Here is a 55,860-nt window from a genome sequence, read left to right as displayed (position 1 = left end):
TTCTTTCTTCGACTCGCTCGCCCGCGCCGAGGTGCTCGACGAGCGCCGCGTCCACCGGAGCCGACGCGCATAGACTGGCAATCACATTGTTCCAAAGATCTTTGGAACAATATTCCATCAATCATTGGAGAAGCAAGGTGAGTGAGCTGACCGGCCGCAAAGCCGCCCTCTACGACCAGATCGCCCGGGTCGGCAAAGCGCTCGGCAACGGCCGCCGCCTGCAGATCCTCGACCTGCTCGCCCAGGGCGAGCGCACCGTCGAGTCGATCGCGACCGCGACCGGCATGAACCTCACCACCGCGTCGGCCAACCTGCAGACGCTCAAGAACGGCGGACTGGTCGAAGCGCGCCGCGACGGCACCCGCCAGTACTACCGCCTCGCCGGAGACGACATCGCCCGGCTCTTCTCGCTCGTGCAGAGCGTCGCCGAAGCCCACCTCGCCGACGTCGCCGTCGCGGCCGCCGCGGCGCTCGGCTCTCCCGACGACGTGATCACCCGCGACGAACTCATCCGCCGCCGCGACAACGGCGACATCATCCTCGTCGACGTCCGCCCGCACGACGAATACGAAGCCGGGCACATTCCCGGCGCGATCAACATCCCCCTCGCCGAACTCGCCGACCGGCTCGCCGAGCTTCCCGCCGACCGCGACATCGTCGCGTATTGCCGCGGCGCCTACTGCGTCATGGCGCCCGAGGCGATCCGCATCGCCGGCGAAGCGGGCCGATCGGTCAAGCGATTCGACGAAGGCATGCTCGAATGGCGTCTGGCTGGGCTGCCCGTCACCTGAACGCTGCCGTTCATCCGAGCGCCCCATTCATCCGAACGCCGCGGTTCATTCGAGCTCAGGGCCGGCGAGAACGCCGGCCCGCGCCCGACCGTGCACCCTTCGGGACCTGCCGATTACGAGGCGGCTTTCTCGTACGCCGCAACGAGATCGGACGGCACCCGGCCGCGACTCGGCACCGCGAGACCGTTCGCCCGCGCCCACTGACGAACCACGCCCGCCTCGGGTCCGCGCGTATTCGTCGGCACGATGGTGGCGCTGCGCCGACGAGCCGCTTTGCCGACCTGACGACCGAACGGAATCCACTCGCCGAACACTTCTCGTAAGCGAGCCGCGTTCTCCTCGGACAAGTCGATTTCGTAGCCGACTCCGTCGACAGCGAACGACACCGTTTCCACCGCGGGTGAACGTCCGTCGAAATCATCGATCACTGTGACAACCACTCTGCGTGCCATCGACATCCACTCCCAACTCATCGAATCGACCGGACCGTCCCCTGCCAGGCCCGGAGAGCAACGCGATCCAGACAGCTCGAAACCATCGCTGTTCTGGGACTCTCCGTCCAGACGCTGGATGGTACGCGCGTTCGGTCCGAACGCGGAATCGATGTCCGCTCCGGAACTTCCGAGCGCCCGCCCGGGATAGCCGATAACTCCCTGTGCGACGCGATAACGAGTCCCATTCTCGAATTCGGCGGCGCGTCAGACGATCTACGCGATGAAACCGGTGATCTCCCGCGCCGCGGCGAGCAATGGTTCTCGCAGCGCGCGAATTCGTTCGGGAGGAAGCCGGTCGCCGACGGCCGAAATGGTGACCGCCATGTAGGGCTGACGCGTCCGGGACGGTACCGGTGCCGCCATCCCCGTCACTCCGGGTAACACGGTGTCGGTGTCGAAGCACCACCCGTGTTCCCGGACGTCGGCGATCTGCCGGCGGACCGAGGAGAGGCGCGCGGCGAAGTTCGACACGTCGAATCCCAGTCTCTCGCGGCGAGGTTCGTTGGCGCGTAGCTGCGCTTCGACTTCGTCGGGAGCATGCCAGGCCAATAGCGCGATCCCGGCATAGGTGGCGCCGAGTGGCACCGTCTCGCCCACCTCGACCACTCGCGCGCGAATCGGGTACGACCCTTCGGCGCGAATCAGGTAGTGCAGTCCGCTCAGTTGACGGAGGGCGACGTAGACCGTGTCGCCGGTGCTGTCGGCGAGCCGCTGCGCGCATCGTTCGATGCCGCCGTAGTCGGCGATCGGCGAGGGCGCACTCAGCCCGAGCGCGTACAGGGCGGGACCCAGACGGTACTTCTTCGCGCGCTGCTCGATGTATCCGATCTCGATCAGTTCCCGCAGCAGCCGGTGCACGGTGGGACGCGTCAAGCCGGTCGCCTGAGTCACGTCGATCAACCGGGCTCCCCACGATCCATGGAGCGCGACTGCCTCCAGAATGGTCGCGACCCGGTTCAGCACGCTCGTCCGTGACGCGTCGCCGCCGGACTCCCCCGATTCCTCGATCTGCACCACGCGCCCATCGTAGCAAAAGTCCATCCAACGGACTATTTCAAGAAATATGCCCTATGCCATAGAACAGTGGTTGACAGATTGGTCAATTACATTTGATGATGTGTTCGGCGCGCAGCAAGCTGCATTCACAGCCTGCAAGCGCGGGAGAGCGGAATTCAGGAAGTCCATTCAATGAACTTTTTCACCCAATACCGAGGAGGACGCCGGTGAGCAGACCCATATCCGACGGCTCATACGACGATCGCGCCACCCGCACGATCAAGGTGTTCATCGCACTGAGCTTCTTCGGCGAATTCAACTTCCTCGTCCTCGGCCTGATCCTGTTTCCCGAGCACGGCACCCTGCTGTGGCGGGTGGTCTGGACGCTCGGCCTGTGCGGCATCGGAATGGGGGCGGCGGTCGGCGGACTCACCTACCTCGTCACCGCCGGGCAACGCCCCGGCAGTCCGGCGGGATTCGCGCTCACCGCGGCATGCGGCACGCTGGCGTTGAGCGTGTGCCAGACCCTGTGCTGGTCGCTGGATCACAATGTGGGACTGAACTATTGGGGATCGGTCGACATGCCCGCGCTGTTCCTGGCGAAGGGCTATGCCTCGGCGCTGGCGGGCGGATTGCTCGGCGGCTACCTGCTCAATTCCCGGCGCGGCGCGCGGCTGCTCGAACTCGCGAGAGCCTGACCGCGATGGCGGGCGCTTCCACGGATGCTTTCCGAATCACATTCTGCGCGTCCGTCATTGCCGCCGTACTCACGCTGATCGCTTGGCACGGTGCGCTTCTGGGGATGGCCGAGGGCGCGGCGGTGAAAGCGTTGGCGGCGGCGTGGTTCATGCTCGGATGGGGTGTCGCGCCCGGAGCACTCACCACGGTGGTCGCGCGATCGCCGCTCGGACGCCTCCCCCGGCATTGGGCCATGTGCGCGACAACCGTTGCGAGCCTGCTGCTCACCACCGGCGTGTGCTACGTCGTCTACGCCTACCTCACCGATCCCGCATTCATGGACGCCGCCATGGGCACACCGGCGAATCACGCGTCCGGCGCGGACCACGCCTCTCACCATCCGAGTCCGACTGCCGCGTCCTATCCCCCACCTCGGTTCGAGGTCGTATCGACCCCGATCCTCTGCGCCATCGCCCTGTCCCTCGCGGGGCTCTTCACCTCGGGACGACGTCAGTCCCCGGACCTCTAGGCCGAAGTCTCAGCTCGAAAGGAAGCTGTCCATGCCGCTGCTACGCGCCAATGGCGTATCGCTCGCCTATACCGATACCGGAACGCCACCGGGCAGGCCCGATGCACCGACGATCCTGTTCGGTCACGGATTGTTGTTCGGGGGCTGGATGTTTCGGCCGCAGATCGATGTCTTGCGGGACCGATACCGCTGCGTCACCGTGGATTGGCGCGGCCAAGGCGAAACACCCGCCACGGCGGGCGGGTACGACATGGACACGCTCTGCGACGATGCCGAAGCTTTGATCCGGGAACTGGATCTCGCGCCGGTGCATTTCGTCGGCTTGTCGATGGGCGGGTTCGTCGGTCTGCGGCTCGGCGCACGCCGCGGTCGGCTCTTGCGGTCGCTGACGGTTCTGGACACCACCGCCGACGGTGAGCCGCGCGATGCCGCCCGGAAGTACACGCTGTTCGCTTGGATCTATCAGCTCCTCGGCGCCGCACCGTTGAAGCAGCAGGTGCTGCCCACCTTGTTCGGCCCGGACTTCCTCAATTCCCGGCGCAGCGAACCCGTTGTCCACGAATGGAGCGCTCGCCTATCCCGTTCCAGCAGAACAGGAATCAGGAAAGCCATTCTGGCGGTCGCCGATCACGCCGCGATCGGGGACGAACTCGCCGACATTGTCGCGCCCACCTTGGTGATCGTCGGCGCCGACGACAACGCCACTCCCCGGCTCGACGCGGAGCGGCTCGTCGCTCGGATCGACGGATCCACTGTGCAGGTCGTTCCCGCCGCCGGGCACACCAGCAATCTCGAGCAGCCGCACATCGTCACCGCGTGCTTGGCGTCGTTCCTCCACTCGGTCGACAACGAACTCGGCGACCTCTCGAAAGCCACCGCATCACTCGACGGAGTCGGTCATGGAACTCATTGAAATCATGCTCGGGGACCGCAAGGTTCCCGTCATCGAGAACGGCTATTACGACCGCTACCGGATGAATCCGGATCTCGACGAGATCCAGCGGGATCCGGCCGTCGGTGACCTCACCTTCTTCCGGCGGATGCCGAAGCGAATCGCGGATTCGGCGTTGGGTCCGATGTGGACGCCGAATTTCTATTACCGCACGCGTTCGGCGCAATTGCTCTTCGCGGCGCCGCTGTCGCGGCTGCGAGCTCACCTTCCCGCGCCGCTGGAGCCGGTCCGCATCCTGCCGGGCATCGGACTGATCGCGCTGGCGCTCTACCGCTACGAAGTCTGTGACAACGACCCGTACAACGAGGTGGGCGTCGCCGCGGTCGTTCACGATCCGCGCCGCAAGGCCAGCGCCCGCAACGTCGTCGACGACCTCCGGCGCCGGGTCAACTATGCCCATGTCCTCGCACTGCCCGTGAACACCGAGATCGCGCGACTGCGCGGGGTCGACGGCTACAACCTGCCCAAGTGGCGAACCGATATCGACGTGAACATCGCCGGCGAGGTGTACGCGCGGGTCGCCGGCCCCGGGGGCCGGACCGATATCGAGGTCGGCGCGAAGCTCCCCGCCGTCCGGGATCTGTCTTCGGAATCCCGCGTTTCGACCACCAAACTCGTGCACACCCTGGACGGAACCTGGCACGAGACGATCACTCAGGCCAATCCTCTCGCGACCGGCGCGCGCATCCTCCCCTCGAACGTTCGGCTCCACCTCGGCACCGGACCGCTCAGTGACCTGCTCACCGACCTCGGCGTCAGCAGGGCGCTGCGATTGGAAGTGATCCCCGAAGCGCAACTCGTGCTGCATCTTCCGCGTCCACTCGCACTGTGACGCACACCGGCGACCGCCAGCCGGCACACCGATACCGAATGCGCGGCACGGACCTCGCACCACCGAACCGAAGGAGTACCGACACGATGGAGTGGACCGGCGCGACATATGCCGACACCCCGACCGCCGAGGGCATCATTCACATCGATGCGCCCCTCGCAAGAGTCTGGAACGTCGTCACCGATGTCGAACTGATGCCGATATTCAGCGACGAACTGAAGTCCGCCGAATGAGTGGACCCCGTCCAAGGCGCGCGATTGGGCGGCTCTTTCGTCGGTACGAGCCGGCATCCGAAACTCGGCGAGTGGTCGACCACGTCCTACATCGTCGAATTCGACGCGCACCGGACGTTCTCCTGGGTCGTCGGAAGTATCGAAACACCCGGTGCGACTTGGCGATTCACCCTCGAACCGGACAACGGTGGCACCCGCCTGCGGCAATGGGTCCGGATGGGTCCGGGACCGTCCGGCCTGAGCTTCGCCATCGCGGCCATGCCGGAGAAGGAGCAGAAGATCGTCTTCGTCCGGATGCGCGAGCTCGAACGAGCCATCGAGCACACCCTCGCGGCGATCAAGACCTTCATCGAGGGGGACGAACACTGATGCGCACCGCAACCACCATCGAAGCCTCCTACCCTGGAGCCCTCGAATTCGCTTTGGAGGCAGAGAAACTCGGCCTCGATGTCTGCTGGGTCGCCGAGGCGTGGGGCTCGGACGCGCCGACCGCGTTGGGCTACCTCGCCGCCCGCACCGACCGAATGTTGCTGGGCTCCGGCGTCATCCAGATCGGGACCCGCACACCCGTGGCGATCGCCCAAGCGGCGCTCACCTTGGCGGACTTGTCGCAGGGACGGTTCCTCCTCGGCCTCGGCGCCTCGGGACCGCAGGTCATCGAAGGCCTGCACGGCGTTCCGTTCGCCGAACCGCTCGTCCGCATGCGCGAAACCGTGGACATCATTCGGCAGGCGTTCGCCGGAGACAAGATCAGCTACTCAGGTCGCAGGCATGGGATTCCGCTGGCGGGCGGCGAAGGCAGGCCGATGCGACTGTCGCTGACCGCGAATACCGAAATCCCGATCTACCTCGCCACCCTGTCACCCCGCATGCTCGAGCTGACCGGACGGATAGCCGACGGCTGGCTCGGCACGAGTTTCGTCCCCGAACGCGCCGCCGCGTATCTCGACCGCCTCGACACCGGACTGGCCGCCGCGGGGCGGTCGCGCGACCAGCTCGACATCTGCCAAGGCGCGGAGGTCGCCTTCGCCGACGACGAGGACACGCTGCGGACGATGCTCGCCGCCCGCAAGAAGGAGCTGGCCTTCAGCCTCGGCGGGATGGGATCGGGCGCCACCAACTTCTACAACAACGCCTACAGCCGCCAAGGCTGGGCCGAGGTCGCCGAAGCGGTACGTCAGCGCTGGCAGGCGGGCGATCGGCAAGCGGCCGCCGCACTCGTCACCGACGAGATGGTCCTGGCGACCACGTTGATCGGCACCGAGGCGATGGTCCGCGCCCGGCTGCGCGTCTGGCGCGACGCCGGTGTCGACACGATCCGCCTCTACCCCGCGGGTGACACCATCGATGCGCGGGCGACGACCCTGGGCCGCGCACTCGACATCATCCGCGACCTGGACTGAGCCGGCTCGGCCGGAGTAGGAGGCGGCGACGACGGCACATCGGTGGCCGGATCTGACAGAGATACGTCGTTGCGGCCATCGGCGCGCGCCTCGACGATGGACTCATGATTTCGAGCCACCGCGTCGTCATCGCGACCTTCCCCGATGTCGACCTGCTCGATGTCACCGGGCCTGCCGAAGTGTTCGCGCTGGCGAACCGCGAGGGTGGCGGGCGGGTGCGCTACGACGTGCGGCTGGCGAGCCCGGTCCGCGGCGAAGTGCGGACCTCGGCCGGGGTGCGTGTCGTCACCGACCTGGGCTTCGACGAGGTCGAGCCGACGATCGACACGTTGATCGTCCCCGGCGCGGTGGACACCCCGCCCGGCGGTCCGGTTGCGCGCATCGATCGGGAGGTCGTGGCGTGGATCGAGTCCGTGGCGCCGCACGCGAGGCGAATCGCCTCGGTCTGCGTGGGTGCGCATCTGCTCGCCGCCGCGGGTTTGCTGGACGGAAGAACGGCCACCACGCACTGGTCGACGGCAGGCCAGCTCGCGGCCGAGCACCCGCACATCGTCGTAGACCCCGACCCGATCTTCATTCGCTCCGGCCGGATCTGGACCGGTGCGGGGATCAGCGCGTGTCTGGACCTCTCGCTGGCACTGGTGGCCGAGGATCACGGCGAGGACTTGGCGTTGCAAGTCGCACGGCAACTGGTGGTCTATCTCAAACGGCAAGGCGGGCAGAGCCAATTCAGCGTGCCGCTGAGCCGTCCCGCGACCGCCCGGCGCGACATCGACGACCTGCGGCTCTTCATCACCGAGAACTTGGACGGCGACCTGTCCACCGCGGCGCTTGCGGCCAGGATGTGCCTGAGCGAACGCCATTTCACCCGCGTCTTCCAGCAGGAGACCGGCGCCAGCGCCGCGGTCTATGTCGAGGCGTGCCGGGTGGAAGCGGCGCGCCGTCTGCTCGAAACCACCGACCAGCCCCTCGAACGGATCGCCGCGACGGTCGGGCTCGGCTCGATCGAGACACTGCACCGCGCCTTCCGCAGGCAACTGTCCGCCACACCCGGCGACTACCGGAAGCGATTCCGCGTCACCACCTGAATATCGAGCGTCAATTCCGCTCGAATTTCCCCTTCCCACACAGAAAGTAGCAACACATGTCGATGAATGCTGTCTCCAGCACCCTGCGCGACGTGATCGGTCTGGACGATCGGCTGCCGCGACTGGCCGACGCCACGGTGATCATGATCGATTTCCAGAACACCTATCTGCACGGTGTCATGGCGGTGGACAGGGCCGACAAGGCACTGACCGCCGGTGCCCGATTGCTCACGGCCGCAAGAGAATCGAATCGGCCGGTGGTGCACATCGTCAACGACGGCGGGCCGGACACGCCCTACGACATTCGCGCCGACATCGGCGCGATCAGCGATCCGGTCGCCCCGCGAGCGGGAGAACCGGTGGTGGTCAAACAATTCCCGAACGCGTTCCACGGCACCGATCTCGAGCAGATTCTGAAAGAGCTCGGCGCGGGGCAGGAATTGGTGCTCGCCGGATTCATGACCCACATGTGCGTGAGCTACACCGCCCAGGGCGCGTTCAATCTCGGCTACCGCCCGACCGTCGTCGCGGAAGCCACCGCCACTCGATCCCTGCCCAACCCGTTGGGCGACACCGTGCCCTCGGCCGCGCTCCAGAACGCGGCCCTGACCACCATCGCCGACCTGTTCGGCGTCGTCGCTCCGACCGTGGACGACATCCTGCACTAGGCCGGGCTCACGCATGTGGCTGTCGGTCCCGGCTGTTACCTTGCGCGGCATGACGATCGACCGGAGCGCGAGCTCCGCACACGGAGCGGCCTTGACCCAGCGCGTGATCGAAGCGGTGCGGCGGGCGCCAGAAGCCTCCGCGCTCGAATATCAGCACGTCCCCTGGGTGGAGGGGAGCCCGCGGCCGATGGCGGCGGATGTCTTGGCGGACATGGTTTTTCCGTCGAGACGTCCGCTGCCGCCCAGCCTGCGGGCGTGGCTGGCGTTCGATGTGAGTTTGCTGGAGCGTTACGGCTGGTTCGGCCCGGACGGCGAGCTCACACCTCGGACGCTGGACGAGCTGGTGCGCGACGAACTGGGCACGCAGTGGGGAGAATGCTACCTCCCGCTGTCCGACCGCTTCGATGAATGCTTCCTGCTCCCCGGCGGTTCGGACTCCAGGCGAGTCCTCGCCGTCGGTGAGCCGGACGCCGAGGGCGAATACCCTGTGCTCGCCGTCGATGTGGACGACCTGCCTTACGTGGGCCTGATGTATCCCGGATTCGACGTCTACCTGGCCAACACCGCGAATCTCGTTCGGATGGAATTCCCGACCTACACCGCACTTTTCGACCACGCGACCTACGGTTCGCGAATGCGACGGCACGCCCGCCACTTGTTCGCGGGAGATTCTTGCGCCGAGTTTCCGTTCTGAGCCCACACACGCGAAGCCGTCGCAGCAGGGCGCCGGTCACGCCAGGTCGAGACCGGGCTTGCCGCAGCGCGAGCCGGGCCCTTGTCCCATAGTTGCGGCACGACGACGAGCAGCAGGAGAAGGACGGCGTGAAAGCTCGCGTGAGGCGGCGATGACGGCTCTATCCTTGTCGAATGTTCGCGTCGAGAAGCGCCTCGATACGCAGTTTCCCGCCGAATAGCGCGCTGTCTCTGTTTCGGTGGTTCAGCGGCCGCGAACTGTAACGGGGTCTTCGCCGTCACGGGTGCAGGAGATGTTCTCCGGCGAGCTGGATGGCCTCGAGCTTGGTGTAGCCGGGATGGTCCGCGACGATGAAGTGGCGGCCGATGGCGAGCGCGAACATCAGCGTGCTGCGCGCCTCGATCTCGTCGGGATCGGTGAGGAAAGCGCCGAACATCTTGCGCAGGAACTCCATCCGCTCGTTGTCGACGCGCCGCAGGCGCGTCGCGACGGACTGGTCGTGGTTGGCCCAGGCACGGATCGCCAGATCGATCCGGTGCAGGTCCTCCGAGAACGTCATCCGGCCAACGCGCCGGATCCGGTCGGCGGCATCGCCGCCTTCGGCGTTCGCCTGGGCGATGACCTCCGTGGTGCAGCGATGTTCCCACTCGTCGAGCATCTCCGTCAGAAACGCGGCACGCCCGTCGAAGTGCCCGTAGAACCCGCCTTTGGTCACGCCGAGCGCGGCGGCGAGCGTCTCGACACGGACCGCGTCGGGCCCGCCTTCGGCGAGGGCGTCGAGACCCGCCGCTATCCAGCGGGCTCGGGATGTTCGGGCCACGGCGGGAATCCCGGTCACCTCCATTGATCGAACTTCGTTTATACGGTACCGTACAAACGTACCTGTACGGTACCGTATAAATGGAGGCGAACCGTGCCACGAATCATCCACTCCCCCAAGCGATTGCTGCGCTGGGCCAGCGGAATCATGGTCTTCCTCGGAGCCGGGCACCTCGTGTTGCTGACGCTCTTCGCTTGGGACGACATCACCGGCTGGGTGGATCGCGGGATATGGGCAGCGGTCCCGCTCGCCGTTACCGAAGAGGGCGACGGCCCGACGGTGGACTCACTGCTGAACGAAGTCACCTTCTGGGCCGGGCCGGGAAGTTTCGCCGTACCGTTCATCCTTTTGGGTTGTCTGACATGGCATCTCGCCGAGCGCGGGATCGCCGTGCCCGCCGGGATCGGCTGGGGACTCGCGGCATACAGCGCGTTCAGCGGTGTCCTGCTCGTGCCATCTCCGTACTTCGCCGGAGTCGTCGCGGGCGTACTCGTCGTCGTGGCGGCGCGCAAAGGCGTTCGGGCGGAGGCGAACCGAGAGCGGGCCGGTAGCGTCATCGCCGGGCACTGAGAGGCGGACCGGATGTCGGAGCACATGATCGAGGACCTCGTCGAAGGCTCGATACGGGCGCTGCACGCGCGAGCTCCGGTCGGGGATCGATGCGTTCGAGACTGGTTCTCGGTGCTGTACCGGTTCCAGGAGACCCACGACTGCTCGTTCACCCATTTCCGAGTGATGGACGTGCTTCTGGAGCGCGGCTTCACCTACCGATTCGCCCTCACGGAGCACCCGGAGTATCCGCAGCGGCGCGCATTCTTCGACGGGCTGGCCGAATTCACCGCGTTGTCGGAAGCCGGCCACCCGCCGGACGCGGAGGACTGGGACGACTTCGACGACTGGCTCGACCAGGGCTACGTCGACCCGCCCCATCTCTACTGCGACGCCGGGACGGCGTTGTGGCGGCGGATGGCCGAAACCGGAAAGCTCGACGGGCACGACGCCGAACCGCTGCCCGGCACACCCCTGGCCGAGGTTGTCCACGAAGTGGCGCTCGCCGCGGAGGACGCGGGTGACATCGAGTTGATCGCGCTGTGGCACGCGCAGGGAATCGATGCCTTCCTCGGCGTCGCGGGCATCGCGGATGCGCGGCGAATGCGCGCCGTGCGCGCCTTCCGCGATATCGCGCTGCGCACCGGCGCGATCACCTTCGACCTCCCCCACGGCTACCGGCCGCCGCCGGAATTCTACGAAGACGACCCCCTCGAATCCTGGTGGGCGGGCGCCGATTCGGCTGAGTACGACGACCTCTTCGCCTAGCGATCGTCGCCGATCAGAGCCGGCTGCTCCCCCTCACAGACCGTCCCACGATGCCTGATCGAGGGAGAAGTATTCCGACTGACGGGGACGCGCGGCCAAGGCGAGGACAGCGGCGACCTCATCGATGCCGTCGGCGAGGGGGGCGACGGTCACGCGCACCGCTTCGGGATGACCACGGGTGGCCACGAAGAAAGGACCGCCGGGAGCGACCCGGATTCCGTTGGCGGCCAAATGGATCAGCGCCGTGCGCTCGTCGGCGACCGGCAACCAGGCGTTGAGGCCCTGCCCCTCCGCGAGGTGCAGACCGTGGCCGCGCAGCGCGTCGGCGAGGGCGCGGCGGCGGATCTGGTACTGCGCGCGGGCGTGTTCGACGGTGCGGGTGACGGTTTCGTCGCGCAACATCTCGTGCAGCAGGCGCTGCAGGATGCGCGGCGTCCAGCCGGGGCCGAGGACGCGGGTGGCGACGATGCGGTCGATGATCTCCTCCGGGCCGGAGAGGGCCGCGATTCGCAGGTCGGGTCCGTGCGATTTGGAGTAGCTGCGCACGTGCAGCACCCGGTCGGGCAACCAGCGGCCGAGGCTGATGTCCTCGGCGGGGACGACCGCGCCGGAGTGATCGTCCTCGATGATCATGCACCGGCGCTCACTGCGACGCAGGATCGCGACCAGTTCCTCGGCGCGCTCGATGCTCATCGACGCGCCGGTCGGATTCTGCGCGCGCGGTTGCAGGACCGCCGCGCTGGCTCCGGTGGCGACAGCGCGCGCGAAATCGTCCGGCAGCACGCCCTCTTCGTCCATCTGCACCGGGACTATCTGCGCGCCAATGGATTCCAAGTAGTCGAGGATGTACGGGAAGGTAGGGTCTTCGACGATCACCCGGTCGCCGAAGCGGACGACGGCCTGCAGGCTGCGGACGATGGCATCCATCGCGCCGTCGACGACGGTCAGCGCGCCCGACCGAGCGGGCCAGTCCGCTTGCAGCAGCCGCCCGAGTTCGGGCACCACCGGCGCCTGATGGTAGTCGGTGGTCTCGGCGTCGAGGGCGAGCCGGGACAGGATCGACCCGATCTCGGGTAGCAGTGCCGGGTCGGGCGTGCCGAGCGACAGGTCGAGCCGGGCGCCGGTCGCGCCGCGGGTCATGCTGTCGGTCCGCGACGACGCGGGCCTGACCCCGCCCTCGGCGACGAAGGTCCCGCTGCGCCCGCGTGACACCACCAGCCCGGCCTGCGCCAACGCCCGCCAGCCGTGGCTCACGGTCGCGGGGCTGACCCCGAGACGGCGCGACAGCTCGCGCACCGTGGGCAGCCGGTCCCCGGCGCGCAGCTCGCCGCTGGTGATGAGGCGGGCGATGGCGCCCGCGATGCCCGCGGGAGTCGGGTCATCGATCCGGATCCGGTCGTTCATTTCCACGCCTCGAACACCTCGCGAGATTTACACTTTCGGCACCGACTGAAATATTCAGGAAATGTTTACCTTCGAAGATAACATAATCAACTTCGGTAGGGAGATCGACAGGTGACGACAATCAAGGCCGCCATCACCCAGGCGACGTGGACCGGTGACAAGAAGTCGATGCTGGCCAAGCACGAGGGTTTCGTCGAGCAGGCCGCAGCCGAGGGCGTGCAGGTCATCTGCTTCCAAGAGCTGTTCTACGGACCGTATTTCGGCAACGTGCAGGACAAGAAGTACTACGAGTACGCCGAATCCGTGCCGGGGCCGACGACCGACCGGTTCGCCGAACTGGCCAAGGAGCACCGGATGGTGATCGTGCTCCCGGTGTACGAGGAAGACCAGCCCGGCGTGCTCTACAACACCGCCGCGGTGATCGACGCCGATGGCAGTTACCTGGGCAAATACCGCAAGCACCACATTCCGCAGCTGTCCGGCTTCTGGGAGAAGTTCTATTTCCGGCCGGGCAACCTGGGCTATCCCGTGTTCGATACCGCCGTGGGCAAGGTCGGCGTCTACATCTGCTACGACCGCCACTTTCCCGAGGGCTGGCGCGCATACGGATTGGCAGGGGCCGAACTCGTTTTCAACCCCTCGGCCACCAAACCCGGCTTGTCCGAACGGCTTTGGGAACTGGAGCAGCCCGCCGCGGCGGCCGCCAACCAGTACTTCATCGGCGCGAACAACCGCATCGGCACGGAAACCGAGGAGTTCGGCGACGACGCCGTGACCTTCTACGGCAGTTCGTATTTCGTCGACCCGCGCGGCTGCTACGTCGGCGACCGGGCCTCCGCCGACACCGACGAACTGCTGATCCGCGACCTCGACCTGGACGTGGTGCGCGAAGTCCGCGGCGACTGGCAGTTCTATCGCGACCGGCGGCCGGATTCCTACGACGCCATCGTGGCGCCCTGACCCGGGAGGAAACATGGCAACCACACTGATCACCGGAGGAACGGTCGTCTCGGCGACTGGGCGCGGCCCCGCCGACATCCTCGTCGACGGCGAACGCATTGTCGCACTGCTGCATCCGGGCACGACCGCGCTCGGCGCGAATCTGGCCGAAACCGTGGACACCGTTGTCGACGCGACCGGCAAGTACGTCATCCCCGGTGGCATCGACGCGCACACCCACATGTCCATGCCGTTCGGCGGCACCACGGCGTCCGACGACTTCGAGACCGGGACGAGGGCCGCCGCGTGGGGCGGCACCACCATGATCATCGACTTCGCGGTGCAGAAGTTCGGTGAGCGCGTGCAGGATTCCCTGCAGACCTGGCACAAGATGGCATCGGGCCAGTGCGCCGTCGACTACTCGTTCCACCAGATCGTCGGCGACGTGAACGACGAGTCGCTGGCCGCGCTGCGCCGGCTACCGGACGAGGGCATCACCAGTTACAAGCTCTTCATGGCCTATCCCGGCGTCTTCTACAGCGACGACGCGCAGATCCTGCGCGCCATGCAGATCGGCGCGGACACCGGGCTGCTCACCATGATGCACGCCGAGAACGGCCCCGCCATCGACGTTCTCGTCGCACAACTGCTGGCCGAGGGCAAAACCGATCCGTACTACCACGGCATCGCGCGCGCCTGGCAGCTCGAGGAGGAGGCGACCCACCGGGCGATCATGCTCGCCGATCTGACCGGCGCGCCGCTGTACGTGGTGCACGTGTCGGCGAAGCAAGCCGTCGTCCAGCTGGCCGCGGCCCGCGACAAGGGCCGCAACGTCTTCGGCGAGACCTGCCCGCAGTATCTGTATCTCTCCCTGGAGGACAACCTCGGCGCGGCGGGTTTCGAGGGCGCGAAATGGGTGTGCTCGACGCCGCTGCGCTCGCGGCGGGAAGAGCATCAGGACCAGGTGTGGCAGGCATTGCGCACCAACGACCTGCAGATGGTGTCCACCGATCACTGCCCCTTCTGCATGAAGGGGCAGAAGGACATGGGCATCGGCGATTTCTCCAAGATTCCCAATGGAATCGGGACGATCGAGCACCGAATGGACCTGATGTACCAGGGCGTCGTGGACGGCCGGATCACCCTGGAGCGCTGGGTGGAGATCACCTCGACCACACCGGCCCGCATGTTCGGCCTCTACGGACGCAAAGGCGTGCTCGCGCCCGGCGCGGACGCCGACATCGTGGTGTACGACCCGAACGGCCACACCTCCATCGGTCTCGGCAAGACCCACCACATGAACATGGACCACTCGGCGTGGGAGGGCTACGAGATCGACGGCAGCGTCGACACCGTGCTCTCCCGCGGCAAAGTCGTGGTCGCGGACGGCGAGTATCGCGGCCGCAAAGGCGACGGGCAGTTCGTGCGCCGCGACCCGTGTCAGTACCTGATCTGAGGAGATGCCATGCAATTCGGAGCGGTACTACAGTGCGATCCGCCTGCGGCGCGCACCGTCCACCTGGCGAAACTCGCTGAGGCGCACGGGTTCAGCCACCTGTGGACCTTCGATTCGCACCTGCTCTGGCAGGAGCCGTACGTGTTGTACAGCCAGATCCTGCACGAGACGAAGCGAATCACGGTCGGGCCCATGGTGACCAATCCGGCGACCAGGGACTGGACCGTCACCGCGTCGCTGTTCGCCACGCTCAACGAGGCCTACGGCAATCGCACCGTCTGCGGGATCGGGCGCGGCGATTCTGCGGTGCGCGTCGGCGGCGGCAAGCCCACCACGCTGAAGACGCTGCGCGAGTCGATCCACGTGATCCGGGAGCTGGCCAATTCGCGGCCGGTCGAATACGGCGGCGGCACCGTGCAGTTCCCGTGGAGCGTCGGTTCCACGCTGGAGGTCTGGGTGGCCGCCTACGGACCGAAGGCGCTGGCGCTGACCGGCGAGGTGGCCGACGGCTACATCCTGCAACTGGCCGACCTGGACATCGCCGAATGGATGATCGCCTCCGTGCGCGAGGCGGCGGTGGCGGCAGGCCGCGACCCGGATTCGATCACGATGTGCGTGGCCGCACCGATGTACATCGGCACCGACCGCAAGCACATGCGCGATCAGTGCCGATGGTTCGGCGGGATGGTCGGCAACCACGTCGCCGACATCGTCGCCCGCTACGGCGCCGACGGTGCGGTGCCGCAGGCGCTCACCGAATACATCGATGGCCGAGCGGGTTACGACTACAACCTGCACGGCCGCGCCGGAAACGTGCACGCCGACTTCGTCTCCGACGACATCGTCGAACGGTTCTGCGTGCTCGGCACCGCCGACGAACACATCGCCAAACTCCGGCGACTCGCCGACCTCGGCGTCGATCAGTTCGCGGGCTACCTGCAACACGACAACAAAGAGGAAACCATGCGCGTCTACGGCGAGACGATCATTCCGCAACTGCGGCAATCCATCACGGCGACGAAGGTGACGGCATGACCGCCGTGCGCGTCGATCTGGACGCGCGCGCCTACGAACTCGACCGCAGCCACGTGTTCCACTCCTGGTCGGCGCAGGCCGCGCTGAACCCGGTGGTGCTCGCGGGCGGTCGCGGCTGCCGGGTCTGGGATCACGCGGGCCGCGAATACCTGGATTTCGCCAGCCAGATGGTCAACGTGAACATCGGCCATCAGCATCCGGTGGTCACCGCCGCGATCGCCGACCAGGCCGCGCGCCTGACCACCATCGGACCGGCCGCCGCGAATCTGCAACGCGGCGAGGCGGCGCAGCGGATCGCCGCGCTCGCGCCGGACGGGCTCGAGAAAGTGTTCTTCACCAACGGCGGCGCGGACGCCAACGAGAACGCCATCCGGATGGCGCGGCTGCACACCGGCCGCGACAAGGTGCTCTCGACCTACCGCTCCTACCACGGCAACACGGGCGCGGCGGTGGTCGCGACCGGCGACTGGCGGCGGATACCGAACGAGTACGCCCGCGGCCACGTCCATTTCTTCGGCCCCTACCTGTATCGCAGCGAGTTCTGGGCGAGCACCGCCGAGGAGGAGAGCGAGCGCGCGCTGCGGCACCTCGAACGAGTCGTGCAGTGCGAGGGGCCGTCCAGTATCGCCGCGATTCTGCTGGAGACGGTGCCGGGCACCGCGGGCATCCTGGTGCCGCCGCCCGGCTATCTCGCCGGTGTCCGCGCCATCGCCGACCGGTACGGGATCGTGCTGATCCTCGACGAGGTGATGTGCGGATTCGGCCGCACCGGACGGTGGTTCGCGTTCGACGGCTACGACGTGACGCCCGACCTGATCACCTTCGCCAAGGGCGTCAACTCCGGCTACGTTCCCGTCGGCGGCGTGGTCATCTCCGAGCCGATCGCCCGCACCTTCGACCACACCGTCTTCCCGGGCGGCCTCACCTACAGCGGGCACCCGCTGGCCGCGGGGTCGATCGTGGCCGCACTCGACGTGATGGCCGACGAGGGCATCGTGGCCAATGCCGAACGCATCGGCCGCACCGTGCTCGGCCCCGCGCTCGCGCGATTGGCTGCGGAGTGCCCGGTGATCGGTGAGGTACGCGGCGAGGGCGTGTTCTGGGCGCTGGAACTGGTCGCCGATCGCGCCACCCGCGAACCTGTTTCGGCCGCGACCATGGCGCGGGTCAAGACCGACCTGGTCGCCCGCGGGCTGCTTCCGTTCCTGGCCGACAACCGCATTCACGTCACGCCGCCGTGCGTGGTCACCGAGGCCGAGGTCGCCGAGGCCGCCGCCATCCTGCGTGACGTACTGACCGCCCTGCCCGCCGAGGAGATCCGATGACGAATCCCGCGACCACCGACATTGTCGACCACTGGGTCGACGGCAAGCCGTGGACGGGCGAATCCACCCGTACCGCACCGGTTTTCGATCCTGCGCTGGGCGTCGCGCAGCGCAGCGTCCGGATGGCGACCGGCGAGGACGTGGGCGTGGCCGTCGCCGCCGCGGCGGCGGCATCGCCCGGCTGGGCCGATTCGTCCGTCGCCACCCGGCACCGGTTCCTGCTGGACTTCCGCGAACTGCTCAACGCCCGCAAGGACGAACTCGCGAGCATCCTCACCGCCGAGCACGGCAAGGTGCTCGCCGACGCGGCGGGCGAGATCGCCCGCGGGCTCGAGGTCGTCGAGTTCGCGTTGTCCATGCCGCACCTGCTCAAGGGCGAGTTCAGCCAGAACGCCTCGACCGGGATCGACGTGTACTCGGTGCGCGAACCGGTCGGCGTCGTCGGCGTGATCAGCCCGTTCAATTTCCCGGCCATGGTGCCGCTGTGGTTCTTCCCGATCGCGATCGCCGCCGGGAACACGGTGGTGCTGAAACCGAGCGAGAAGGATCCGTCGGCGGCGAACTGGCTGGCCGCGCTGGCGGCCGACGCCGGACTGCCCGCCGGCGTGCTCAATGTCGTGCACGGCGACAAGGAGGCGGTGGACGCGCTGCTGACGCACCCGCAGGTCGCGGCGATCTCGTTCGTCGGCTCCACCCCGATCGCCGACTACGTGTATCGGACCGCCACCGCGCACGGCAAACGGGTGCAGGCGCTCGGTGGCGCCAAGAACCACATGCTCGTCCTGCCGGACGCCGATCTGGATCTGGCCGCGGATGCCGCCGTCAACGCGGGTTTCGGCTCGGCGGGTGAACGCTGCATGGCGGTGAGCGTGGTGCTCGCGGTCGACGCCATCGCCGACGATCTGGTGGCTCGCGTCGCCGCGCGGATGACCGGCCTGCGCACCGGGGACGGCCGCCGCGGCTGCGACATGGGACCGTTGATCACCAGGGAGCACCGGGACCGGGTGGCCGGCTACCTCGACATCGCGGTCGCCGATCGGGCCCGCCTCGTGATCGACGGCCGCGACAGCGCCATCGACGGCGACCCCAACGGGTTCTGGCTCGGTCCCACCCTGATCGATCGGGTGCCGGTCACCTCGGCGGTCTATCGCGACGAGATCTTCGGGCCCGTGCTGTCGGTGGTGCGGGTCGAGGGCTTCGAGCACGCCGTCGAGATCGTCAACGCCTCCCCCTACGGCAACGGCACCGCGATCTTCACCAACGACGGCGGCGCGGCGCGGCGCTTCCAGCGGCAGGTGCACGTCGGCATGATCGGCGTGAACGTGCCGATCCCGGTGCCGGTGGCCTACCACAGTTTCGGCGGCTGGAAGGCGTCGCTGTTCGGCGACGCGAAAGCCTACGGCCCCAACGGTTTCGCGTTCTTCACCCGGGAGAAGGCGATCACCTCGCGCTGGCTCGATCCCAGCCACGGCGGCATAGACCTCGGTTTTCCGCGCAACAGATAGCAAGCACCGATGCACGAAGGACATCCGATGACCGAAACTCGGGTACGGCCGCTCGACGGCGCGCCGCGCAGTTCCACGCTGGTCAACGACGACTTGGCGCCGACCACCAAGGAGACCGCGACCTGGCGTACCTGGGACATCTTCTGTCTCTGGATGACCTCGGCGCACAGCATCGCCAGCTACGGCTTCGCGGTCGGCATGCTCGCACTCGGCATGACCGGGTGGCAGACGATGCTCGCCCTGTTCGCCGGTGTGCTGATGCTGTGGCTTGGCAGCAATCTGGTGGGCGTCGCGGGCCAGAAGGTCGGGGTGCCGTTTCCGGTCTTCGCCCGCGCGGCATTCGGCGTCTTCGGCGCCAATGTCCCGGCACTGTTGCGGGCCATCGTCGCGGTGTTCTGGTACGGCATCCAGACCTACCTGGCTTCCACCGCGCTGATGGTGTTGCTGCTGCGCGTGTCACCGGGGTTGGCGTCGTTGACCGAGTCCCGGTTCCTCGGCTTGTCGACCTTGGGCTGGATCGCATTCCTCGTGCTGTGGACCGTGCAGCTGGCGATCATCAACTACGGCATGGAAGTCGTGCGCAAGGCCTCGGATTTCGCCGGGCCCGCCGTCTGGCTCGGCATGATCGCGCTGGCGATCTGGATTCTGGGCAAGGCCGAGTGGAGCATCGACTTCAACGCGCGGGCTGGTGCGCCGCTCTCGGGCGGCGCCACCGTCGCCGCGTTCGTGGGCGTCGCCTTCCTCATGGTGTCGTTCATGGCAGGTCCGCTCGTCAACTACGCCGACTTCGCGCGCTTCGCGCCCAGCAAGCGAGCGGTGCTGCGCGGCAACGCGTGGGGCATCCCGTTCAACGAGACCGCGTTCGTGGTGCTGTCGATCGTCATCTCGCTGGCCACACTGAAGGTGTACGGCAAGGTGCTGAGCGACCCGGTGGAGCTGGTCGCCGACATCGACAGCGATGTCGTGGTGGTCGTCGCGGCGGTGCTCTTCGCGACGGCGACCGTCGGCATCAACGTGGTCCTCAACTTCGTGTCCCCGGCCTACGACATCTCCAATGCCGCACCGAAATACATCTCGTTCCGCACCGGCGGCATCATCACCGCCGTGCTGTCCATCCTGGTGATGCCGTGGAAGCTCTGGGAGAACCAGGACTTCATCATCTACTTCCTCGGCGGTGTCGGCGCGCTGATGGGTCCGGTGTTCGGCATCCTGATCGTCGACTACTACCTGGTGCGCCGTCAGCGCACCGCGGTCGCCGAGCTGTACGCCGACACCCAGGAGGGGCGCTACTACTTCTCGCGCGGATTCAACCCGAAAGCGCTGACGGCGCTCGCGCTTTCGGGCACGGTCGCGGTGATCGTCGCACTGGCCCCCGATTCCCGGGAGGTGACGGCGCTGTCCTGGCCGGTCGGCGCGGCGCTGGGAGCGCTGCTCATGTACGCGTTCGAGTTGGCCCGGCCGTCCGGATCGAGGAGTGAGAGCGCTTCCTGATCCGATCCGCGACGGGCTAGCCGAGCGCGGCGACGATGTCCCCGGCGAGCTGGTCGAGTGCCTGGCAGGCGTCGGGCCGTGGCGCGGCACCGGTGCGGTCGATGTCGACGCCGAGGGTGACCAGGTGGGCGGAATTCGGGATCGACGGGTTCGCCGGGCGATACACCAGCGCCGCTGAGCAGCCGACCGCCAAGCCGGGATCGGCGCTGTGGACGGTCCTGGTCTCGGTGCCGGTCAGACCGGCGCGGGACTGGTAGCGGCCGGTGATGACGAGCTGTCCACCGTCGAGTCCCGCGGGCAACCGGGTCTCGCCTTCGCTGGGCACCTGTTCGGCGTTGGCTTGCAGGCCCACCGAGACCTCCACCTTCCCGTAGGCGTTGTCACGACGCAGCGTGAGCTTGCACCCGTAGGCGTTGACCAGGCCGGTGGACTTCACCTTCCATTCCGGGAACACCGCGACGATCGGCCCCTCGGCGGGACACGGATTCTGCTGGATCAGCGAGCGACCGTCCTCGGTGTCGATCGGATGCGCAGGCAGGGTGACGAGGTTGCCGAGGATCGCGGTCATGTACTCCCGCGTGAAGGCGCACGCCTGGTCCCACGGGATCGGGCTGTTCTTCGGCGGAGCCAGCCGCGACACCGCCAAAGTCGCGGCGAATCCGGTGTCGCCGTGCGCTATTCGCATCGAGCACGACCAGCCGCCGGGATGATCGTTGTCGAAGCGCATGAACACGGTCTGGCCCGCGAGCTGATCGGGCTTGTAGAGCGAGCCGCGGTCGGCGGCCAAGAAGTCGTCGACCAGATCGAGGTCGAACCGGAAGAAATTGGCGGGGTCCTCGGCGTCGGCGACGAACATGCGGCAACGAGTCCAGCTGCCGTCACGATCGAATCGCTGGAACGCGCCGAGCCGTGCCGTGAGCGCCGGGTCGTGCAGGGCACACGCATCGGTGGCGCGCACCTTCGCCATCAGATCGCGGGTGCCCGGCGCGACCGCCGCCTGGTCGATCGTGGACGGGACCGGCGCGGGCCGCGGCGCCGCCGATGTGCTGGTGGCGGCCGTGGCGCCGCCGTAGTTGTCCTGCGGCTGTCCCGCATCGGTTTCGCCGCACCCGGCGACCGTCACCGCCGTGATCAGCGCAAGCGCGGCCACCGCCGCCCGTCGAAATTCCCCCGCCATCGGTGTCTCCTCATCCGACCGTCGATCTCTGGTCTCGTAGGGTATCCCGTTGTTCGACACGGCCGCGGCCGCGAGGTGGATGGCGCACCGGACGCAACCGCGCTTCCGTTTGTAGCTTTCGCACCCGGCTCCGACTTTTCGAGTAGTGCGCTACCCGCGACCGCCCCGCGACTGAGGGGCAGGGTGAGCTCGTCGGTGCCGTTCCCGGCACCCGTCACTAGCGGAAATGGGGTGAAGGTATGGACATATCACCTGAGATGCTTGCGGCCAAGGACGCACTCGCCGACGCGCTGGAACCGGCCATGGCCTTTCTGCCCGGCGTGCTCGGCGTCGATGTCGGTTTTCGCCAAGAAGGCGTCGAGCTGACCGACGAGGTCGTCATCCGGGTCCTGGTATCCGACGAGACCGATATCCCGTTCCAGTTGGCACAGCTGATGGCGGGCGTCGGCTTTCCGGTCGCGGTGGTGCGGCGCGAATTCACCCCTTTGGCGGGGCCTGACAATGCCCCGCACAACCCGGTGACCGGCGGCGTCACCATCCGGGCCGAACATAGCGGGTTCCTGGTGCAGGGAGGCACGCTGGGCGGGATCGCGAACGACACGATGTTCGGCGGGCAGGTCGGGGTGACGTGCGCGCACGTGATCGCCAGCCTGTCCGAGGAGGGCGAGATCCGGCAGGGCGACCCGATCTTCCAGCCGGGGATAACGCGGCGGATCGGCGCACTGCACCGCTGGCAGGACGCCACCGACATCGCGGTGTTCACGTTCGACGACGGTGTCGCTCGCGAGTCGAAGATCGCGGAGATCGGCGGCTACAGCGGTATGGCCCGAGCGAAAGTGGGCGACAAAATGCGCAAGCGCGGTAGGACGACGCTGCTGACCACCGGAGTCGTCAGCGCCACAGGGTTGCGACCGCTCGGCATCAAGTCTCCAGCGAACTCGTTCGAGATCTACAGCGACAACGTCGCTCAGCAACCGATCCTCGTCGAGCACGGTGACAGCGGGTCCCTGGTCGTCAACGAGAACGGCCAGATCGTCGGGATCATCACGCAGAAGGGCATCGAGTTCAGCTCGATCGCCACGATCGGTGTCCCACCGCCGGGGGCGATCTCCGCGTTCGCCACGCAAATGGCGTCCGGTGATGGGTTCGTCGGCGCGGCGGACTCGGTGGGGATCAGTTTCTGAAGTGCCTTCCGAAATGCGGCGGGTCCCGTTGCCGGGCAGGTTGTGAGGTAGTCGACGTGACAAACCCCGTGCCGTCGATGATGCTGGCGCCATGCTGATTCGGACCGGCGGCGCGGCGGACGCGCAGGAGATCGCCGCGCTGCACACCGCGAGCTGGCGCGCGACCTACGCGGGCATCATGCCGGACGACTTCCTCGCCGGGCCGCTCGACGCGGACCGGTCCACGCTGTGGAGCCGGCGGCTGACCACCGCGGTCACGCCGGGACTGTTCGTCGCCGAGGACGCCGCGACGTTGGCCGGCTTCGTCTACCTCGCTCCCACGGACGACGGCCGGGTGCTCGTCGACAACATGCACGCCCGGCCCGGCAGCCTCGGGCGCGGGATCGGCAGCCGCCTCTTCGAGCGCGGACTCGCGTGGGCGGCGACCGAATTCCCCGGCCGCCCGGTGTATCTGGAAGTGTTGCGTGACAATGTCGCGGCCATCGCCTTCTACGAGCGGCGCGGCGGGCGGCGCACCGACGCGCGGATCGGGCGATTCGACGCGGGCTTCGAACTGCCGGAGTACGAATACACTTGGGAGCCCGGCGGTTTCGATCGCTTGTAGCTTGCCTCATGACATGTCATGACCTGCCTCGAGCCAGAACCGCACAAGAGAGGTGTTCCCGTGCCGGTCGATCCCACCACCCCGATGCCCGCGGTGCCCACAGGCACGCGGACGGCCGCCGCGGCGGTCCGCGGATTGCTCCGGTTGCCGCCGCGCACCAAGCGCGCACTCGCCGGTCCCGCGGTGCGTCGCGACGGCAACGAGCTCGACCTCGACGCCCACTTGCTGCTGCGCATCACCAGGGCGCTGCCGAGGCAGGCGCCGGACCCGGTGCGGCTGCGACGCCAGGCGCGGCGGATGGCAGCGATCGGCGCGGGGCGGCGCGCACCCGTGCGCGTCGAGGACGTCACCGTCGCGGGCGCCACCGGACCGCTGCGGGCGCGGCTGTACGACCCCGGCGCGGCCGATACGCTGCTCGTCTATTTCCACGGCGGCGGATGGGTCATCGGCGATCTCGACACGCACGACGCGTTCTGCCGGACCGTGGCGTACACCGCGCGGATCCGGATGGTCGCGGTGGACTACCGGCTCGCACCCGAGCATCCCTATCCGGCGGCCGTCGACGACGCCGTGGCCGCCTTCCGTGACATCGTCGCTCGCGCAGAGGAATTCGGTGTCGCGCACGAACGCGTCGCGGTGGGAGGCGACAGCGCGGGGGGTCATCTGGCCGCGGTGCTGTGCCAGAGGACGGGCCGCGACGGCGGACCAGCTCCCCTGCTCCAGCTACTGATCTACCCGCCAACGGACCTGACCGGAAAAGCCGCGTCCCGCACGACGTTCGCCGAGGGATTCGCCCTCACCCGCACCGACATCGACTTCTTCGACCGCTGCTTCCTGCCGCCCGACATCGATCGCACCCGGCCGGACGTGTCACCGCTCTACGCCGAGACCACCGCCGGGCTCCCCCGCGCCGTCGTCATCACCGCGGGCTTCGATCCCCTGCGCGACGAGGGCGAGGCCTATGCAGCCCGCCTGCGCGACGACGGCGTGCCGGTGACGGCGCGGCGATTCGACGGTTACATGCACGGCTTCGTCAACAACGCGCTCGCTTTCGGACCGGCGGTCGGCGACATCGCCGCGATGCTCGCCGACGCGCTGGCCGCGACTTCCGGCTCCCCGGCCGACCCGGATTCCGACGGCGGACGAAGCCAGATCGCCACTTCCTGAGGCAGCGTATACAACCGATTTCCGGCGTCCGCACGGCAGTTCGCGTCCACCGCAGGACGTTTCGGTCCCCGACCGGCTGCGACGCGTTAGGGTGCGAGATAGACTCCGGCGCACCGTGGTACGGGAGGTTCGGCCCTGGACACACTGTGGACGTTCGTCGTCGACCGGCGGCACCAGCTGCTCGTCGACTCGTATTTGCATGTCTCGGCGGTGATCCAGTCGCTGCTGGTCGCCGCGATCATCGCGGTGGTCCTCGGCGCGCTGGTCTACCGCAGCCCGTTCGGTTCGGCGGCGGCGACCGCCGCGGCGAGCGCGATCCTGACGGTGCCCTCGTTCGCGCTGCTCGGGCTGCTGATCCCGATCCTCGGACTCGGCGTCGGGCCGACCGTCACGGCGCTCGTGCTCTACGCCCTGCTGCCGATCCTGCGCAACACCATCGTCGGCCTGGCCGCGGTCGATCCGTCGGTGGTGGACGCCGCACGCGGTGTCGGCATGAACCGGATGCGGGTGCTCGCCGCCGTCGAGCTGCCGCTGGCCTGGCCGTCGATCCTGACCGGTATGCGGGTCAGCACCCAGATGATCATGGGCATACTCGCGCTCGCCGCCTACGCCAAAGGCCCTGGGCTCGGCAATCTGATCTTCTCCGGGTTGTCCCGGCTCGGCAGCCCCAACGCCGTGCCGCAGGCATTGACCGGCACGGTGCTGATCATCGTGCTCGCCCTGCTGCTGGACGGCCTGTTCGTCCTCGTGGGGCGACTGACCACATCGAGGGGAATTCGTGACTGACACCGAGACCGTGTCCGGCGTCGAGATCGTGCTCGACGCCGTCACCAAACGGTATCCTGGACAACATGATCCGGCCGTGGACGCGGTGTCGCTGACCATACCGGCGGGCGAGATCGTCGTCCTCGTCGGTCCCTCGGGCTGCGGCAAGACCACGACCATGCGCATGATCAACCGGCTGATCGAACCGACCTCGGGCACCATCACCATCGGCGGCCGCGATGCCGCGGCGATGAATCCCGATCAGCTGCGCCGCGGCATCGGGTACTCGATCCAGCAGGCCGGGCTCTTCCCGCACATGACGGTGGCCAAGAACATCGCGACCGTGCCCGGGTTGCTCGGCTGGGACCGCGCGCGGATCGCCGCGCGGGTCGACGCGATGCTCGACCTCGTCGGCCTCGACCCGGACACCTTCCGCGGCCGCTACCCGCGTCAGCTGTCGGGCGGACAGCAGCAGCGCGTCGGGGTGGCGCGCGCACTGGCCGCCGACCCGCCCGTGCTGTTGATGGACGAACCGTTCGGCGCGGTCGACCCGATCACCCGCGGCCTCCTGCAGGACGAATTGCTGCGATTGCAGGCGGAACTCGGCAAGACCATCGTCTTCGTCACCCACGATTTCGCCGAGGCGGTGAAACTCGGCGACCGGATCGCCGTGCTCGGTGACCGGTCCAAGATCCTCCAATACGACACCCCGGCCGCGATCCTCGCCGATCCCGCCGACGACACGGTGGCCGGGTTCGTCGGCGCCGACGCCTCGCTCAAGCAGCTGACGCTGACCAGGGTCGGCGATGTGGAACTCGGCGACTGCCCGAGCGCGGGACAGGACGAACCGGCGGAGACCTTGCGCGCGGCGCTGACCGACAGGGAATGGCCGTGGGCGCTGATCCTCGACGCGCGGCGGCGGCCGCTGCGCTGGGTGTCGGCCGGGCAACTGACGAACGCGGGGACGCTGCGCGATCTCGGCAGCCCGATCGGTCAGGCGTTGTCACTGCGATCGACGCTGCAGGACGCGCTGGAGGCTCTGCTCGCCGAGCAGACCGCGACCGCGGTGGTCACCGACGCGCGCGGCGAATACGCGGGACTGATCACGATCGACACGCTGGTCGGGCACCTGTCGGCCATGCGGGCTCGCCACGGCGGCGAGCGGCCCGCCAAGGCGACATCGTGACCGCCGCACCCGCCGCGGCGTCCGCACCGGTCGCCGCGCGCCGGGCCGAGCGGCTGCGGCTGCTCGTCCAGCCCGCGCTGGTCCTGGTGCTGACGGCCGGCGTCCTGGTGTGGGCGTTCCGCCGCGATCTCACCGCCACCCAGCGCGCGAGCATGAACGCGAGCAACATCGCCACCGTCACCTGGCAGCACGTGCTGCTCACCGCGACGGTGGTGCTGATCGTCGTCGTGGTGGCGGTGCCGCTCGGCACCCTGCTCACCAGGCCCGGATATCGCCGTCTCGCACCGGTTTTCGTCGGCATCGCCAACGTCGGCGCGGCCGCCCCCGCCATCGGGTTGATCGTGCTGTGCTATCTGGTGACCCGGACGACCGGTTTCTGGATCGGCGTCGCGCCGGTCGCCTTCTACACACTGCTTCCCGTGCTGCGCAACACCATTCTCGGGTATCAGCAGGTGGATCGGACGCTGATCGACGCGGGCCGCGGCCAGGGCATGTCGGCGCCGATGGTGTTGCGGCGCATCGAGTTTCCGTTGGCGGTGCCCTACATTCTCGCCGGCCTGCGGACCTCGCTGGTGCTGGCCGTCGGCACCGTGACGCTCTCGTTCCTGGTGAGCGCGGGCGGGTTGGGGATTCTCATCGACACCGGATACAAGTTGCGCGACAACGTCACCCTGGTGGTCGGCGCCGTGCTGGCGGTGGCGTTGGCGCTGCTCGTCGACTGGCTCGGCGCGCTGGCCGAACGCTTCCTCGGACCGAGGGGGTTGACGTGAGGCGCGGCGGACGGCTGCGGGCGCTGGTGGCGGCGGGGCTGCTGATGCTGGGCGGCTGCGGTCTGGAGTCGGGCGGCGCGGTGCCGCTGCGCGTCGGGCCGGGCAGCATCCAGCCCTCGGCCGAACTCGACGGCGTCACGATCACGGTGGGCTCCAAGGACTTCACCGAACAGAACATCCTCGGCTACCTCATCGAATTCGCCATGACCGCGGCGGGTGCGAACGTGCGCGACCTGACCAATATCCAGGGCTCCAACAGCCTGCGCGACGCGCAGCTGCACGGCCAGATCGACGTCGCCTACGACTACACCGGCACCGGCTGGATCAACTACCTCGGCAACGAAACCCCGGTGCCGAGCGAGGTCGGCCAATTCGAGGCCGTGCGGGACGCCGACCGCGCCGCGCACGACATGGTGTGGACCGCGATGGCGCCGATGAACAACACCTACGCCCTGGTAGCCAGCAGCCGCACCGCCGAGGAGACCGGAGTACGGACGCTGTCGGACTACGCCAGGCTCGTCGCCACCGACCCGGCCGCCGCGGCCACCTGCGTCGGCACCGAATTCAACGTCCGCCAGGACGGCTATCCGGGCCTCGCCCGAAAATACGGCATCGACGTCGGCAAGGTGCGCAAGCAGATCATGCAGGATCCCCTCGTCTATCAGGCCACCGCCGACGCGGGCCGGTGCCGCTTCGGCTCGGTCGCCGCCACCGACGGCCGCATACCGGCGCTGAATCTGGTTCTGCTGCAAGATGATCTGGCGTTCTTCCCGAAGTACAACGCGGCGCTCGTGCTGCGCGCCGACTTCCACGAAGCGCACCCGAGGATCGCCGAGATCATGGCTCCGATCTCCGCGCTGCTCACCAACGAGGTCATCACCGACCTGAACCGCCAGGTCGACGTGGACGGCCGCGAGCCCGCCGAGGTCGCCCGCGACTGGCTCGTCGCCCAAGGCTTCGTCACCGCCGAATAGCCCATGTTCACAGGCTTTTCGCACGCCTCGCATGGGGTGTGACGGCTGCGAAGCATGCGATAGTCCTGCGAGGATCCGGATGTTCTTGACCTGTAGTGTGGTCGAGGTTTGATGATGGTGCGGTGACTGATGACGGAATCACCTTGATCGATGTGTGGGAGCTGCCCGAGGACCGGATCGACGAGTCCGTCGCACGCTGGCGGGAGCGCGTCGCGCTCATCCGCACCGCCCCCGGCTTCCGGGACGCGCGGCTGCATCGCAGACTGGACCCGGAGGCCCGGCTCGGCCTGGTCAATGTGGCGCACTGGGACAGCATCGACGCCAGGGACGAGGCGCTGGCGAATCCCGGCTTCACCGCGTCGGCGGCCACCGCGACAAACTACGCCACCGTGCAGGGCGGCTGGTACCAGGTGGCGGCCGAATTCGGCGCGGCGAGAAGCAGTTCGGAGGAAGGACCGGGAATCACCTTCGTCAACGCCTTCGAGCTGCCCGCCGAGCGGATCGATGAATTCCTGCCGCATTGGCTCGGCCGCGCGGAGCTGATCAGCAAGGCGCCCGGCTTCCGGGACAACCGGCTGCACCGTGCGGTGAACCCGGACACTCGCTTTCAGCTGGTCGATATCGCGCACTGGGACAGCGCCGAAGCATGGCGCGCAGCGGGCGACGATCCCCGGTTCCAGCAGCGCCTGTCCGCTTCTCCCGACTTCGCCATCGCCAACCCAGCACTCTTCCGGGTTGCCGCCGAGTTCTGAGCGCGGGCCTGAGCGATGGCGCGCGAGGACCGCTAACGGCGCGGCGGGAAGGTCATGCGGTGGAGCAAGTTGTCGCGCAGGACCGTCGCGTGGAATATCACCGCGCAGATGTGTGCGGTGAGGGTGAGGAGCAGGGCGTAGGCGAGCAGGCCGTGCGCGGTGCGCAGCGCGGCGTACAGCTGCGGGTCGGTGGGTGCGATCGCTGGAATCCGGAAGCCGCCGAGGATGTGGATCGGGATGCCGGACGCCGATACCAGAGCCCAGCCGACGATCGGCTGCAGCAGGAGCAGCGCGTACAGGAGAAGCTCTGATCCGGTGGCGACCAGCCGCTCGGGGCGGGCCATGGTGTCGATCTGCGGCGGCGGGCGGTGCCGGATCCGGTAGGCGATGCGGACGACGGCGAGCGCCAGTATCGCGACACCGAGGGTTTTGTGCCAGGTCAACAGGGTGCCGTAGTCGCCGAGGTAGCCCACCATGGCCGCGCCGATGCCGATCATCGCGATGACGAGGACGGCCATCGTCCAGTGCAGGATACGCGCACGGACACCGAATCGCGTTGTACCGGTGCTGGATTCGTCGATCGACATGGCCGTCACGCCTCCTTCACCACGACCGCGCCCGGGGACTTCGTTTCGCCGGCGCGGCGACGGAACGACTCGGTGTAGACGGCCGAGCGGGCTTGCAGCAGCGGATCATCGGAGGGTTCGATGCCGTTGGGGAGCACCAGCGGATCGAAGTTCACGTCGCGTACGTTGTCCGCCGATTCGGTGTCGATCCGGTCCAGCACCACCGTGCCGACGTGCACGGTGCGGCGGTCGCTCGGCCACATCCGGGTGGCGTCGTCGGTCGGATCGACGCCGGTCTCGCCTACGACCACCACGAGCCGCCATCGCAGCGGCCTCGCCCGCATGTCGGTGACGAGGCCGTCGAAGAGGATGTTCGCGCCGTTCGCCGATCCGGTGGCGGGCGGCGGGTTTTCGGGCTCGAGTCGCCAGCGCACCGGCACGGCTCGACCGTCACCGTTGATGAATCGGAAGGCGTTGAGCGAGAAGAAGGTCGATGTCGCGAAAGTCGGCGCAGGCGCGCCCTGCTCGATGACGGCCAGTGCCGCGGCGGTCTTCGGGTGCGACGCGAGGTAGTCCTTCACCACTGCGGGATCGGGTTTGCCGGTAGCCGGGTCCGGAGCGAAGGCCAGGGTGCGGTCGTAGAAGTCCTGCGCGGTGGCGTCCAGAAAGACCGGGACGTCGATCATCGCCATCCGCCACTGTTCCCCGTCGGGCAGGAACAGCTGCAACCCCAGCCCGCGGGGCGTGGTCGGCGCATCGGGGACGTGCGGGTTACCTCCGGCAAGGGAGAAGCGTCCGGCCAGCCGGTAGCGGCCGGGCCGGAACACCGACGCCTTCGACAACTCGGCACCGTTGCCGTTGCTGTCGAAGTACCCGGCGACGGCCACTCCCTTGGCGTGGTTGCGGCGGTAGCCGGGGAAGGTGCCGCCCGCGGTGTCCTGCAGCCGGTCGACCACGCTGCGGGCGGTCAGCCGCCCGGGTCCGATTCGGTTCTCGGCGTACAGGAATCCACCGATTCCCGCGACCCCGAGCGCGGCGACGACGGCGCCACCGAGCAGGGTGCGGCGATCGAGCGGAAAAGCGCCGGCATTCGGCCCGGTCGTGCCATTGCGTGAATTTCGTTCGGCCATTCGAATACCCCCATATTTGAAATCCTACGATTCCAGACGAATCCCCACGGTGGCGAATGCTTTGCATTTTTCGGTGATACTACGCCACGTTCGTATCGATTCCGAACCGTACACGAGGGGGAGGTCGCCGACAACCCAGAACGATGCCCGTGACCGTCTCCAGAGTCTCCCGATACTTCTAAAGATGTTGTGTAACAATATATTTGACAAGCCAGTGTCGCTATCAAAGATAGTACGTACACGTATGGACCTCGCGGGAATCGGTCGACCTAGGCGATGTCTCACCGACATCTGCCGTGGTGTAATCGAAGGATGAAATCCCCCGCTCCGGAGCCGGTTCCCCACGTCTTCGCGGAGACGCCCGGCCATCTGATCCGTCTGCTCTACCAACGACACAACGCCGTCTGGCACGACACCGTCGGGGATTCGATCACGCCAACGCAGTTCGCCATTCTCAACACCGTCTACGCGGCGGGTCCGCTGACCCAGCACGAGATCTCCGTCCGAATCCGCACGGACACCTCGACTATGGCGCAGTCCGCGAGCGTGCTCGAAAGGAAGAATCTCGTCAGACGCACCGTCAACCCCGCGGACAAGCGCGAACGGCGAATCGCATTGACACGCAACGGCCGCCGCGAGTACGCCGAGCTCCTCCTGAAAGCCGATGAGGTGCAACGGATCCTCTTCTCCGCCCTGCATCCCGATGGGCACGCGGCCGCTCTCGCGGTGCTCCGCGACCTCGCCGGAGTGCACGCCGATCCGGAGGAAGGTCAGGTCTGACCGCCGCCACGTTCTCCGTCATGATGCGTTCCCGCGGACGGCATCGACTGTCGAAAAGCTTTGACGTTCTAAGACAGTCGGCTGATCGGCCAATCGCCGGGGAGTTCGAGCCAGGCGCCGATCATGCGGATCGCGGTGAGCAACGCCTGGATTTCGTCGAGGCCGGAGGCTACGGCGTGGCGGCTGCCGTCGATACGGAAGGGGCACACGTAGAACTGGCTGTCGGACGAGCAGACAGGGCGGCCGATCGTGATGGTGTGCGGGCCATCGGCGGCGCTCACCGTGCGGATCGCGAGCAGATCGCCCAGCGCGTACTCGATTCCGGGGGCGTGGGCGATGTCGTCGCGGGTGGGCGGCGCCGGGAAGCCGAGCTCGGCGGGTCCGGCGACGGTGAATTGCGCACCCGCCTCGTTCGCCCGAGTCAACTGCGCGCCGATCTCCACCAATGCGCGATACAACGCCGCCAACGCATCCACGCCGGTCGCCCTCGACTCGCCCCATCCCTGAATGCGGAAGCCGCACACGTCGCCACCGGCACCCGCCGCGGGTCGCGGTCTGCCGACTTCGATGAGGACCGACCGATTCCCGTCCGCGACCATTCGTTTCGCAATCACCTCACCTAGGCGATCGATCACCGGTGCACCTCCCACCTTCCGGCCGATCCGCCGGACCGGTCTCGCCCTTCCGCGCTAGCGACGTGTCCACGCGATACCCACCCACCGGCGCGGCTAACGGCGGCCGCCGCTTCGATGCCGAACGAGGATGCGCCAGTCACGTTTTGATCACGCGCGCGACGGGTAACTCCATCGGCATGACTCCGATGAACGATCGACCTGCACAGATCGTCGGCATCGAGCGCGGCACCGCTGGACTCAGCGGTCTCATCGCGGTGGCGCTGGGTTGCCGAGTAGCGGTCCTGACCGGGTCGCTATCCGCGGCCCTCGGCTCCTTCGCGGCGGTGTGCTTCGGCATGATCGTGCTGGTGCCCTCCATCGGCCGCACCCCACGCCGTCCAACCAGTTCCCCTCGCCCGCTCTGATTTTCACCCCGAACCCCGACCTCCATTCGACTACCGTTGGTAGAGAAGTAGATTCGGCGGTAGCGGCGTGGTGGTCGCAAGCAATGCCAGACCAACCATTTCTTCCGTCGATTTCGCCAGGCCCACTCGGCTCGGTCTGGGCGTCAGCTTCAGCTCTGGCTCAGCACAAGCAGGCTCGATACCGGCATCGCCCGGCGCGGGGGTCGGGACCAGCGTGGCGGGGCGGCGCGGGATTCGGTGTCGCACCGGTTGCACAGCAAGTCGGTGCTCAGTGTGCTCCCGCCTCGCCTGCTCCCTCCGGCGTTCGCGCCGGCGTTCGGTCGACCGGTGGCATCGGCCCGGCGTTCGCGAAGGGGTTGCGCTTGGAGCGGGGTTTCCGGTTGACGAGCATGAGGTTGCCGCCGTAGTGGTCGAGCACTCGGTGGTCCATGACCGCGCGCCACAGCGGTGGCACCGCGGCCAGCACGACCATGGCGGCGTAGCCCGCGGGCAGCTGCGGCGCCTGCATCGAGCTGCGCAAGGTCTGGTAGCGGCGGCCGGGGTTCGCGTGATGGTCGCTGTGTCGCTGGAGGTGGAACAGGAAGATGTTGGTAACCAGACGGTCGCTGTTCCAGCTGTCACGCGGGGTGCACCGCACGTAGTTGCCGTTGGGGCGGCGCGGGCGCAGCAGTCCGTAGTGCTCGACGTAGTTCACCGTCTCCAGCAGTCCCGCGCCGATCAGCGCTTGCAGCGCCAGGAACGGGATCACCATGGGCCCGAAGACGAAGATCATCGTGCCGAACAGCGCGATGCTCATCGACCATGCCTGCAGCAGATGATTTTCCAAGCTGAAGAAGCTCTTTCCCCTGCGGGACAGGCGTTCTCGCTCCAGGGCGAGAGCCGAGCGTAGCCCGCCGAACATGCTGCGCGGCAAGAACTCCCACAGCGACTCGCCGAATCGCGCGCTCGCCGGATCCTCCGGCGTGGCGACGCGCACGTGGTGGCCGCGGTTGTGCTCGACGAAGAAGTGCCCGTAACCCGACTGCGCCAGAGCTACTTTCGCGAACCACCGCTCCATGTGCTCGACGCGATGGCCGAGCTCGTGCGCCGCATTGATGCCGATGCCGGACACGACACCGAGCGTCACCGCGAGCCCGAGCTTGTCCGCGAGGCTCAATTCGGTTCTGGACCACAGATAGCCTGCGATCAGCAGACCGATGAACTGCATCGGCAGGAAAAGGTAAGTGCACCAACGGTAATAACGGTCGTTGGACAATACCTCGTAGTCCTCGTCGCGTGGATTGCTTCCGTCGTCTCCCACCGCCCAGTCGAGCAGGGGGATGACCACGAACACGATGATCGGACCGATCCACCAAAACAGTTCCAGCCCAGTGTGGGCCACCAGTTGTGAGGGGAGGAGAGCGCAACCCGGTGCAATCAGACCGAGAATCCAGAGGTACCGCTTGGGGTCACGCGCCTGCGTGTTTTTGAATACCGTCATAGCCGTCCCGCTGCTCCAACAGAACAACACTCATCGAGAAGTGTGGCCGCCGAAAACGGTGCGCTGAACTGTCGCTCCAGAATAGCTGTTTCCCTCCAGCAATCCAGGGTTCCGAGGAAATCGTTCCCTGACCGGGCGGCTTCGCCGGCCAACTCTCCAACCCCGAAGCGGTCGACCCGGAGGGAGAGTTCGGTGCGGCGGATGGGTTCTCGTTCGTTTGCCCCGTCGAGTAGTGACACTCGGCAGTGGGCATCGGGATGCAAGACTTCGCCGGTTCCCAAGACGCGAATCTCCAGGTCGTTAGGTCAGCCGGATTCGTCCCACTTCGCAACTACCCGGTCACGCGAACTCCGCGACCGGAGATGTGCCATCGGCGCGGGTCGGCCGAACGACCGACCCGCCGCCGGGCACCGTGCAACAGAAAATCACCGCATCACAAGCAACGAACGACCGCACCGCGGATCCGCGATCACGGCAGCGCCCCGCAGTTGGTCGGGGCAGGAAGACCCGCCAGCCGGTCCGTAATCCACTGCTGCGAAGCCGCCAGCGCCGGGAAGAACGCCATCACGTGGGTGCCGACGAGTCCGGACATGCTGGGAATCTGGGCGTTCGCGTCCAGCTGAACCGGCACGCCGCGGCTGCACCAGCTCGCCGCAACACCGTGAATCGGCGGGAACGGCGCGCCCTCGTCGTTCGGCGCCGAGGAAATCAGCACGGGCATATCCGGTGTGAGCCCTCCGATACGCTGCTCGTCGAACGCCGCTTTCAGCGTCGGGGACTGATCGATCACGGCGGTGAGCGGAAGTCCGCTCGCGGTCCACTGGGACGTGTGCTGGTTCTGCTGCGCCAGCCCCATCGGTACCGCGCACTTGTTCGCCGATTCGTTCAGGATCGCCTTGCCGGTGTCGTTGAGCTCGGCGTCGAGCACCGGGCCGACATTGGGGTAGTTCGCCGCCATGCCGTTGAGAATCCAGGCGTAGGTCGGGGCGATGCTGGCGCGGCCGTCGTTGTATCCGATGAAGTACTGGTCGTCCACCACCGGCCCGCCGACGTAGGCGCCGCGGACGTTCAGGTCGGGGGCGTAGCTCGGGTGGAGTTCGGCCGCGCCACCGGAGGCCATGCCGCCCTGGGAATATCCGTAGAGGATGACCGGGGCGTTCGGCCCGAGCCCGCTGCCGGGAAACTGCAGCACGGCGCGCGCGGAGTCCAGCACCGCGTGGGCTTGCGCCTTGCGGTTGAGGTAGTCGTGCATCGCGGGCGTACCGAGGCCGTGGTAGTCGGTCACCATCACCGGTATGCCGCGCGCCAGCAGCGAGAAGATCGCCACCAGGTCGTATTCGAAGATCACATCGGCGGGCGGCTCGAACTGGACGATCTGCGAGAGCAACTTCGAGGGCGCGCACTGATCGCCCTGTCCCTTCGTGCCGCCCGCGTACGCGACCAGCGGCCGCTCACCCGGACCGGTCCACGGCACGATGGGATCCAGATACGTTCCCACGACCGCGGAGGGCGCGTCCTGCGCGTCACTGCTGAGGTACATCAGGCGCGTCGCGCGCGCCGGAACGACTCCGGGCTGTCCGGGAGCAGACAGCGCCACCTGCGTCGGCTCGGCGCGAAGGATGTTGCCCGGGGCGCCACCCGGGAGCGGAGCGGGCGGAATGTAGAAATCGGCGGCGGCTTCCGCCACCGGGTCCGTCCACGCGTGCGGTGCGGAAATCGCCCCGCCACCGACCACGGTGAGGGTTCCCGTCAAAACTGCGGCCCAGCTGAGTATTCGACTCCTCACGATCCGTCCTTCCTTCGAGATGGGGAAGAGCCACGACGTCTAGAATCGGATACCGAGATTATCGGTATCGCGGCCGATGGACAGGAACAACGCGGATTGTATTTGCACTCGACTGCCGAAAGGCGGTTCGAAACGCCGATAACCGCGTCACGACTTCGACAAGTCCCCCGGGACCGCCTGCTTCATCGCGCCATCCGAATTCCCTTGCTCGTCGGACCATAAACGTGCGGCCCGTCCACCGATCACCGGGACACCGAATCCGCAAGGTCGCGCGCTGCTGTGGGCAGATCTGCCGAGGGCAGCAACGGCCCGATTCCACCGCCTCGCTGAGGCACGGTGAAGGCATGGCTCACGACGACAAGACTCCCTTGTTCAGCTGGCGCGCCAGAGAGCAACTGCTCGGCCGCCGCATCCTGGTGCTGGACGGACCGCTCGACGACGACAACGGCACCTTGCTCGCTACGCAGTTGCTGACCCTCGCCGCCGAGAACGACGATGCGGGCATCTCGCTGTGGATCCACTCACCCGGCGGCTCGGTCCCCGCGATGCTCGCGATCCGCGACGTCATGCGGCTGGTGCCGTGCGAGGTGTCCACCCTGGCCCTCGGATTGGCGTGCAGCGCAGGTCAATTCCTGCTGTCCTCGGGCAGCCCAGGTAAGCGTTACGCCCTGCCGCACGCCAGGATCCTGATGCACCAGGGCTCCGCGGGGATCGGCGGCACGGCCGTCGACGTGGAGGTCCAGGCCGACGACCTGCGCCACACCGTGGAAACGGTGCTCGGCCTGATCGCCGCCGACACCGGTCAGCCGTTCGATCGCATCTACGAGGACTCCCTGCACGACCGCTGGTTCACCGCGGCACAGGCCAAGGAGTACGGGTTCATCGACCACATCGTGGACAACTTCGGACAGGTCGTCCCCCAACGCCAGCGAATCGGAATCTCGGCATGAGTAGTTACACCATCCCCAACGTCATCGCCCAGCATCCGCGCGGCGGCGAGCGCATCACCGACATCTACTCGCACCTGCTCGCGGAGCGCATCGTCTACCTGGGCACGCCGATCGACTCCGGCGTCGCCAACGCGCTGATCGCCCAGCTGCTGCACCTGGAATCGGAGAGCCCCGAGCAGGAGATCCAGTTCTACATCAACTGCGAAGGCGGCGACCTGACCTCCATGCTCGCGATCTACGACACCATCCAGCACATCGGCGCGCCCGTGCACACGACCTGTGTCGGCCAGGCCATCGCCGTGGGCGCGGTGCTGCTCGCGGGCGGCGCGCCGGGTCGCCGCGCGATGCTCCCGCACGCCAGGGTGGTGCTGCACCAGCCGGCCGCCCGCGGGCAGGGCGCGATTCCGGATCTGATCCTGCAAGCCGACGAGCTGGTCCGGATGCGCGCGGAAATCGAGGCGATCCTGTCCAGGCACACCGGGCAGACGGTGGAGCGGCTGCGCCACGACACCGACCGGGACCGGGTCTTCACCGCACAGGCCGCGATCGAGTACGGCCTGGTCGACACCGTGCTGGAGCCACGAGGCTGAACGACCGGTTCAGGCCGCGCGGAGCAGGAGGGTCGGCGCGGCCTGCGTGCGTCGCACCGGGGCACGCCGAGCGCGCAGTTCCTCGGCGACCTGCTCGGTCAGCCCGCCCAGGGTGGTGCCGAGCGCGCCCGCCAACGCCGCGATCATCTCGCTCGACGGCTCCTTGCGGCCGCGCTCCACCTCCGACAGGTACTGCGGCGAGATACCCGCGCGTCCAGCCGTTTCCACCAGCGTCTCGCGCTGTTCGCGCCGCAGCGAGCGCAAACGTTCGCCGAGCACCTCGCGCCACAGGGGTTCCGGAGCGGCGAGCTCGGGACGCCGGGGACGGTCGTCGCGGCCACCGGGGATCGAGTGCAGTCTCGAATGCTCGGTCATGGACGAAGCGTACGTTTGGCCCCGCGGTGCGCGGCTAGTCATTACGCTGTGGGCGTACGTCTCGGCGGTGCCGCCGCTTCCGGGACGTGACGCTTGACCTGAACCCTGCTCGAGGATGCAGGCTGGGAGCATGACTCAGGCCCCGGAATTCTGGAACACCGTCTACGACAACGACACCGCCCCGTGGGTGATCGGGGAACCGCAACCTGCGATCCTCGCCCTGGAGCGGGACGGATGGATTCGCGGCAGGGTGCTCGATCCCGGTACCGGCGCGGGCGAACACACGATCGCGTTGACGAAACTGGGCTACGACGTGCTCGGTGTCGACCTGTCGCCCAGCGCGATCGCCTACGCCCGACGCAACGCCGCGGACAAAGACGTCCCCGGCGCCCGGTTCGAAGTGGTCGACATGCTCACGCTCGCCGACGCGGACGACGACCGGCTCGGCGTCTTCGACACCGTCGTCGACAGCGCCTTGTTCCACGTCTTCGGCACCGAACCCGAGGCACGAGCCGCCTACGTCCGCGGTCTGCACCGGATATGCAAGCCGGGCGGCCTCGTGCACGTCCTCGCGCTCTCCGACACCGAGCCGGGTTTCGGCCCGCGCATCAGCGATTCGCTCATCCGCGAGTCGTTCGCCGGCGAGGGCTGGGAGCTCGAGGATCTCGTCCCGTCCACCTATCGCGGCCGGGTCACCGAGGTGGTGGCCGAGGAGGTGGCGCGCCTCGGCATGCCCACCGAAGGATCGGTCGACGTGGTCGCCTGGCTGGCGCGTATCCGGCGCGTCTGAGCGCCAGGGTCGGGAACGTTCGATACCGCGATCAGTCCGACGACGGCCGCGGACGCGGTCGCGGGCCGATCTGATCGAGCAGTGTGTTGACCTCGTCCGGGAACCCGTTGGTGACCGGCTTCGGGGTCTTGTTGGGAAACCGCCGCGTGACGTGCTCCTCCGCGGCGGACCCGGGCAGCACGTAGACGGGTTCCGATTTGCTCTGCAACGGACGCACGACCTCGTCGAGGTGCCCCTTCCGGTCGTCGAGGAACCCGCCGATCACATCCTCGCCCGCGGGACAGACGGCCATGCAGTAGCCGGCCTTGTAGTTGGGCTTGAACGACAGGCTCTGCCACATGGAGAAGGACTCGCCAGTGGTCACTCGCGCGCGGTACTCGTCGCGGTCGGCGCTGTCGGCGACGGTCTCGGCCCAATCGGTGAAGCCGCCCATGAACTCTCGATAGTTGTGCGTGTAGCAGGCCTGGAAGTCGAAGCCTCCGTCGGTGGTGATGGCGCCGACCGGGCACGCGGACACGCATAGCTTGCACTCGAGGCACGGATTGAACTCCAGCGTGGCGCTCGGCTCGTCGACCACCGCATCGGTGACGACCGTGCCGAGCAAGATGAAGTTGCCGAACTTCGGGTGAATGACGTTGCGGTGGATGCCCATCACGCCCAACCCAGCGGCCTGCGCCACCACCTTGTGCGCGATGACCCAGATGCGGCCGGGAAACCGATCGACCTCCATCGGGTATCCCGGCGCGGGATAGACGGCGCGGTAGCCCGCGTCCTGCAGCGCCCGGGTGATGCGGCGCGAGACCTCGTTGGTCTCGTCGTCGGCGTGGTTGAATTCGGTGTTCGCCAGGCTGCGTTGCGGACTGCGCAGATTGTCGCGGTTCATCCGCACGCAGAAGGATACGAATGTCCTTGCCGCGGGCAAGATTCCGCGCGCGTGATCGAATTCCTCGGCGACCGTGGGATCGTCGACGGGTACGAAGCCCACGTCGTCGGCGCCCGCGGCCAGGCAGATCTCGCGCAGCCGCGCGGCGTTCAGCACCGGCTCGGGTTTCGTGCGTTCACGCTCGGCGATCCGCTTGACGGTCGGATGATCGGCCAGCCGCCCCGTTGATTCCTGGTCGTTTGTCGACATCGGGCCCTCCTACCCCATCGTGAGGCCGCGACGGCCTCGAGAAGGTAGACCCCGCCGAGCGTCCGAATTCATCGGCCTCGGCACTTCTCCTCCGCGCACGGCGAGTTGCGGAACCGTTGCCGAGCTGCCCATCGGAGTTATCCTCGGGGGGCACGATTCGACCGCAGGGTCACCCGAGAGCTCGCCCAGAATCGAGGCCGGCAATGGCCGACATACTGCCGACACAGCGCAGCCCGTCCTCCGGCATCAACGCGGACCTGAACGCCGAAGGGTTCGAGCAGGCGGAGGAGATCGGGCGCGGGGGCTTCGGCGTCGTCTATCGCTGCAGGCAACCGGACCTGGATCGCACCGTTGCCGTGAAGGTGCTGACCTCGGATCTCGATGCGGAGGGCATGCAACGGTTCATACGCGAGCAGCAGGCCATGGGACGGTTGTCGGGTCACCCGCACATCGTCGATGTCTTCCAGGTCGGCACCACCGGCTCCGGGCACCCCTATCTCGTCATGCCGTATCACCCCCGCGGCTCGCTGGAACAGCGGATCAGGCACTACGGGCCGCTCGACTGGACCGCGACGTTGCGGCTCGGCGTCAAGATGGCTGGCGCGCTGGAGGCCGCCCACCGGGTCGGCACCTTGCATCGCGACGTGAAGCCGGGCAACATTCTGATCACCGACTACGGCGAGCCGCAGCTGACCGACTTCGGCATCGCGCGGACCGCGGGCGGTTTCCGCACCACGACCGGAATCATCACGGGCTCACCGGCATTCACCGCTCCGGAAGTGCTGCGCGGCGAACCGTCGACGCCCGCGTCCGATGTGTACGGGCTCGGCGCGACCCTGTTCTGCGCGCTCACCGGCCACGTCGCCTACGAGCGCCGCACCGGCGAGCAGGTGCTCGCCCACTTCCTCCGGGTCGCCGCGCAGCCGGTCCCCGACCTGCGGACGGAGGGCGTGCCCGACGATGTCTGCACCGTCATCGAGCACGCAATGGCGGGCGAGGCGGCCGAACGACCGGAATCGGCCGCCGCCCTCGGCGAGGAATTGCGCGCGGTGCAGCGGCAGCACGGCGTGCCGATCGACGTCATGGTGCTGCCGATCGCACCTGGACCCCGCACACCGCCGCCCGCCGCGACGGTTCGCCACCGCGAACGCCCCACCGCTCCCCCTACCCCGGCGACTAAGTACCGACCACCGACTCCAGCGCGCACGCCGGTCGTCAGGAAGCGACTGCTGGATCTGCTCCGCTCGGGTTCGCGCAAGCGATTGACCTTCATCCACGCCCCGAGCGGCTTCGGCAAGACCACGCTCGCGGCCCAGTGGCGCGACGAGCTCGCCCGCGCGGGCGCGCCGGTCGCGTGGTTGACGGTAGACGAGGACGACAACAACGTCGCCTGGTTCCTCGCCCACCTCGTGGAGGCGATTCGCGGGCCGCGCCCCCACCTCGCCGACGAACTCGATCGGGTCATGGAGGCGCATTACGACGACGCCGAACGCTACGTGCTCAGCTCGCTGATCGACGACCTGCACAGCCACGACGACCGGGTCACAGTCGTGCTGGACGATTGGCAACGGGTGACCGACGCCGCCTCCGTCGCGGTCGTCCGGTTCCTGCTCGAACACGGCTGCCACCACCTGCCGATCATCGTGACCAGCACCTCCCGATCCGGACTTCCGTTGAGCCGGTTGCGCATCGACGGAGAGCTGGAGGAAATCGACTCGGGGACATTGCGTTTCGACACCGACGAGGTGCGATCCTTCCTGGACGAGGCGGGCGGGCTGCGGCTGGCCGATGCCGACGTCGGCGCGCTGACGGAAACCACGGACGGCTGGGCGGCGGCGCTCCAGCTGGCGGTGTTGTCGTTGCGCGCGGGCGACGATCCCGCGCACTTGGTCGACAGCCTGTCCGCGCACGCCGACATCGGTGAGTTCCTCGCGGAGAACGTCCTCGATGCGCTGGAGCCGGACGTTCTCGAATTTCTCACCAAAACGTCCATCTGCGAACGTATCTGCGGTGATCTGGCGTCCGCCGTCACCGGCGAGGAGCACGGACACGCCATGCTGGAGGAGATCGAGGACCGCGGACTGTTCCTGCAGCGCATCGATCCGAATCGTGAATGGTTCCGCTACCACCAGCTTTTCGCGGGGTACCTGTGCCGTCGGCTGGAGCGGGACCGGCCCGAGGAGATCGAGACGCTGCACTACCGCGCGTCGGAATGGTTCGCGCGCCATCATCTTCTCAACGAGGCGGTCGATCACGCGCTCGCCGCGGGGAACCCGGAGCGCGGGGCCGACCTCGTAGAGCACGGCGGAGGCTTCCTCCTGGAGCGGTCCAAGATGACCACACTGATGGGCATTCTGGCCAAGTTGCCCGCGCGGTCGATCCTGTCGCGCCCGCGCATCCAGCTCTTCATCGCGTGGGTGAATCTCGTGCTGCGCCGCCCGGAAGCGACCAGCGCGGCGCTGGCCCGGTTCGCCGCGGCGTTCGACGGGGCCGAGCTCACCGAGGCCGAACGAGCGGACCTGCGCGCGGAGGCGGGCGTGCTCGCCAGCGTCCGGGAGATGTTCGCCGATCGCGTCGCGGAGGGCGACCGGCTCATCCGCGACGCGCTGTCCCGCCCCGGCGACTTCTCTCCCCGGGTGGCCGGGGTGGCGGCCAACATCGCCTCGTTCTCCGCGATCCACCGCTTCGATTTCGACGCCGCGCGCCGGTGGCAGCAGTGGGCCGATCCGTATCACGAGGCGACGGGCCCCTTCCTGCGGGTGTACGGCCGCTGCTTCGCGGGCATCGCCGCCAGGGAGCAGCTGGACATCCCGGCCGCCGAACAGACGTTCCGGGACGCACTGCGCCTCGCGACCACCACCATGGGGCCGCACTCGCACGCGGCGCGGCTCGCGGGCGCTGTGCTCGGCGAACTCCGCTACGAGACAGGCGATCTGGACGCCGCGGCGGATCTGCTGGTGGAGAGCCTGGAACTGGCGGACGAGGGTGGCGGCGGCGTCGATTTCATGATCGCCACCTACGCGGCGGGCGCGCGGGTCGAAGCCGCGCGTGGCGATCTTCGAGCAGCCGCGAAGCGGTTGACCGACGGGATGGAGAAGGCCGAGCGATTGGCGCTGCCGCGGCTGGCGGCCCGGTTGCGCAACGAGCGAGTCCGCTGGGGACTGAGCCTCGCGCCGGGGGAGGCCGAGCGCATGCTGCGGCCGCGCGAGCTGTGCCACGACAACGGCATCGCGACGCTCATCGCCGAATGGGACGAGGACTCCGCGGTCCGGCTGCTGCTCGCGACGCACACGCCGGAGCGATGCGACGAGGCGTGCGAGCGGGCGCGCGCCCTGGTCGCGAGTATCGAGCCCGACCGCAGGCCGCTCGCCGCGGTGCGAGCCCGATTGCTTCTCGGCGCCGCGCTGCGCCGCGCGGGTCGGCGGGACGAGGCAGAGCAGGTGCTGGCTCCCGCGATGGCGAAATGCGAGGAGACCGGACTGACCCGGCTTCCGCTCGATGCCATGCGGCTGCCCGATTCGCGCTGATCGCGCGAAAATACTTCCGCGAAGGGCGATCTCACGCGGTGGACTTGCGGCCCCCCTCTGCCCACAGACCCTGCTCCTCCAGCATCGCGACCAGTTCGTCGGCGCCCGACACGATGTGATCGCGCATCAGCGTGCTCGCCACCTTGGCGCGGCACTTGCGCAGCGCCTCCAGAATCGCAGAGTGATCGCGCAGCCCCTGCTCGCCACTACCTGGGCCGTCCCACGGGCAGGCCGGATACGACTCCGCCCGGCGCGCAACACGCACCGGGCGGAGAAGAAGTGGTCGAAGCGATCAGAGGTTCGCCTCGCTGAACCGCGCCGCGTCCTTGCGGACACCGAAGGAGGTGATGATCTCCATGATGCCGAGCACGATCAGCCAGATGCCCGCGACGAGAGTCAGCGTGGCCACCGAGGTGACCGGCCAGACGATCAGCACGATGCCTGCGATCGTGGTGATCACGCCGAAGAATCCCTGCCAGCCGCGCCCCGGCAGCTCGGGATCGGAGATGGCGGCGACCAGCAGGGACACGCCGCGGAACAGCCAGCCGATACCGATCCACAGACCGAGCAGCAGGATCGAGGCGAGCTCGTCACGGAAGCAGAAAAGGCCGATGATGATCGACAGCACGCCGCTGACGAAGTACAGCACCCGCATGCCGGTGCTCCTGGTCGCGCCGAACGCGGCAACCAGCTGCAGCACGCCGGCGACCACCAGGTAGATACCGAAAAGGACGCCGGCGACCAACAGGGTCTTGTCCGGCCACACCAGAATCACCACACCGAGGATCACCGAGAGGACGCCGGTGACCAGAACGGTTTGCCAGGCGGCCCGCACGAGCGCCTGAGCAGGTCCATCGACCACACTGTTTGTCGTCATGACCAGATGTTATGCCTTGTGGCATAAGTTTTCTGGACATTTGCTATAGCGCGGCGCGGATCGGTCCCGCGGCGCAGCGCCGGTCAGTCCCCGGCAGCGACGATGTTCACCATCCACGCGACGCCGAACTTGTCGCGGCACATGCCGAACTCGTCGCCCCACATCTGCTTCTCCAGCGGCACGGTGACCACGCCGCCCGCGATCAGCTTGTCCCAGTAGCCGCGCAGTTCGTCGGCCTCGTCACCGCTGAGGCTGATCGAAATGCTGCTGCCGGGCTGATATTCCATGCCGGGCGGGGTGTCCGCCGCCATCAGCGTGAACCCGCTCGGCGTCTCCAGCTGACCGTGCATGACCAGTTCGGCGCCGGGCGACTCCTTGTCGCCGAACTCGCCGAAGGTGTTCACCGCCAGGGTGCCGCCGAACACGTCGCGATAGAACTCGAGGGCAGGGCGCGCGTTGTCGCCGAAGCCGAGATACGGGTTGAGCTTGGAGACCATCGGATGCTCCTTAGCTGTCGTTGCCGCCACGTGCGAGGGTACTGCCGCATCGCGAAAAGTGGCGTGGATAACGCTGTACCCGATCCACGTTTACCGCTCGAGCGGCATGGGAAGTCATCCCTAAGTGGCTCTCGCCGTAAGCACCTGCGGAGCGGGGGTCGCATTTCGTGAGTCTCGGGTTGCTAGGGAGAAGAGGGTGGCGGTTGTACTCGTGCTGCAGGCACGCGGACTCGGTGATCTGCTCACCGCGGTCCCTGCGCTTCGTGCGCTGCGACGCGCCGAGCCGAGCGACCAGATCGTGCTCGCCGCCCCGCATCGGCTCAAACCGATCATCGACCTGATCACCTCGGTGGACACCATGGTGCCCACCGCCGACGTGAGCGCGCTGCGCTGGGACGGCCCCGCACCGAAGCTTGCGGTGAACCTGAACGGGCCGAGCGCCGAGAGCATCGTCGAACTGGTCAAGACGGACCCCGGACGGATACTGACCTACCGCAACCCGGCCTTTCCTGAACTGGAAGGCCCGGACTGGCAGCCGGAGATGCACGACGTGGAGCGGTGGTGTCACCTGCTCGAATCCGACGGCATCGTGGCCGACCGCCGCAATCTGGGCTTGGTGCCGCCCGTGTCGACCAACAGCCGCCGCGACTGCGTGGTCGTGCACGTCGGGGCCGGCGCGCCCGCACGGCGCTGGCCGCCGGACCGGTTCGCCGCCGTGGTGCGGCACCTGCTGGTGCTCGGGCGCGAGGTGGTGCTCACCGGCGACGAATTCGAGCGTGACATCGCCCTGAACGTCGCGGCGCGGGCCGGGCTCGCCCAGACGAACGTGCTCGCGGGCCAGCAGAACCTCATCGACCTCGCCGCCACCGTCGCCGAGGCCGCGCTGGTGATCAGCGGCGACACCGGCGTCGCACGGCTTGCCACAGCCTTCGGTACAAGGACGGTGCTGCTGTTCGGGCCGAGGCCGCCGCGCTGGGGCGGTCCGCCGCCGCACCTGCTCGCCAGGCACATCGTGCTGTGGGCCGGTCAGACGGGGGATCCCAGTGCCGACACTCCCGACCCTGGCCTGTTGCGCATCGGCGTCGCCGAAGTCGTCGGCGCGGTCGAGAAGCAGCTGAACCAGCGCAACTCGGCCGCGGCCCGTCGCCCCACCTATCGCAGGGTCGGCTGACCTCTCACCCTTCGCCGCGCGCCTCGGTCAGCGCGGCCGAGTAGGCCGCCAGCGCGCTCGGCCAGAACTGATCGAGGTAGTCGCGCGCGTCGCCGAGCCCGCGCGGATCGAGCGTGTACAGCCGCCGGGTGCCCTCAGGACGCACCATGACCAGCCGCGCCGCTCGCAGCACCTTCAGATGCTGGGAGACCGCCGAGCTGCTCACGCCGACGAGTTCGGCCAGTTCGCCCACCGACCTCGGCGCCTGCGGTAGCGCCTCGAAAATTGCCCGCCTGGTCGGCTCGGCCAGCGCCTCCAGGACCCGAACTCCGTTAGTCGCCACTTAAACATTGTGATCAACTAGCAATTAGCTGGTCAAGATCGGCTACTACCCAATTTTCGCAGGTAGATAACAGATGCTCGCCGCTCCGTTATCGACTCGTAATACATGAGCTGGGCTTTTACCGATCTGTGACGGTAACCACAAGGTAACGAAACGACTATCACGGTCCCGTACGTTCAAGTCATGCCCGTGACCGATCTGTTATCTGTCCTTCGGCCCGGCGCGACTCGCTCTCGCCGGCACCGTGTCGCCACCCGTGCGGTGGCCATCTCCGCCGCCGTAGGCGCCACCCTCGGCGTCCTCGCCGTAGCCAACCCCGACGACCAGCCCGCCGCACCCGCGGCCGCCGCGGCCACCGCTGACGCGAGCGCCATCCAGTACGCCGCGTTCACCGGCGAAGGCCAGGAGCCCCAGGCCGCTCCCGAATGGGAACAGCACCGCCCGGCCCAGGAAGCAGCCCAACCGGCCCCGGAACCCCCCCGCCCGACGACCGTCCGCCCGGTAGCCGGTCGACTCACCTCCTACTTCGGCAGCCGCTGGGGAGCCCAGCACAACGGCCTCGACTTCGGTGACCCGCTGGGTGCCCCCATCTTCTCCGTCACCGACGGCGTCGTGATCGAGGCGGGCCCCGCCTCCGGCTTCGGCCTGTGGGTACGGGTCCAGCAGGACGACGGCACCGTGGGAGTCTACGGACACGTCAACGACATTCTCGTCGAGGTCGGCCAGCCGGTCCTCGCGGGCGATGTGATCGCCACCGTCGGCAACCGAGGCCAGTCCACCGGACCGCACCTGCACTACGAAGTGCACGATCCCAACGTCGGCCCGATCGACCCGTGGCCGTGGCTCGCCGCCCGAGGCATCGATGTAGGCCACGCCGACGAGTGAGCCGTCCGGGGTTTCGCGAGCACGATGAGGGGCTCGTGAAACCCCGCCGGTCGTCACTCCCGGCAGCCATGCCCGCGAACAGCGCCGTTCGCGGGCATGCGCGTTTCCGCTCGCCGCTCCCCCGCTCCGGGGTGAGCGGCGGCGCCGTCTGATACTCCGGTACGAGACGCGAATGGCGCTGCGGCGGGACGTTTTCCGGCGTCGCCGGTTCCTACTTTCGGACTATGCCGACGACCGAACTCCCCACTGGCACCGGACACCACCGCCTGCGCCAGGATCCGCGCCGCGTGCTCGATCTGCCGCGCGGCGCGCGACGCCCGCACCGACCGCTGCTGTGGTCCGCGGCCGCGATGACCGCGCTGGCCGTGTTCTCCCTCGGCGGGATGGTGGTCGACGACCGCACGCTGCTCGGGGAATCGGTGTGGCTGAAGACCTTCAAGTTCGGGGTCGCGTTCGCGGTATACGAAATCACGTTGGTATGGCTGTTGTCCCTGCCGCACAAGGGATCTCGCGCCACATGGTGGCTCGGCACGGTGTTCGCGGCGACCGGTGTGCTCGACGTCGGCTTCATCGCGCTCCAAGCCGCCCGCGGCACCTTCAGCCATTTCAACTCCGCCGACGACCCGGTCAACTCCATCGGCCAGACGGTGTTCGCCTCCGGCGTGCCCGGCCTGTTCCTCGCGAACCTGGTGATCGTGGTGATCCTGTCCTGGCAGCGGTTGGTCGATCGCCCCACCGCGCGCGCCATCCACGCCGGACTCGCGCTGGCCGTGGCGGGCATGGCCCTCGGCTATCTGATGGGGTTCACCGGCGGTCAACTCGTCCGGGACGCCAACGGACGGGTCGTGGAACTCGTCGCCGGGCACACCGTCCTGCGGGACGCTCCGCCCACCGAACTCGCGGTCCGCGACGCCGCCGAAGGCATGCCGCTCACCCACTGGAGCACCATCGGCGGTGACCTGCGTGTCCCCCACTTCCTCGGCCTGCACGGCATCCAGATCCTGCTCGTGGCCGCGTTCCTGCTCGCCCGCCTGGCCCGCCGCCGCGCCTGGCTGCGCCCCGAACCCACCCGCGCCGCCCTCGTGGGTGTGCTCGCCCTCGCCTACACCGGCCTGCTGGCCGTCAGTTTCTCGCAAGCGATGCGCGCCCAGTCCCTCGTCCATCCCGACGCCGCGACCCTCGTCTCCTACGCCTGTCTCACCGCGTTCGTCATCGGCGCGACCCTCACGATCCGTCGCCGCGGACGACGTCTCGTCGCCGAAGCGCAGACAGTGGGATAACGGCGGGCCCAACGTCGCCCTGGCCTTCGGTCGATACCGAGTCGCCCGCGGCGGTCAGCGCAGCCGTTCCGCTTCGCGGGCCAGGGTGACGAGGGTCGCGCTGAGGGAGGCCAGCTCGTCGGTGTCGGCGCCTTCGCCGATCGCGGTCGCGATGTCCTCGGCGGCGCAGCGGGCCGCGAACCAGCGGTCCGCCAAGTCGGCGGCCTCCTGGGCGCTGAGCACCACGGAGTCCTCCGGAATTCCGGTGCCTTTGAGGCTGTTGCGGTGTTCGTAGGCCCGTTGACGGCAGGACTGGCGGCAGTACCGGCGACGACGCCCGGCCTCCGACTCCACGATCTCCCGCCCACACCACAGGCAGGACAGCAAGCGGCGCGACATGAGGCAGAACACTAGTGTGTGGCTCGCGGGGGTCGCCCGCAGACCCCCCACCGTGGCCGGACCGCAACCCAGCAGACCGCACCGCCGCCCGCGTGGCGAGGAGTTGCCTCGCTACCGACTACAATGGAACGGTTCACCGTCGCCGTGTCGGGAACTATTGACGCAGGCCCGTTCGTTGCACTGGAGGTCCAGCGAACGCAGGACGCGTTCGCCCGGGCACGGTCGCAGCGCAACAAGACTCGAGCACAGGGAGAGGCACACCATGGCAGATCGCGTACTCCGGGGCAGTCGGCTCGGAGCGGTGAGCTACGAGACCGATCGCGACCACGACCTGGCCCCGCGTCGGATCGCCCGGTACCGCACCGATAACGGCGAAGAGTTCGACGTGCCCTTCGCCGACGACGCCGAGATCCCCCCCACCTGGCTGTGCCGCAATGGCCAGGAGGGCATCCTGGTCGAGGGCACCACGCAGGAGACCAAGAAGGTCAAGCCGCCGCGTACCCACTGGGACATGCTGCTGGAGCGCCGCAGCAAGGAAGAGCTCGAGGAGCTGCTCAAGGAGCGCCTCGAACTGCTCAAGACCCGCCGCCGCGCCTGACGCCGCAGACTACGAAGGCCGCCTCCCGTTCGGGAGGTGGCCTTCTGTCATGGTGTCGGCCGGGCGCGTCAGCGGCTGGCGACCTTGCGGTAGCGCAGCAGCGCCAACGGCATCGCCACACTCAGAATCGCGACCGAGCAGAGGATCGCGTATTCCACGCAGTGGTCGGCCGCCCAGCCCGACGGCGGCACGAATGACGGCGGCGAACCGTTCTCGAAGAGCTTGCGGCCGGACGCCGACACGGCGGTGATCGGATTCCATTCCGCCATGGTGCGCAGCGGCCCCGGCAGCGTCTCGGCGGAGATGAAGGCCGAGGAGATGAAGCTGAGCGGGAACAGCCAGATCAGGCCCGCGCTCTGCGCCACCTCGACGGTCGGCGAGAACAGGCCGGTGACCGCGCCCACCCACGACATCGCGAACGCGAACAGCAGGATGATCCCGAAGGCCAGGGCGGCGTCGGCGATTCCGCCGTTGATTCGCCAGCCGACGATGTAGCCGCAGCCCACCATGACGGCCAAGCTCAGGATGTTCACCACGAGATCCGAGAGCGTGCGGCCCATCAGCACCGCCAGCCGCGACATCGGCAGCGTGCGCATCCGGTCGATGATGCCCTTCTGCAGGTCTCCCGCCAGGCCGACGGTGGTGAACGCGGCGTTGAAAGCCACCGTCTGGGCAAAGATTCCGGCCAGCAGGAACTCGCGATACTGGCCGCCGCCGAGCGTCGCGCCGAAGATGTAGGCGAACAGGAACACGAACATCAGCGGCTGGATCGTCGCGGTCACCAGCAGCGTCGGCACCCGCAGGATGGTCAGCAGATTGCGGTGCGCGACGATCGCGCTGTCCCGGAAGATCCGCAGCTTCGGAGGCGTGATCGCCAGGGCCACAGCCGCTTTCGGCTCCGGCCTCGGTGCTTCCTCGGACTGGTCGAGCGCTGCGCGTTCCACGGTCGATGCACTCGTCACAGGGTCACCTCACTCGTGTGGGCTGCCACGGTGGTCGTCGTCGGTACGCGTCGCTGACTCACGACATGATCTCCTCGGGTACGTCGTCGGTTTCCGATTCGGCGTCCCGCGTGGGCGCCGGTGTGCCGGTGAGGGACAGGAATACGTCGTCGAGACTGGGACGGTGCACGCTCGCGTCGACCACGCACACCCCGGCGTCATCGAGCCTGCGCAGCGCCTGAACCATCGTGCGCGAGCCGTCGCCGACCACCACTGTCACCTCCTCGGTGCCGATCTCGTGGCTCGGCTCGCCCACACCGATCTGGGCGAGCACCCTCATCGCCGGCTTCGCCTCCTGGCCGGGTGCCAGGGTGACGGTGAGCCGGTCACCGCCGATCGAGGTCTTCAGTTCGTCGGCCGACCCGCGCGCGATGACCCGCCCGCGATCGATGACGGTGATGCGGTCGGCGAGCAGATCGGCCTCTTCCAGGTACTGCGTGGTGAGCAGCACGGTGGTGCCGTCGTCGACGAGATCGCCGATGACCCGCCACATGTCGAGCCTGCCGCGCGGATCCAGACCGGTGGTCGGCTCGTCGAGCACCACCACCGTGGGGCGGGCCACCAGCGCCCCCGCCAGATCGAGGCGGCGCGCCATGCCGCCGGAGTAGGTGCCCGCGCGGCGGTGTGCGGCATGGTCGAGGCCGAGCGCGCTGAGCAGCTCGGTGGCCCTGGTGGTGGCCTGGCGCGGTGACATGCCGTAGAGCCGAGCCACCATTCGCAGGTTCTCGTAGCCGGAGAGGTTCGCGTCGACGGCGGCGTATTGGCCGGACAGGCCGATCCGCCGCCGCGCGCCCGCCGGATCGCGGAGCACGTCGACCCCGGCCACCCGCACCGAACCCGCGCACGGCTTCAGCAGGGTGGTGACGATCCGGACGGTGGTGGTCTTGCCCGCGCCGTTGGGGCCGAGTAGACCCATCACCGTTCCCGAAGGAATCTCCAGGTCGATGTCGTCGAGCACGCGGACCTTGCCGTAGCTCATGACGAGGCTGCGCACTTCCACCGCGAGAGTCATGACCGCACCTCACTCACTACGCATCCTCCTTCGTTGTGCCCGCTTCACCCTCGAGATGCCGGTTCAGCACCGGTCCGATCACGGCGAGCGATTCGGGTGCGGTCATCGCCGAATGACGGCAGAACAGTTCGTGGTCGTGCACGGTGCCGGTGACGAACGGCTCCCACGCCGCGGCGCACCGGGTCGGATCGGACTGGTTGACCTCGTCGTCCGCGGCGGTGAAGAACAGCACGTCACCGTCGAAAGTGCGCGGCCGGAATCCGTGCGCCAGCACCGTGCCGTTGGCGTAACCCGCGTACAGCCGTTCCAGGTGCTCGATGGTGAGCGCCGAGAACGCACCGGGTCGCGAGCGCAGCAGTTCCGCCGCGTCGAGCAGGCTCATCGTTGGATCGAGGTCGTCGCCGTCGCCCACGTCGCTGCCGAACTCCGCGATGATCTCGGCGACGCCCGGGATGGCGTGTTCGAGCCATTGGTCGGAGAGCTGGTAGCTGTCCATCATCGCCAGCAGCGCCACCTCGTCGCCGGACTCCTGCAACCGCACCGCGATCTCGTGCGCGATGAGGCCGCCCAGCGACCAGCCCAGCAGGTGGTACGGGCCCTCGGCCTGCACCGACTTGATGTGGGCCACATAGTAATCCGCGGCCTCGCCGATGGAGGAGAAGCCGTCCTCCCCCGCGACGTGCGGCGACTGCAACCCGTACACCGGGCGATCGGGCGACAGGTGCGCGAGCAGGCCCGCGTAGCACCAGGACAACCCGATCGCCGGGTGCACGCAGAACAGCGGCGCCGACCGCCCCGCCGAGGTCGGCCGGATCGGTAGCACCGGCCCGAGCGCACCGGCCATGGCGGCCGCGGCGCCCTCGGAGCCGGTCAGCCGCGCGGCGATCGCGGCGGGTGTCGCCTCGCCGAACATCGCCTGCACCGGCAGGTCGATCCCCTCGGCACGCACCTGCGCGACGACCTTTGTGGCCAGCAGCGAGTTGCCGCCGAGTTCGAAGAAGGCGTCGTCGGCGCCCACCGTCTCCACGCCGAGCACCGACTCGAAGGCCGCGCACAACACCGCCTCGACGGGGTTGCTCGGCGGTCGGTAGCCGCCGGACGCGCTGAACACCGGCTCGGGCAGCGCCTGCCGGTCGAGCTTGCCGACCGGGCTCAGCGGCACCTCGTCGATGAGCATGATCGATTGCGGCACCATGTAATTCGGCACCAGCGCGGCCACGTGGTCGGTCAGCTCCCGCACGGTGACCTCGGTTCCGTTGCGCGGCTTCACGTACGACACCAGCGCCGTGCTGCCCGCCTGCGTGCGGTAGCCGACGGTGGTGGCGAACTCGACGGCGCGGTGGCGGAACAGCGCGCTGTCGATCTCGCCGAGCTCGATGCGGAAGCCGCGGACCTTGACCTGGTGGTCGGTGCGGCCGACGTACTCGATCTCGTGCTCGCCCTCCACGGCGCCGGACCACCAGCGCACCAGGTCGCCGGTGCGGTACGTGCGCTCGCCCGGCTTGCCGTACGGGTTGGCGACGAACCGCTGCGCGGTCAGTCCTGCGCGGTTCAGGTAGCCGCGGGCCAGCGCGGTGCCCGCCAGGTGCAGCTCTCCGGTGACGCCGACCGGCGACGGGTGCAGCCTGTGGTCGAGGACGGTCGCGGCGACGCCGCGGATCGGGCCGCCGATGGTGATCGGACCGCCCGGCTCCATGGGCTGCGACATCACCGTGACGATGGTGGTCTCGGTCGGGCCGTACACGTTGTACAGGTTGCGGCCCGGCGCCCAACGGGTGACCAGATCGGGCGGCAGCGCCTCGCCGCCGACGAGCACGTGCGCCAGATCGGTGACGCCCGTCGGGTCGACGGTGCCGAGCGCGGAGGTCGTGATGAAGGCGTGGGTGATCTCCTCCTCGATGAACACCTCCGCCAGTTCCGCGCCGCCGACCACACCGGACGGCGTGATCACCAGCGTCGCCGCGCCGCCGAGGGCGAGCAGCAGGTCGAGCATCGCGGCGTCGAAGCTCGGCGTCGCGAAATGCAGGACTCGGCTGCCGGGATGGACGTCGAAACGCTCCGCGGTCTCGGCCGCGAAGTTGGACAGGCCGCCGTGGGTCACCACGACGCCCTTCGGGGTGCCGGTGGAGCCGGAGGTGTAGATCACGTACGCGGGGTTGTCCACCCGCAGCGGACACACCCGCTCCTCCTGCACGATCGCGTTGTCCGATTCCGCGAGCACGCTCGCGCGGAAGTCCGGGTCGTCCAGCACGATCCACTCTATGTCGTCGGGCAGTTCCGCGCGGTATTCGGCGAGCGTGATGCCCAGTGCCGCACCGGAATCGGTGAGCATGTGGGTGATCCGCCCGGACGGGTAGAGCGGATCCACCGGCACGAACGCCGCGCCGGCCTTGGCGACCGCGAGCACCGACGCGACCGACTCGACCGAACGCGGAATCCCCAGCGCCACCAGTGTTTCCGGTCCGACGCCGCGGCCGATGAGCACGCGTGTCAGCCGGTTGGTCCAGCGATCCAGCGCGTCGTAGGTCACGTGGGTGCCGTCGGAGCGCAGCGCCACCGCCGTGCGGTCGACGTTCGCCGCGGCCTCGAAGACCTCGGGGAAGACGATCGGACGGTCGGCCTCGATACCGCGCACCGGAGCAAGACCGGTCCACTCCTCGGGGTCGAGCAGCTCCAGATCGCCCACGGCCGTGGTCGGCATCGCGGCGATCGCCGCGAGCAGTCGCGTCAGCCGCTTGCCGAGTCCGTGCGCGGTCCGTTCGTCGAACAGATCGCTGGCGTAGTTCACCGCGAGGGTGATGCCTGCGGGCTCGCGCTGTGCGGTCTGCTCCTCGGTGAGGGTGAACTGCAAGTCGAACTTGGCGATCCCGGTGTCGCCGTCCTCGGCCTCGATGTGCAGCCCAGGCAGTTCCAGCGTCCGGATCGGGCGGTTCCGCACCGAGAGCATGACCTGGAAGAGCGGGTGGTGCGACTGCGAGCGAGCCGGGTTGAGCACCTCGACGAGCCGTTCGAACGGCAGGTCGGCGTGGGCGAACGCGTCGAGGTCGGTGTCGCGCACGCTGTGCAGCAGGTCGGTGAACCGCGCGTCGGGATCGATCCGGGTGCGCAGCACCAGCGTGTTCACGAACATGCCGATCATCCGGTCGAGGGCCGGGTGGCCGCGACCGGCGATCGCCGTGCCCACCGCGATGTCGTCGGTGGCCGTCATCCGGTGCAGCAGCACCGCGAGTGCGGCGTGCAGCACCATGAACATGCTGACGTTGTTGGTGGTGGCCACGGTATGCAGTTCCCGGTGGGTGACCGCGTCGATCGCGCATTCCACCGTGCCGCCGCGATAGGACGGCACCGGCGGCCGCGGCCGGTCCGCGGGCACGTTCAGCAGCTCGGGAACACCGTCCAGCGTGGTACGCCAGTAGTCGAGCTGGTGGCGCAGCACGGAGCCGGGATCGTTCTCGTCGCCGAGCCTATCCCGCTGCCACAGTGTGTAATCCGCGTACTGCAAGGTCAGCTCGTCCCAGTCCGGCTGCTGCCCGGCGCAGGCGGCGCGGTAGGCCGTGGCCACGTCGGCGGCCAGTGGCTCCAGCGACCAGCCGTCCATGGCGATGTGATGCACGACCAGCACCAGGACGTTGTCGCTCGAGGCGGCGGGCGGCGCCACGCCGTCCGGATCGGGTTCGTCCGACACCGTGATCAGCGCCGCGCGCAGCGGCACGTTCTCGCCGAGATCGAATCCCGGTTCGGCGAAACGCCGCACCGCGTCGTCGACGCCGTCCGGGGCGACGGTCGCGACGAACAGGGTCACCGCGGCGTCGGTTTCGTCGAGGACGACCTGGGCCGGTTCGCCGTCCACCTCGGGGAACACCGTGCGCAGCGACTCGTGCCTGGCCTGCACCGCGTGCAGCGCGTGCACCAGCGCGTCGACGTCGAGCCTGCCGCGCATCCGCAGCACGACCGGAATGTTGTAGGCGCCCGCGCTGCGGTCCGGCCCGTCGGCGGCCGCGCCGACCTCGTTGAACCGGTTCAGGAACCACAGCCGATGCTGGGCCGCGGAGAGCGGAATCCGATCGGGCCGTTCGCGCCGCACCGGCTCGGGTCGCGCGGCCGTTCCCGCGGGCCCGGAGTCGAGCATGGCGGCGAGCTCGGCGACGGTCGGCGCGGCGAAGACGCCGCGCACCTCCAGCCGGTGGTTGGTCGCCGCCTCCAGCCGGGCCACGAGCTGGGTTGCCAGCAGCGAGTTTCCGCCGATCTCGAAGAAGCTGTCGGTCGCGCTGATCGTCTCCGCGCCGACCAGCTCGGCCATCACCGCGGCCACCACCTTCTCGGACTCGGTCTCCGGCGCGCGTCCTTCGGATACAGCGGTGAACTCCGGCTCCGGCAGCGCCTCGGTGTCGAGCTTGCCCACCGGGGTGAGCGGAATCCGGTCCAGCACCGTGATGCTCACCGGAACCATGTGCGCGGGAAGCTG

57 protein-coding genes (1 of these 57 cut by a window edge) are annotated in these 55,860 nt (G+C 68.1%); 37 read left to right on the top strand and 20 right to left on the bottom strand.

The genetic code is table 11. The annotated features are described in order from the left end of the window. Nucleotides 1-137 precede the first annotated feature (137 nt). A complete protein-coding gene (locus tag AB0H50_RS25605) occupies nt 138-791 on the top strand; it encodes a metalloregulator ArsR/SmtB family transcription factor (protein ID WP_357457171.1) in 654 nt (217 codons plus the stop codon). 113 nt (nt 792-904) lie between these two features. Here the strand turns inward: AB0H50_RS25605 and AB0H50_RS25600 are convergent, their stop codons facing one another. Beyond that, complete coding sequence (locus tag AB0H50_RS25600) at nt 905-1,243, bottom strand: Lsr2 family protein (protein ID WP_357405145.1); 339 nt, start codon at nt 1,241-1,243, stop codon at nt 905-907. Between the two features lie 255 nt (nt 1,244-1,498). Then, nucleotides 1,499-2,302, bottom strand: a complete 804-nt coding sequence (locus AB0H50_RS25595; RefSeq protein ID WP_357457170.1) for an IclR family transcriptional regulator — start codon at nt 2,300-2,302, stop codon at nt 1,499-1,501. A 206-nt stretch (nt 2,303-2,508) separates the two neighbouring features. On the opposite strand from AB0H50_RS25595, the gene AB0H50_RS25590 reads away from it, so the two are divergent. The 10 genes from AB0H50_RS25590 to AB0H50_RS25545 all read left to right on the top strand — a co-directional run bounded on the left by AB0H50_RS25590 (nt 2,509) and on the right by AB0H50_RS25545 (nt 9,358). Continuing rightward, a complete protein-coding gene (locus tag AB0H50_RS25590; protein ID WP_357457168.1) occupies nt 2,509-2,979 on the top strand; it encodes a hypothetical protein in 471 nt (156 codons plus the stop codon). A 104-nt stretch (nt 2,980-3,083) separates the two neighbouring features. Next, nucleotides 3,084-3,488, top strand: a complete 405-nt coding sequence (locus AB0H50_RS25585; RefSeq protein ID WP_357457166.1) for a hypothetical protein — start codon at nt 3,084-3,086, stop codon at nt 3,486-3,488. Between the two features lie 31 nt (nt 3,489-3,519). Further along, complete coding sequence (locus AB0H50_RS25580; protein ID WP_357457164.1) at nt 3,520-4,401, top strand: alpha/beta fold hydrolase; 882 nt, start codon at nt 3,520-3,522, stop codon at nt 4,399-4,401. Then, entirely contained in the window at nt 4,388-5,272 is an 885-nt protein-coding gene (locus tag AB0H50_RS25575) for an acetoacetate decarboxylase family protein (RefSeq protein WP_357457162.1), read from the top strand. The genes AB0H50_RS25580 and AB0H50_RS25575 overlap by 14 nt, the downstream gene beginning before the upstream one ends. Nucleotides 5,273-5,358: 86 nt before the next feature. Further along, on the top strand, nt 5,359-5,505 hold the full coding sequence (locus tag AB0H50_RS25570) for an SRPBCC family protein (RefSeq protein WP_357457160.1): 147 nt from the start codon (nt 5,359-5,361) through the stop codon (nt 5,503-5,505). 24 nt (nt 5,506-5,529) lie between these two features. Beyond that, nucleotides 5,530-5,874, top strand: coding sequence for a hypothetical protein (locus AB0H50_RS25565; protein ID WP_357457158.1), 345 nt, complete (start codon nt 5,530-5,532; stop codon nt 5,872-5,874). Next, nucleotides 5,874-6,908 carry an LLM class flavin-dependent oxidoreductase gene (locus AB0H50_RS25560; RefSeq protein ID WP_357457156.1) on the top strand — a complete coding sequence of 345 codons (1,035 nt, stop codon included), beginning with the start codon at nt 5,874-5,876 and terminating at the stop codon, nt 6,906-6,908. Before AB0H50_RS25565 ends, AB0H50_RS25560 begins: the two co-directional genes overlap by 1 nt. 104 nt (nt 6,909-7,012) lie before the next feature. Further along, a complete protein-coding gene (locus tag AB0H50_RS25555; RefSeq protein WP_357457154.1) occupies nt 7,013-7,996 on the top strand; it encodes a helix-turn-helix domain-containing protein in 984 nt (327 codons plus the stop codon). 62 nt (nt 7,997-8,058) lie between these two features. Further along, nucleotides 8,059-8,664, top strand: coding sequence for a cysteine hydrolase family protein (locus AB0H50_RS25550; protein WP_357457659.1), 606 nt, complete (start codon nt 8,059-8,061; stop codon nt 8,662-8,664). A gap of 49 nt (nt 8,665-8,713) precedes the next feature. Then, entirely contained in the window at nt 8,714-9,358 is a 645-nt protein-coding gene (locus AB0H50_RS25545; RefSeq protein WP_357457152.1) for a hypothetical protein, read from the top strand. A gap of 277 nt (nt 9,359-9,635) precedes the next feature. Here AB0H50_RS25545 and AB0H50_RS25540 read toward each other — a convergent pair whose 3' ends face one another. Further along, nucleotides 9,636-10,178: a TetR/AcrR family transcriptional regulator gene (locus AB0H50_RS25540; RefSeq protein ID WP_357457150.1), complete on the bottom strand. Its 543-nt coding sequence runs from the start codon at nt 10,176-10,178 to the stop codon at nt 9,636-9,638. Between the two features lie 93 nt (nt 10,179-10,271). Between AB0H50_RS25540 and AB0H50_RS25535 the strand changes: the two genes are divergently transcribed. Then, nucleotides 10,272-10,748, top strand: coding sequence for a DUF6463 family protein (locus AB0H50_RS25535; RefSeq protein WP_357457148.1), 477 nt, complete (start codon nt 10,272-10,274; stop codon nt 10,746-10,748). A 12-nt stretch (nt 10,749-10,760) separates the two neighbouring features. After that, nucleotides 10,761-11,495, top strand: coding sequence for a hypothetical protein (locus AB0H50_RS25530; protein WP_357457146.1), 735 nt, complete (start codon nt 10,761-10,763; stop codon nt 11,493-11,495). Between the two features lie 33 nt (nt 11,496-11,528). Here the strand turns inward: AB0H50_RS25530 and AB0H50_RS25525 are convergent, their stop codons facing one another. Beyond that, nucleotides 11,529-12,899 (bottom strand): aminotransferase class I/II-fold pyridoxal phosphate-dependent enzyme, encoded by a 1,371-nt coding sequence (locus AB0H50_RS25525; protein WP_357457144.1) that lies wholly within the window; start codon nt 12,897-12,899, stop codon nt 11,529-11,531. Between the two features lie 111 nt (nt 12,900-13,010). Between AB0H50_RS25525 and AB0H50_RS25520 the strand changes: the two genes are divergently transcribed. Genes AB0H50_RS25520 through AB0H50_RS25495 form a run of 6 tightly spaced genes read left to right on the top strand, consistent with a single transcriptional unit; the run spans nt 13,011 to nt 20,650 of the window. Continuing rightward, nucleotides 13,011-13,859: a nitrilase-related carbon-nitrogen hydrolase gene (locus AB0H50_RS25520; protein WP_357457142.1), complete on the top strand. Its 849-nt coding sequence runs from the start codon at nt 13,011-13,013 to the stop codon at nt 13,857-13,859. A gap of 13 nt (nt 13,860-13,872) precedes the next feature. Continuing rightward, on the top strand, nt 13,873-15,294 hold the full coding sequence (hydA, locus tag AB0H50_RS25515) for a dihydropyrimidinase (RefSeq protein ID WP_357457140.1): 1,422 nt from the start codon (nt 13,873-13,875) through the stop codon (nt 15,292-15,294). Between the two features lie 9 nt (nt 15,295-15,303). After that, the gene (locus tag AB0H50_RS25510) at nt 15,304-16,329 is read left to right on the top strand and encodes a TIGR03842 family LLM class F420-dependent oxidoreductase (protein WP_357457138.1); all 1,026 of its coding nucleotides are present in this window, start codon (nt 15,304-15,306) and stop codon (nt 16,327-16,329) included. Beyond that, nucleotides 16,326-17,654, top strand: a complete 1,329-nt coding sequence (locus AB0H50_RS25505) for an aspartate aminotransferase family protein (RefSeq protein WP_357457136.1) — start codon at nt 16,326-16,328, stop codon at nt 17,652-17,654. Before AB0H50_RS25510 ends, AB0H50_RS25505 begins: the two co-directional genes overlap by 4 nt. After that, the gene (locus tag AB0H50_RS25500; RefSeq protein WP_357457134.1) at nt 17,651-19,159 is read left to right on the top strand and encodes a CoA-acylating methylmalonate-semialdehyde dehydrogenase; all 1,509 of its coding nucleotides are present in this window, start codon (nt 17,651-17,653) and stop codon (nt 19,157-19,159) included. Before AB0H50_RS25505 ends, AB0H50_RS25500 begins: the two co-directional genes overlap by 4 nt. A 27-nt stretch (nt 19,160-19,186) precedes the next feature. Next, the gene (locus AB0H50_RS25495) at nt 19,187-20,650 is read left to right on the top strand and encodes an NCS1 family nucleobase:cation symporter-1 (RefSeq protein ID WP_357457132.1); all 1,464 of its coding nucleotides are present in this window, start codon (nt 19,187-19,189) and stop codon (nt 20,648-20,650) included. A gap of 16 nt (nt 20,651-20,666) precedes the next feature. Here the strand turns inward: AB0H50_RS25495 and AB0H50_RS25490 are convergent, their stop codons facing one another. After that, nucleotides 20,667-21,827, bottom strand: coding sequence for a hypothetical protein (locus AB0H50_RS25490; RefSeq protein WP_357457130.1), 1,161 nt, complete (start codon nt 21,825-21,827; stop codon nt 20,667-20,669). A 239-nt stretch (nt 21,828-22,066) separates the two neighbouring features. Here AB0H50_RS25490 and AB0H50_RS25485 point away from each other — a divergent pair, with 239 nt between their 5' ends. The 8 genes from AB0H50_RS25485 (at nt 22,067) to AB0H50_RS25450 (ending at nt 29,229) form a co-directional block, all read left to right on the top strand. After that, nucleotides 22,067-23,011, top strand: coding sequence for a trypsin-like peptidase domain-containing protein (locus tag AB0H50_RS25485; protein ID WP_357457128.1), 945 nt, complete (start codon nt 22,067-22,069; stop codon nt 23,009-23,011). A gap of 91 nt (nt 23,012-23,102) precedes the next feature. Then, nucleotides 23,103-23,615, top strand: coding sequence for a GNAT family N-acetyltransferase (locus AB0H50_RS25480; RefSeq protein WP_357457126.1), 513 nt, complete (start codon nt 23,103-23,105; stop codon nt 23,613-23,615). Between the two features lie 60 nt (nt 23,616-23,675). Next, the gene (locus AB0H50_RS25475) at nt 23,676-24,782 is read left to right on the top strand and encodes an alpha/beta hydrolase (protein ID WP_357457124.1); all 1,107 of its coding nucleotides are present in this window, start codon (nt 23,676-23,678) and stop codon (nt 24,780-24,782) included. Between the two features lie 135 nt (nt 24,783-24,917). Beyond that, on the top strand, nt 24,918-25,568 hold the full coding sequence (locus AB0H50_RS25470) for an ABC transporter permease (protein ID WP_357457657.1): 651 nt from the start codon (nt 24,918-24,920) through the stop codon (nt 25,566-25,568). After that, nucleotides 25,561-26,733, top strand: coding sequence for an ATP-binding cassette domain-containing protein (locus tag AB0H50_RS25465; RefSeq protein ID WP_357457122.1), 1,173 nt, complete (start codon nt 25,561-25,563; stop codon nt 26,731-26,733). The genes AB0H50_RS25470 and AB0H50_RS25465 overlap by 8 nt, the downstream gene beginning before the upstream one ends. Then, on the top strand, nt 26,730-27,503 hold the full coding sequence (locus AB0H50_RS25460; RefSeq protein ID WP_357457120.1) for an ABC transporter permease subunit: 774 nt from the start codon (nt 26,730-26,732) through the stop codon (nt 27,501-27,503). Before AB0H50_RS25465 ends, AB0H50_RS25460 begins: the two co-directional genes overlap by 4 nt. A 44-nt stretch (nt 27,504-27,547) precedes the next feature. Continuing rightward, nucleotides 27,548-28,477: a glycine betaine ABC transporter substrate-binding protein gene (locus AB0H50_RS25455; RefSeq protein ID WP_357457655.1), complete on the top strand. Its 930-nt coding sequence runs from the start codon at nt 27,548-27,550 to the stop codon at nt 28,475-28,477. Between the two features lie 122 nt (nt 28,478-28,599). Next, on the top strand, nt 28,600-29,229 hold the full coding sequence (locus AB0H50_RS25450; protein ID WP_357457118.1) for an antibiotic biosynthesis monooxygenase family protein: 630 nt from the start codon (nt 28,600-28,602) through the stop codon (nt 29,227-29,229). 32 nt (nt 29,230-29,261) lie between these two features. Here AB0H50_RS25450 and AB0H50_RS25445 read toward each other — a convergent pair whose 3' ends face one another. Further along, on the bottom strand, nt 29,262-29,816 hold the full coding sequence (locus tag AB0H50_RS25445) for a cytochrome b/b6 domain-containing protein (protein WP_357457116.1): 555 nt from the start codon (nt 29,814-29,816) through the stop codon (nt 29,262-29,264). Between the two features lie 5 nt (nt 29,817-29,821). After that, nucleotides 29,822-30,925 (bottom strand): catalase family peroxidase, encoded by a 1,104-nt coding sequence (locus AB0H50_RS25440; RefSeq protein ID WP_357457114.1) that lies wholly within the window; start codon nt 30,923-30,925, stop codon nt 29,822-29,824. A 312-nt stretch (nt 30,926-31,237) separates the two neighbouring features. On the opposite strand from AB0H50_RS25440, the gene AB0H50_RS25435 reads away from it, so the two are divergent. Continuing rightward, nucleotides 31,238-31,705 carry a MarR family transcriptional regulator gene (locus tag AB0H50_RS25435; RefSeq protein WP_357457112.1) on the top strand — a complete coding sequence of 156 codons (468 nt, stop codon included), beginning with the start codon at nt 31,238-31,240 and terminating at the stop codon, nt 31,703-31,705. Between the two features lie 68 nt (nt 31,706-31,773). On the opposite strand, the gene AB0H50_RS25430 is transcribed toward AB0H50_RS25435, so the two are convergent. Continuing rightward, entirely contained in the window at nt 31,774-32,319 is a 546-nt protein-coding gene (locus tag AB0H50_RS25430; protein ID WP_357457110.1) for a hypothetical protein, read from the bottom strand. 206 nt (nt 32,320-32,525) lie between these two features. Between AB0H50_RS25430 and AB0H50_RS25425 the strand changes: the two genes are divergently transcribed. Continuing rightward, complete coding sequence (locus AB0H50_RS25425; RefSeq protein ID WP_357457108.1) at nt 32,526-32,744, top strand: hypothetical protein; 219 nt, start codon at nt 32,526-32,528, stop codon at nt 32,742-32,744. A 268-nt stretch (nt 32,745-33,012) separates the two neighbouring features. Here the strand turns inward: AB0H50_RS25425 and AB0H50_RS25420 are convergent, their stop codons facing one another. Both AB0H50_RS25420 and AB0H50_RS25415 read right to left on the bottom strand, forming a co-directional pair. After that, nucleotides 33,013-34,224, bottom strand: coding sequence for an alkane 1-monooxygenase (locus AB0H50_RS25420; protein ID WP_357457106.1), 1,212 nt, complete (start codon nt 34,222-34,224; stop codon nt 33,013-33,015). 469 nt (nt 34,225-34,693) lie between these two features. Then, complete coding sequence (locus tag AB0H50_RS25415; protein ID WP_357457104.1) at nt 34,694-36,010, bottom strand: lipase family protein; 1,317 nt, start codon at nt 36,008-36,010, stop codon at nt 34,694-34,696. Nucleotides 36,011-36,354: 344 nt separating this feature from the next. On the opposite strand from AB0H50_RS25415, the gene AB0H50_RS25410 reads away from it, so the two are divergent. Both AB0H50_RS25410 and AB0H50_RS25405 read left to right on the top strand, forming a co-directional pair. After that, nucleotides 36,355-36,960, top strand: a complete 606-nt coding sequence (locus tag AB0H50_RS25410) for an ATP-dependent Clp protease proteolytic subunit (RefSeq protein WP_357457102.1) — start codon at nt 36,355-36,357, stop codon at nt 36,958-36,960. Continuing rightward, complete coding sequence (locus tag AB0H50_RS25405) at nt 36,957-37,550, top strand: ATP-dependent Clp protease proteolytic subunit (RefSeq protein WP_357457100.1); 594 nt, start codon at nt 36,957-36,959, stop codon at nt 37,548-37,550. Before AB0H50_RS25410 ends, AB0H50_RS25405 begins: the two co-directional genes overlap by 4 nt. Before the next feature lie 9 nt (nt 37,551-37,559). Here the strand turns inward: AB0H50_RS25405 and AB0H50_RS25400 are convergent, their stop codons facing one another. After that, nucleotides 37,560-37,925 carry a helix-turn-helix transcriptional regulator gene (locus tag AB0H50_RS25400; RefSeq protein ID WP_357457099.1) on the bottom strand — a complete coding sequence of 122 codons (366 nt, stop codon included), beginning with the start codon at nt 37,923-37,925 and terminating at the stop codon, nt 37,560-37,562. 130 nt (nt 37,926-38,055) lie between these two features. Here AB0H50_RS25400 and AB0H50_RS25395 point away from each other — a divergent pair, with 130 nt between their 5' ends. Next, complete coding sequence (locus AB0H50_RS25395; RefSeq protein WP_357457097.1) at nt 38,056-38,715, top strand: class I SAM-dependent methyltransferase; 660 nt, start codon at nt 38,056-38,058, stop codon at nt 38,713-38,715. A 31-nt stretch (nt 38,716-38,746) separates the two neighbouring features. On the opposite strand, the gene AB0H50_RS25390 is transcribed toward AB0H50_RS25395, so the two are convergent. Continuing rightward, nucleotides 38,747-39,847: a 4Fe-4S binding protein gene (locus AB0H50_RS25390; protein ID WP_357457095.1), complete on the bottom strand. Its 1,101-nt coding sequence runs from the start codon at nt 39,845-39,847 to the stop codon at nt 38,747-38,749. Nucleotides 39,848-40,050: 203 nt separating this feature from the next. Between AB0H50_RS25390 and AB0H50_RS25385 the strand changes: the two genes are divergently transcribed. Continuing rightward, nucleotides 40,051-43,374, top strand: coding sequence for a protein kinase (locus AB0H50_RS25385; RefSeq protein WP_357457093.1), 3,324 nt, complete (start codon nt 40,051-40,053; stop codon nt 43,372-43,374). Between the two features lie 31 nt (nt 43,375-43,405). On the opposite strand, the gene AB0H50_RS25380 is transcribed toward AB0H50_RS25385, so the two are convergent. The 3 genes from AB0H50_RS25380 to AB0H50_RS25370 all read right to left on the bottom strand — a co-directional run bounded on the left by AB0H50_RS25380 (nt 43,406) and on the right by AB0H50_RS25370 (nt 44,748). Beyond that, nucleotides 43,406-43,639: a hypothetical protein gene (locus AB0H50_RS25380; RefSeq protein ID WP_357457091.1), complete on the bottom strand. Its 234-nt coding sequence runs from the start codon at nt 43,637-43,639 to the stop codon at nt 43,406-43,408. Nucleotides 43,640-43,666: 27 nt separating this feature from the next. Beyond that, on the bottom strand, nt 43,667-44,251 hold the full coding sequence (locus tag AB0H50_RS25375) for an HdeD family acid-resistance protein (protein WP_357457089.1): 585 nt from the start codon (nt 44,249-44,251) through the stop codon (nt 43,667-43,669). Between the two features lie 83 nt (nt 44,252-44,334). Then, a complete protein-coding gene (locus AB0H50_RS25370; RefSeq protein ID WP_357457087.1) occupies nt 44,335-44,748 on the bottom strand; it encodes a VOC family protein in 414 nt (137 codons plus the stop codon). Between the two features lie 196 nt (nt 44,749-44,944). On the opposite strand from AB0H50_RS25370, the gene AB0H50_RS25365 reads away from it, so the two are divergent. After that, entirely contained in the window at nt 44,945-45,919 is a 975-nt protein-coding gene (locus tag AB0H50_RS25365; protein ID WP_357457085.1) for a glycosyltransferase family 9 protein, read from the top strand. 4 nt (nt 45,920-45,923) lie between these two features. Here the strand turns inward: AB0H50_RS25365 and AB0H50_RS25360 are convergent, their stop codons facing one another. Next, nucleotides 45,924-46,241 carry a metalloregulator ArsR/SmtB family transcription factor gene (locus AB0H50_RS25360; protein ID WP_357457083.1) on the bottom strand — a complete coding sequence of 106 codons (318 nt, stop codon included), beginning with the start codon at nt 46,239-46,241 and terminating at the stop codon, nt 45,924-45,926. 183 nt (nt 46,242-46,424) lie between these two features. On the opposite strand from AB0H50_RS25360, the gene AB0H50_RS25355 reads away from it, so the two are divergent. Beyond that, on the top strand, nt 46,425-47,126 hold the full coding sequence (locus AB0H50_RS25355) for a M23 family metallopeptidase (RefSeq protein ID WP_357457082.1): 702 nt from the start codon (nt 46,425-46,427) through the stop codon (nt 47,124-47,126). 224 nt (nt 47,127-47,350) lie between these two features. Continuing rightward, entirely contained in the window at nt 47,351-48,406 is a 1,056-nt protein-coding gene (locus tag AB0H50_RS25350) for a hypothetical protein (protein WP_357457080.1), read from the top strand. 54 nt (nt 48,407-48,460) lie between these two features. Here AB0H50_RS25350 and AB0H50_RS25345 read toward each other — a convergent pair whose 3' ends face one another. Continuing rightward, nucleotides 48,461-48,784, bottom strand: coding sequence for a hypothetical protein (locus AB0H50_RS25345; protein ID WP_068061705.1), 324 nt, complete (start codon nt 48,782-48,784; stop codon nt 48,461-48,463). A gap of 262 nt (nt 48,785-49,046) precedes the next feature. Here AB0H50_RS25345 and AB0H50_RS25340 point away from each other — a divergent pair, with 262 nt between their 5' ends. Beyond that, nucleotides 49,047-49,382, top strand: coding sequence for an RNA polymerase-binding protein RbpA (locus tag AB0H50_RS25340; RefSeq protein ID WP_067791875.1), 336 nt, complete (start codon nt 49,047-49,049; stop codon nt 49,380-49,382). 68 nt (nt 49,383-49,450) lie between these two features. Here the strand turns inward: AB0H50_RS25340 and AB0H50_RS25335 are convergent, their stop codons facing one another. The 3 genes from AB0H50_RS25335 to AB0H50_RS25325 form a co-directional block, all read right to left on the bottom strand. Then, nucleotides 49,451-50,233, bottom strand: coding sequence for an ABC transporter permease (locus AB0H50_RS25335; protein ID WP_357457653.1), 783 nt, complete (start codon nt 50,231-50,233; stop codon nt 49,451-49,453). A gap of 169 nt (nt 50,234-50,402) precedes the next feature. Then, entirely contained in the window at nt 50,403-51,395 is a 993-nt protein-coding gene (locus tag AB0H50_RS25330; protein WP_357457078.1) for an ATP-binding cassette domain-containing protein, read from the bottom strand. 16 nt (nt 51,396-51,411) lie between these two features. Beyond that, nucleotides 51,412-55,860, bottom strand: partial view of an amino acid adenylation domain-containing protein gene (locus tag AB0H50_RS25325; protein ID WP_357457075.1) — the 3' portion only. 9,243 nt of this gene lie beyond the right edge of the window; 4,449 of the gene's 13,692 nt are visible here — the last part of the coding sequence; its start codon lies beyond the right edge, outside the window; the stop codon is at nt 51,412-51,414.

It is taken from the genome of Nocardia sp. NPDC050793 (assembly GCF_040654065.1).
Lineage (GTDB): Bacteria > Actinomycetota > Actinomycetes > Mycobacteriales > Mycobacteriaceae > Nocardia.
The sequence above is the reverse complement of the archived record's forward strand: the minus strand, read 5'-3'. Positions and strand labels throughout refer to the sequence as shown.

What these genes read in the sequence shown, in the direction of transcription:
- AB0H50_RS25560 (WP_357457156.1), top strand. Translation starts at nt 5,874, where the DNA reads ATGCGCACCGCAACCACCATCGAAGCCTCCTACCCTGGAGCCCTCGAA.
- AB0H50_RS25340 (WP_067791875.1), top strand. Translation starts at nt 49,047, where the DNA reads ATGGCAGATCGCGTACTCCGGGGCAGTCGGCTCGGAGCGGTGAGCTAC.
- AB0H50_RS25505 (WP_357457136.1), top strand. Translation starts at nt 16,326, where the DNA reads ATGACCGCCGTGCGCGTCGATCTGGACGCGCGCGCCTACGAACTCGAC.
- AB0H50_RS25355 (WP_357457082.1), top strand. Translation starts at nt 46,425, where the DNA reads ATGCCCGTGACCGATCTGTTATCTGTCCTTCGGCCCGGCGCGACTCGC.
- AB0H50_RS25485 (WP_357457128.1), top strand. Translation starts at nt 22,067, where the DNA reads ATGGACATATCACCTGAGATGCTTGCGGCCAAGGACGCACTCGCCGAC.
- AB0H50_RS25395 (WP_357457097.1), top strand. Translation starts at nt 38,056, where the DNA reads ATGACTCAGGCCCCGGAATTCTGGAACACCGTCTACGACAACGACACC.
- AB0H50_RS25400 (WP_357457099.1), bottom strand. Translation starts at nt 37,925, where the DNA reads ATGACCGAGCATTCGAGACTGCACTCGATCCCCGGTGGCCGCGACGAC.
- AB0H50_RS25500 (WP_357457134.1), top strand. Translation starts at nt 17,651, where the DNA reads ATGACGAATCCCGCGACCACCGACATTGTCGACCACTGGGTCGACGGC.
- AB0H50_RS25530 (WP_357457146.1), top strand. Translation starts at nt 10,761, where the DNA reads ATGTCGGAGCACATGATCGAGGACCTCGTCGAAGGCTCGATACGGGCG.
- AB0H50_RS25585 (WP_357457166.1), top strand. Translation starts at nt 3,084, where the DNA reads ATGGCCGAGGGCGCGGCGGTGAAAGCGTTGGCGGCGGCGTGGTTCATG.
- AB0H50_RS25370 (WP_357457087.1), bottom strand. Translation starts at nt 44,748, where the DNA reads ATGGTCTCCAAGCTCAACCCGTATCTCGGCTTCGGCGACAACGCGCGC.
- AB0H50_RS25550 (WP_357457659.1), top strand. Translation starts at nt 8,059, where the DNA reads ATGAATGCTGTCTCCAGCACCCTGCGCGACGTGATCGGTCTGGACGAT.
- AB0H50_RS25495 (WP_357457132.1), top strand. Translation starts at nt 19,187, where the DNA reads ATGACCGAAACTCGGGTACGGCCGCTCGACGGCGCGCCGCGCAGTTCC.
- AB0H50_RS25345 (WP_068061705.1), bottom strand. Translation starts at nt 48,784, where the DNA reads ATGTCGCGCCGCTTGCTGTCCTGCCTGTGGTGTGGGCGGGAGATCGTG.
- AB0H50_RS25570 (WP_357457160.1), top strand. Translation starts at nt 5,359, where the DNA reads ATGGAGTGGACCGGCGCGACATATGCCGACACCCCGACCGCCGAGGGC.
- AB0H50_RS25425 (WP_357457108.1), top strand. Translation starts at nt 32,526, where the DNA reads ATGAACGATCGACCTGCACAGATCGTCGGCATCGAGCGCGGCACCGCT.
- AB0H50_RS25600 (WP_357405145.1), bottom strand. Translation starts at nt 1,243, where the DNA reads ATGGCACGCAGAGTGGTTGTCACAGTGATCGATGATTTCGACGGACGT.
- AB0H50_RS25445 (WP_357457116.1), bottom strand. Translation starts at nt 29,816, where the DNA reads ATGTCGATCGACGAATCCAGCACCGGTACAACGCGATTCGGTGTCCGT.
- AB0H50_RS25510 (WP_357457138.1), top strand. Translation starts at nt 15,304, where the DNA reads ATGCAATTCGGAGCGGTACTACAGTGCGATCCGCCTGCGGCGCGCACC.
- AB0H50_RS25480 (WP_357457126.1), top strand. Translation starts at nt 23,103, where the DNA reads ATGCTGATTCGGACCGGCGGCGCGGCGGACGCGCAGGAGATCGCCGCG.
- AB0H50_RS25330 (WP_357457078.1), bottom strand. Translation starts at nt 51,395, where the DNA reads ATGACTCTCGCGGTGGAAGTGCGCAGCCTCGTCATGAGCTACGGCAAG.
- AB0H50_RS25490 (WP_357457130.1), bottom strand. Translation starts at nt 21,827, where the DNA reads ATGGCGGGGGAATTTCGACGGGCGGCGGTGGCCGCGCTTGCGCTGATC.
- AB0H50_RS25350 (WP_357457080.1), top strand. Translation starts at nt 47,351, where the DNA reads ATGCCGACGACCGAACTCCCCACTGGCACCGGACACCACCGCCTGCGC.
- AB0H50_RS25440 (WP_357457114.1), bottom strand. Translation starts at nt 30,925, where the DNA reads ATGGCCGAACGAAATTCACGCAATGGCACGACCGGGCCGAATGCCGGC.
- hydA (WP_357457140.1), top strand. Translation starts at nt 13,873, where the DNA reads ATGGCAACCACACTGATCACCGGAGGAACGGTCGTCTCGGCGACTGGG.
- AB0H50_RS25410 (WP_357457102.1), top strand. Translation starts at nt 36,355, where the DNA reads ATGGCTCACGACGACAAGACTCCCTTGTTCAGCTGGCGCGCCAGAGAG.
- AB0H50_RS25390 (WP_357457095.1), bottom strand. Translation starts at nt 39,847, where the DNA reads ATGTCGACAAACGACCAGGAATCAACGGGGCGGCTGGCCGATCATCCG.
- AB0H50_RS25420 (WP_357457106.1), bottom strand. Translation starts at nt 34,224, where the DNA reads ATGACGGTATTCAAAAACACGCAGGCGCGTGACCCCAAGCGGTACCTC.
- AB0H50_RS25455 (WP_357457655.1), top strand. Translation starts at nt 27,548, where the DNA reads ATGCTGGGCGGCTGCGGTCTGGAGTCGGGCGGCGCGGTGCCGCTGCGC.
- AB0H50_RS25575 (WP_357457162.1), top strand. Translation starts at nt 4,388, where the DNA reads ATGGAACTCATTGAAATCATGCTCGGGGACCGCAAGGTTCCCGTCATC.
- AB0H50_RS25375 (WP_357457089.1), bottom strand. Translation starts at nt 44,251, where the DNA reads ATGACGACAAACAGTGTGGTCGATGGACCTGCTCAGGCGCTCGTGCGG.
- AB0H50_RS25405 (WP_357457100.1), top strand. Translation starts at nt 36,957, where the DNA reads ATGAGTAGTTACACCATCCCCAACGTCATCGCCCAGCATCCGCGCGGC.
- AB0H50_RS25435 (WP_357457112.1), top strand. Translation starts at nt 31,238, where the DNA reads ATGAAATCCCCCGCTCCGGAGCCGGTTCCCCACGTCTTCGCGGAGACG.
- AB0H50_RS25525 (WP_357457144.1), bottom strand. Translation starts at nt 12,899, where the DNA reads ATGAACGACCGGATCCGGATCGATGACCCGACTCCCGCGGGCATCGCG.
- AB0H50_RS25580 (WP_357457164.1), top strand. Translation starts at nt 3,520, where the DNA reads ATGCCGCTGCTACGCGCCAATGGCGTATCGCTCGCCTATACCGATACC.
- AB0H50_RS25545 (WP_357457152.1), top strand. Translation starts at nt 8,714, where the DNA reads ATGACGATCGACCGGAGCGCGAGCTCCGCACACGGAGCGGCCTTGACC.
- AB0H50_RS25555 (WP_357457154.1), top strand. Translation starts at nt 7,013, where the DNA reads ATGATTTCGAGCCACCGCGTCGTCATCGCGACCTTCCCCGATGTCGAC.
- AB0H50_RS25385 (WP_357457093.1), top strand. Translation starts at nt 40,051, where the DNA reads ATGGCCGACATACTGCCGACACAGCGCAGCCCGTCCTCCGGCATCAAC.